Source organism: Escherichia sp. XD33 (genome assembly GCF_019375075.1).
Classification (GTDB): Bacteria; Pseudomonadota; Gammaproteobacteria; order Enterobacterales; family Enterobacteriaceae; genus Enterobacter; species Enterobacter flexneri_A.
Genome location: NZ_JAENDM010000010.1, coordinates 57,672 through 115,342, shown reverse-complemented (window position 1 = coordinate 115,342; position 57,671 = coordinate 57,672). Strand labels below are relative to the sequence as shown.

General features: G+C 52.5%; 52 protein-coding genes and 2 pseudogenes (1 of these 54 only partly in view). 27 read left to right on the top strand and 27 right to left on the bottom strand.

Annotated features, from left to right (window positions below):
- The 3 genes in view from argH to argC are tightly spaced (at most 60 nt apart) and all read right to left on the bottom strand, a layout consistent with a single transcriptional unit that may run on beyond the window.
- Positions 1-1,095, bottom strand: partial view of an argininosuccinate lyase gene (argH, locus tag K0778_RS08700; RefSeq protein WP_001230087.1) — the 5' portion only. Its footprint begins 279 nt before the window's first position; only the first 1,095 of its 1,374 coding nucleotides appear in the window; its start codon is at positions 1,093-1,095; the stop codon falls past the left edge of the window.
- 60 nt (positions 1,096-1,155) lie between these two features.
- Positions 1,156-1,932, bottom strand: coding sequence for an acetylglutamate kinase (argB, locus tag K0778_RS08695; RefSeq protein ID WP_001302318.1), 777 nt, complete (start codon positions 1,930-1,932; stop codon positions 1,156-1,158).
- A 7-nt stretch (positions 1,933-1,939) separates the two neighbouring features.
- Positions 1,940-2,944 (bottom strand): N-acetyl-gamma-glutamyl-phosphate reductase, encoded by a 1,005-nt coding sequence (gene argC / locus K0778_RS08690; RefSeq protein WP_000935370.1) that lies wholly within the window; start codon positions 2,942-2,944, stop codon positions 1,940-1,942.
- Positions 2,945-3,097: 153 nt separating this feature from the next.
- Here argC and argE point away from each other — a divergent pair, with 153 nt between their 5' ends.
- The 4 genes from argE (at position 3,098) to K0778_RS08670 (ending at position 10,233) form a co-directional block, all read left to right on the top strand.
- A complete protein-coding gene (gene argE, locus K0778_RS08685) occupies positions 3,098-4,249 on the top strand; it encodes an acetylornithine deacetylase (protein ID WP_001301272.1) in 1,152 nt (383 codons plus the stop codon).
- A 351-nt stretch (positions 4,250-4,600) separates the two neighbouring features.
- Positions 4,601-7,252, top strand: coding sequence for a phosphoenolpyruvate carboxylase (gene ppc, locus K0778_RS08680; RefSeq protein ID WP_001005579.1), 2,652 nt, complete (start codon positions 4,601-4,603; stop codon positions 7,250-7,252).
- 181 nt (positions 7,253-7,433) lie between these two features.
- Entirely contained in the window at positions 7,434-9,167 is a 1,734-nt protein-coding gene (locus tag K0778_RS08675) for a phosphoethanolamine transferase CptA (RefSeq protein ID WP_153449068.1), read from the top strand.
- A 214-nt stretch (positions 9,168-9,381) separates the two neighbouring features.
- A complete protein-coding gene (locus tag K0778_RS08670) occupies positions 9,382-10,233 on the top strand; it encodes an AraC family transcriptional regulator (RefSeq protein ID WP_000274624.1) in 852 nt (283 codons plus the stop codon).
- Here the strand turns inward: K0778_RS08670 and K0778_RS08665 are convergent.
- Genes K0778_RS08665 through K0778_RS08645 form a run of 5 tightly spaced genes read right to left on the bottom strand, consistent with a single transcriptional unit; the run spans position 10,220 to position 15,169 of the window.
- Positions 10,220-10,561 (bottom strand): PTS fructose-like transporter subunit IIB, encoded by a 342-nt coding sequence (locus tag K0778_RS08665; protein ID WP_000323846.1) that lies wholly within the window; start codon positions 10,559-10,561, stop codon positions 10,220-10,222. The genes K0778_RS08670 and K0778_RS08665 overlap by 14 nt on opposite strands.
- A 1-nt stretch (position 10,562) precedes the next feature.
- Positions 10,563-11,441: a [formate-C-acetyltransferase]-activating enzyme gene (locus tag K0778_RS08660; RefSeq protein ID WP_000204139.1), complete on the bottom strand. Its 879-nt coding sequence runs from the start codon at positions 11,439-11,441 to the stop codon at positions 10,563-10,565.
- The gene (locus K0778_RS08655) at positions 11,407-13,704 is read right to left on the bottom strand and encodes a formate C-acetyltransferase (protein ID WP_000184830.1); all 2,298 of its coding nucleotides are present in this window, start codon (positions 13,702-13,704) and stop codon (positions 11,407-11,409) included. The genes K0778_RS08660 and K0778_RS08655 overlap by 35 nt, the downstream gene beginning before the upstream one ends.
- Positions 13,705-13,754: 50 nt before the next feature.
- Complete coding sequence (locus tag K0778_RS08650) at positions 13,755-14,075, bottom strand: PTS fructose-like transporter subunit IIB (RefSeq protein ID WP_000161265.1); 321 nt, start codon at positions 14,073-14,075, stop codon at positions 13,755-13,757.
- A 14-nt stretch (positions 14,076-14,089) separates the two neighbouring features.
- Positions 14,090-15,169 (bottom strand): PTS fructose transporter subunit EIIC, encoded by a 1,080-nt coding sequence (locus K0778_RS08645; RefSeq protein ID WP_001004446.1) that lies wholly within the window; start codon positions 15,167-15,169, stop codon positions 14,090-14,092.
- A gap of 308 nt (positions 15,170-15,477) precedes the next feature.
- Between K0778_RS08645 and ptsP the strand changes: the two genes are divergently transcribed.
- The 4 genes from ptsP (at position 15,478) to K0778_RS08625 (ending at position 20,659) form a co-directional block, all read left to right on the top strand.
- Positions 15,478-17,979 (top strand): phosphoenolpyruvate--protein phosphotransferase, encoded by a 2,502-nt coding sequence (ptsP, locus tag K0778_RS08640; RefSeq protein ID WP_001185138.1) that lies wholly within the window; start codon positions 15,478-15,480, stop codon positions 17,977-17,979.
- Between the two features lie 11 nt (positions 17,980-17,990).
- Positions 17,991-18,653, top strand: coding sequence for a fructose-6-phosphate aldolase (gene fsa, locus K0778_RS08635; protein ID WP_000424841.1), 663 nt, complete (start codon positions 17,991-17,993; stop codon positions 18,651-18,653).
- 10 nt (positions 18,654-18,663) lie between these two features.
- On the top strand, positions 18,664-19,767 hold the full coding sequence (gene gldA / locus K0778_RS08630; protein ID WP_000374004.1) for a bifunctional L-1,2-propanediol dehydrogenase/glycerol dehydrogenase: 1,104 nt from the start codon (positions 18,664-18,666) through the stop codon (positions 19,765-19,767).
- Positions 19,768-20,041: 274 nt separating this feature from the next.
- Complete coding sequence (locus K0778_RS08625) at positions 20,042-20,659, top strand: DUF1287 domain-containing protein (RefSeq protein ID WP_000647870.1); 618 nt, start codon at positions 20,042-20,044, stop codon at positions 20,657-20,659.
- A gap of 26 nt (positions 20,660-20,685) precedes the next feature.
- Here K0778_RS08625 and yijE read toward each other — a convergent pair whose 3' ends face one another.
- The 3 genes from yijE to metF form a co-directional block, all read right to left on the bottom strand.
- Positions 20,686-21,591 (bottom strand): cystine transporter YijE, encoded by a 906-nt coding sequence (gene yijE / locus K0778_RS08620; RefSeq protein ID WP_001271242.1) that lies wholly within the window; start codon positions 21,589-21,591, stop codon positions 20,686-20,688.
- 92 nt (positions 21,592-21,683) lie between these two features.
- Positions 21,684-23,864 carry a catalase/peroxidase HPI gene (gene katG, locus K0778_RS08615; protein ID WP_001295695.1) on the bottom strand — a complete coding sequence of 727 codons (2,181 nt, stop codon included), beginning with the start codon at positions 23,862-23,864 and terminating at the stop codon, positions 21,684-21,686.
- 328 nt (positions 23,865-24,192) lie between these two features.
- On the bottom strand, positions 24,193-25,083 hold the full coding sequence (metF, locus tag K0778_RS08610; RefSeq protein ID WP_000007523.1) for a methylenetetrahydrofolate reductase: 891 nt from the start codon (positions 25,081-25,083) through the stop codon (positions 24,193-24,195).
- A gap of 75 nt (positions 25,084-25,158) precedes the next feature.
- Between metF and K0778_RS27665 the strand changes: the two genes are divergently transcribed.
- Positions 25,159-25,293, top strand: coding sequence for a hypothetical protein (locus K0778_RS27665; protein ID WP_000660586.1), 135 nt, complete (start codon positions 25,159-25,161; stop codon positions 25,291-25,293).
- 138 nt (positions 25,294-25,431) lie between these two features.
- Here the strand turns inward: K0778_RS27665 and metL are convergent, their stop codons facing one another.
- The gene (metL, locus tag K0778_RS08605) at positions 25,432-27,864 is read right to left on the bottom strand and encodes a bifunctional aspartate kinase/homoserine dehydrogenase II (protein WP_063084768.1); all 2,433 of its coding nucleotides are present in this window, start codon (positions 27,862-27,864) and stop codon (positions 25,432-25,434) included.
- Positions 27,865-27,866: 2 nt separating this feature from the next.
- Positions 27,867-29,027, bottom strand: a complete 1,161-nt coding sequence (metB, locus tag K0778_RS08600) for a cystathionine gamma-synthase (RefSeq protein ID WP_001301270.1) — start codon at positions 29,025-29,027, stop codon at positions 27,867-27,869.
- Positions 29,028-29,303: 276 nt separating this feature from the next.
- Here metB and metJ point away from each other — a divergent pair, with 276 nt between their 5' ends.
- Together metJ and K0778_RS08590 are read left to right on the top strand one after the other, a co-directional pair.
- Entirely contained in the window at positions 29,304-29,621 is a 318-nt protein-coding gene (gene metJ, locus K0778_RS08595; RefSeq protein WP_000852812.1) for a met regulon transcriptional regulator MetJ, read from the top strand.
- A gap of 183 nt (positions 29,622-29,804) precedes the next feature.
- Positions 29,805-30,413: a YiiX family permuted papain-like enzyme gene (locus K0778_RS08590; protein WP_000797353.1), complete on the top strand. Its 609-nt coding sequence runs from the start codon at positions 29,805-29,807 to the stop codon at positions 30,411-30,413.
- Positions 30,414-30,473: 60 nt separating this feature from the next.
- On the opposite strand, the gene rpmE is transcribed toward K0778_RS08590, so the two are convergent.
- Positions 30,474-30,686 carry a 50S ribosomal protein L31 gene (rpmE, locus tag K0778_RS08585; RefSeq protein WP_000710769.1) on the bottom strand — a complete coding sequence of 71 codons (213 nt, stop codon included), beginning with the start codon at positions 30,684-30,686 and terminating at the stop codon, positions 30,474-30,476.
- Between the two features lie 202 nt (positions 30,687-30,888).
- On the opposite strand from rpmE, the gene priA reads away from it, so the two are divergent.
- The 7 genes from priA to rraA all read left to right on the top strand — a co-directional run bounded on the left by priA (position 30,889) and on the right by rraA (position 38,854).
- The gene (gene priA, locus K0778_RS08580; RefSeq protein WP_001301269.1) at positions 30,889-33,087 is read left to right on the top strand and encodes a primosomal protein N'; all 2,199 of its coding nucleotides are present in this window, start codon (positions 30,889-30,891) and stop codon (positions 33,085-33,087) included.
- Positions 33,088-33,242: 155 nt separating this feature from the next.
- A complete protein-coding gene (cytR, locus tag K0778_RS08575; RefSeq protein ID WP_000644904.1) occupies positions 33,243-34,268 on the top strand; it encodes a DNA-binding transcriptional regulator CytR in 1,026 nt (341 codons plus the stop codon).
- A gap of 91 nt (positions 34,269-34,359) precedes the next feature.
- Positions 34,360-35,319 carry a cell division protein FtsN gene (ftsN, locus tag K0778_RS08570; RefSeq protein WP_000068828.1) on the top strand — a complete coding sequence of 320 codons (960 nt, stop codon included), beginning with the start codon at positions 34,360-34,362 and terminating at the stop codon, positions 35,317-35,319.
- Between the two features lie 92 nt (positions 35,320-35,411).
- The gene (gene hslV, locus K0778_RS08565; protein WP_000208242.1) at positions 35,412-35,942 is read left to right on the top strand and encodes an ATP-dependent protease subunit HslV; all 531 of its coding nucleotides are present in this window, start codon (positions 35,412-35,414) and stop codon (positions 35,940-35,942) included.
- Positions 35,943-35,951: 9 nt separating this feature from the next.
- The gene (gene hslU / locus K0778_RS08560; protein WP_001293341.1) at positions 35,952-37,283 is read left to right on the top strand and encodes an HslU--HslV peptidase ATPase subunit; all 1,332 of its coding nucleotides are present in this window, start codon (positions 35,952-35,954) and stop codon (positions 37,281-37,283) included.
- A gap of 66 nt (positions 37,284-37,349) precedes the next feature.
- On the top strand, positions 37,350-38,276 hold the full coding sequence (gene menA / locus K0778_RS08555; RefSeq protein ID WP_000139496.1) for a 1,4-dihydroxy-2-naphthoate polyprenyltransferase: 927 nt from the start codon (positions 37,350-37,352) through the stop codon (positions 38,274-38,276).
- A 92-nt stretch (positions 38,277-38,368) separates the two neighbouring features.
- Positions 38,369-38,854, top strand: a complete 486-nt coding sequence (rraA, locus tag K0778_RS08550; protein ID WP_063084769.1) for a ribonuclease E activity regulator RraA — start codon at positions 38,369-38,371, stop codon at positions 38,852-38,854.
- Between the two features lie 84 nt (positions 38,855-38,938).
- Here the strand turns inward: rraA and zapB are convergent, their stop codons facing one another.
- Entirely contained in the window at positions 38,939-39,184 is a 246-nt protein-coding gene (zapB, locus tag K0778_RS08545; RefSeq protein WP_001296623.1) for a septal ring assembly protein ZapB, read from the bottom strand.
- A 424-nt stretch (positions 39,185-39,608) separates the two neighbouring features.
- Here zapB and glpF point away from each other — a divergent pair, with 424 nt between their 5' ends.
- From glpF to fpr, 4 genes are all read left to right on the top strand, one after another.
- Positions 39,609-40,454, top strand: a complete 846-nt coding sequence (glpF, locus tag K0778_RS08540) for a glycerol uptake facilitator protein GlpF (RefSeq protein WP_000084268.1) — start codon at positions 39,609-39,611, stop codon at positions 40,452-40,454.
- 22 nt (positions 40,455-40,476) lie between these two features.
- The gene (gene glpK / locus K0778_RS08535; RefSeq protein ID WP_000136788.1) at positions 40,477-41,985 is read left to right on the top strand and encodes a glycerol kinase GlpK; all 1,509 of its coding nucleotides are present in this window, start codon (positions 40,477-40,479) and stop codon (positions 41,983-41,985) included.
- Positions 41,986-42,119: 134 nt separating this feature from the next.
- Positions 42,120-43,130, top strand: a complete 1,011-nt coding sequence (glpX, locus tag K0778_RS08530) for a class II fructose-bisphosphatase (protein WP_001250644.1) — start codon at positions 42,120-42,122, stop codon at positions 43,128-43,130.
- A gap of 96 nt (positions 43,131-43,226) precedes the next feature.
- On the top strand, positions 43,227-43,973 hold the full coding sequence (fpr, locus tag K0778_RS08525; protein WP_000796332.1) for a ferredoxin--NADP(+) reductase: 747 nt from the start codon (positions 43,227-43,229) through the stop codon (positions 43,971-43,973).
- A gap of 4 nt (positions 43,974-43,977) precedes the next feature.
- Here fpr and uspD read toward each other — a convergent pair whose 3' ends face one another.
- From uspD to K0778_RS08510, 3 genes are all read right to left on the bottom strand, one after another.
- Positions 43,978-44,406: a universal stress protein UspD gene (uspD, locus tag K0778_RS08520; protein WP_000323556.1), complete on the bottom strand. Its 429-nt coding sequence runs from the start codon at positions 44,404-44,406 to the stop codon at positions 43,978-43,980.
- Between the two features lie 26 nt (positions 44,407-44,432).
- Positions 44,433-44,732, bottom strand: a complete 300-nt coding sequence (locus tag K0778_RS08515) for a DUF406 domain-containing protein (RefSeq protein WP_000655989.1) — start codon at positions 44,730-44,732, stop codon at positions 44,433-44,435.
- A gap of 211 nt (positions 44,733-44,943) precedes the next feature.
- A complete protein-coding gene (locus tag K0778_RS08510; RefSeq protein ID WP_000155257.1) occupies positions 44,944-45,384 on the bottom strand; it encodes a DUF805 domain-containing protein in 441 nt (146 codons plus the stop codon).
- A 100-nt stretch (positions 45,385-45,484) separates the two neighbouring features.
- Here K0778_RS08510 and K0778_RS08505 point away from each other — a divergent pair, with 100 nt between their 5' ends.
- Together K0778_RS08505 and tpiA are read left to right on the top strand one after the other, a co-directional pair.
- Positions 45,485-46,084, top strand: coding sequence for a YiiQ family protein (locus tag K0778_RS08505; RefSeq protein WP_000802214.1), 600 nt, complete (start codon positions 45,485-45,487; stop codon positions 46,082-46,084).
- A gap of 107 nt (positions 46,085-46,191) precedes the next feature.
- Entirely contained in the window at positions 46,192-46,959 is a 768-nt protein-coding gene (gene tpiA / locus K0778_RS08500) for a triose-phosphate isomerase (protein WP_001216325.1), read from the top strand.
- Positions 46,960-47,013: 54 nt separating this feature from the next.
- Here the strand turns inward: tpiA and cdh are convergent, their stop codons facing one another.
- The 6 genes and pseudogenes from cdh to K0778_RS08470 all read right to left on the bottom strand — a co-directional run.
- The gene (gene cdh, locus K0778_RS08495) at positions 47,014-47,769 is read right to left on the bottom strand and encodes a CDP-diacylglycerol diphosphatase (protein ID WP_001351967.1); all 756 of its coding nucleotides are present in this window, start codon (positions 47,767-47,769) and stop codon (positions 47,014-47,016) included.
- Positions 47,770-47,875: 106 nt separating this feature from the next.
- Positions 47,876-48,865 carry a sulfate/thiosulfate ABC transporter substrate-binding protein Sbp gene (gene sbp / locus K0778_RS08490; RefSeq protein WP_001045689.1) on the bottom strand — a complete coding sequence of 330 codons (990 nt, stop codon included), beginning with the start codon at positions 48,863-48,865 and terminating at the stop codon, positions 47,876-47,878.
- A gap of 319 nt (positions 48,866-49,184) precedes the next feature.
- Complete coding sequence (gene pfkA, locus K0778_RS08485; protein ID WP_000591795.1) at positions 49,185-50,147, bottom strand: 6-phosphofructokinase; 963 nt, start codon at positions 50,145-50,147, stop codon at positions 49,185-49,187.
- A 180-nt stretch (positions 50,148-50,327) separates the two neighbouring features.
- Positions 50,328-51,230, bottom strand: a complete 903-nt coding sequence (gene fieF / locus K0778_RS08480; RefSeq protein ID WP_001076742.1) for a CDF family cation-efflux transporter FieF — start codon at positions 51,228-51,230, stop codon at positions 50,328-50,330.
- A 236-nt stretch (positions 51,231-51,466) separates the two neighbouring features.
- Positions 51,467-51,685, bottom strand: a complete 219-nt coding sequence (gene ogrK / locus K0778_RS08475) for a prophage transcriptional regulator OgrK (RefSeq protein ID WP_000468308.1) — start codon at positions 51,683-51,685, stop codon at positions 51,467-51,469.
- A gap of 81 nt (positions 51,686-51,766) precedes the next feature.
- Positions 51,767-52,258, bottom strand: a pseudogene (locus K0778_RS08470) (contractile injection system protein, VgrG/Pvc8 family); the annotation flags it as partial.
- Here K0778_RS08470 and K0778_RS08465 point away from each other — a divergent pair.
- Positions 52,257-52,850 (top strand): annotated as a pseudogene (locus K0778_RS08465) (tyrosine-type recombinase/integrase); the annotation flags it as partial. The pseudogenes K0778_RS08470 and K0778_RS08465 sit on opposite strands and share 2 nt — an antisense overlap.
- 186 nt (positions 52,851-53,036) lie before the next feature.
- On the opposite strand, the gene cpxP reads toward K0778_RS08465, so the two are convergent.
- Positions 53,037-53,537, bottom strand: coding sequence for a cell-envelope stress modulator CpxP (gene cpxP, locus K0778_RS08460; RefSeq protein ID WP_001223800.1), 501 nt, complete (start codon positions 53,535-53,537; stop codon positions 53,037-53,039).
- A 149-nt stretch (positions 53,538-53,686) separates the two neighbouring features.
- Between cpxP and cpxR the strand changes: the two genes are divergently transcribed.
- Together cpxR and cpxA are read left to right on the top strand one after the other, a co-directional pair.
- Entirely contained in the window at positions 53,687-54,385 is a 699-nt protein-coding gene (gene cpxR / locus K0778_RS08455; protein ID WP_001033722.1) for an envelope stress response regulator transcription factor CpxR, read from the top strand.
- The gene (gene cpxA, locus K0778_RS08450; protein WP_000580417.1) at positions 54,382-55,755 is read left to right on the top strand and encodes an envelope stress sensor histidine kinase CpxA; all 1,374 of its coding nucleotides are present in this window, start codon (positions 54,382-54,384) and stop codon (positions 55,753-55,755) included. Before cpxR ends, cpxA begins: the two co-directional genes overlap by 4 nt.
- Positions 55,756-55,860: 105 nt before the next feature.
- Here the strand turns inward: cpxA and yiiM are convergent, their stop codons facing one another.
- A complete protein-coding gene (yiiM, locus tag K0778_RS08445) occupies positions 55,861-56,535 on the bottom strand; it encodes a 6-hydroxyaminopurine reductase (protein WP_001270260.1) in 675 nt (224 codons plus the stop codon).
- A gap of 148 nt (positions 56,536-56,683) precedes the next feature.
- Positions 56,684-57,667: a 2-keto-3-deoxygluconate transporter gene (kdgT, locus tag K0778_RS08440; RefSeq protein ID WP_001166063.1), complete on the bottom strand. Its 984-nt coding sequence runs from the start codon at positions 57,665-57,667 to the stop codon at positions 56,684-56,686.
- Positions 57,668-57,671: the final 4 nt, after the last annotated feature.

Here is a 57,671-nt window from a genome sequence, read left to right as displayed (position 1 = left end):
GGCGTAACCCTGCTGAGCCGCTTCCTGGCAACGTGGACGTTTCACCTGAATGCCGTCCAGCACCAGCGCCGCCATATGCAGGCAGTCCAGCCAGGTATCGAGCGCGTCGAACAGACCTTCTTTGTCTTCCTGCATATCTTTGTTGTAAGCCAGCGGCAAACCTTTCAGCGTCATCATCATGCCGGTTAACGCCCCCTGCACCCGGCCGCATTTACCGCGAATCAGCTCCAGCGCATCCGGGTTTTTCTTCTGCGGCATTAATGATGAACCGGAAGTCACGCGGTCAGAAAGCTCCACAAACCCCGCTTCGCCGGTGTTAAAGAAAATCAGATCTTCAGCAAAACGCGACAGATGCACCATGCCGATAGCGGCAGCAGAAAGCAGTTCCAACACATGGTCACGGTCAGAAACGCTGTCGAGACTGTTACGGGTCGCCGAAGCAAAGCCCAGCCAGCCTGCTAACTGTTCACGGTCGATTTCATAGGCCGTTCCCGCCAGCGCGCCACAGCCTAGCGGGCTGACATCCAGACGCTTAAGCGCATCCTGCAAACGGCTTTCATCACGCGCCAGCATCTCAACATAGGCCAGGCACCAGTGCGCGAACGTCACCGGCTGGGCGCGTTGCAGGTGAGTGTAACCTGGCATTACCGCGTCCTGATTGTTTTGTGCGGTTTCCACCAGCGCCGATTGCAGCTGCCGGTTAGCCGTCAGTAACTCGCTAACGGTATCTTTGCACCACAGTTTCAGGTCAGTCGCTACCTGATCATTACGGCTACGCCCGGTATGCAGCTTTTTGCCTAACTGGCCCACTTTGTCGATCAGTTTGCCTTCCACCCAGCTATGGATATCTTCGGCGTCGCTTTCAAGGATTTGTTGTGGCCTGGCGCGAACATCTTCCAGCAACACGTTCAGCGCCTCTTCCAGTTGCGCCTGCTCTTCTGCGGTTAACACGCCTACCGTGACCAGGGCTTTGGACCAGGCCACAGAGCCAACAATATCCTGCTCCGCCAGACGGTAATCAAAGCGCAGTGAGTCGTTGAATTGTTTGAACCGTTGATCTGCTGCCTGGGTAAAACGCCCGCCCCAAAGTGCCATAACTCTGTTTCCTTATTTTGAAATTCAATGCCGGAAAGCTGCGCCTCCGGCCAACAAAACTTAAGCTAAAATCCGCGTACCCATCGGCATACCGTTAAACAGTGCCGGAAGCTGCTCCGCATGACGCCAGGAGGCGATATCTACCGGACGGCCCAGCGTGCGGGCCGCATCCAGCGCCGCGTTCACTTTCACTATCATGCCGTCAGTAATAATGCCCTGCTCAATCAGTTGTTCTGCTTTCGCGGCGGTCATTTCGGCAATGCGTTGCCCTTTGCCGTCGAGAATGCCGCTGACGTCGGAGAGCAAAATCAGATCCGCGCCCAGCGTTGCCGCCAGCGCCGTTGCCGCCTGGTCGGCATTGACGTTCATCAGTTGCCCTTCGTCTGTTACGCCAATGGAGCTGACCACCGGCAGATAACCGTTCTCCAGCAAGGAGTTGATAAGCTTAGGCGAACCTGGCTGCGCCAGTCCAACATGACCTAACTCTTCATCAAGCTGGGTCACTTTGACGCTGTCGCCGTCACCGAGAAACAAACCTACGGCCGCAATCTGATGTTTCTTCGCCCATGCCAACAGGGTTTTATTTGCCGTTCCCGCCAGTGCTCCGGTGATAATGTCTATCTGATCAGCAGGCGTCACCCGCAGGCCGTTTTTCTTTTTCACCGGCAGATTCAGCCCTTTCATCAGCTCATCCACCACGCAACCGCCGCCGTGCACAATCACCAGCGGACGCTGATGTGACTCACGATAATTCACCAGTGCGCTAAACAGACGTTCCAGCGCCTCTTCACTATCCAGCAGTACGCCGCCCAGTTTGATAATTAATGGATTCATCATTGCACCCTTAAATAAGAGACTGCGTTTCCGCATAGCCGAAACGAATATTGGCGCACTGTACCGCTTGTGCCGCCGCGCCTTTCAGTAAGTTGTCTTCGGTCGCCACAATAATCAGATGCTCGCCCTGAACGGCAAACCCGATATCGCAAAATGGCAGCCCAACGACATTTTTCAGCGCCGGAACGCCTTTGTCATACAGCCGCACCAGCGGTTTATGGGCATACGCCTGCTGTAACACTTGCGCGACTTGCGCCTGGGTCACACCCGATTTCAGGCGGCAGGTAATGGTTTCGAGAATGCCGCGCGGGAAATTGCCCAGATGTGGGGTGAAGATAACGTCAGCACCGAGGTGTGTGGCGATCTCTGGTTGATGGCGATGAGTAAAGACGCCATACGGTTGCAGGCTAACTTCACAAAAGCTGTTTGAAATGGCCGCTTTACGCCCTGCACCGCTCACGCCGCTGGTGGCGTTGATCACCGGCCACTGATTGAGGTCAAGAAGATCGGCATCAATCAACGGTTTCAGCGCCAGCTGTGCCGCCGTCGGATAACAGCCCGGCACCGCAATCAAATTCGCTTCTTTTAATTTATTACCGCACCACTCCGCCAGACCGTAGGCTGCCTGTTCCAACAGTTCCGGGTATTGATGGGTAAAGCCGTAATATTTTTCATAGAAGGTGGCGTCGTTAACACGAAACGCGCCGGAAAGGTCGAACACCACGCAGCCCGCTTCAAGAAACTGCGGCGCTAAATCGTGGCTAACTTCATGGGCGGTGGCGAGAAACACTACGTCCACCCCTGGGCTAAACTCGCTGATATCCGACATCGGCTGCAACGGCAGATCAACGATGCCTTTTAGCTGCGGATGCAAATCGGAGATTAACTTTCCCGCATCATTGCTTTGCGCTGAAACAGTCAAAGCGGTTATGTTCATATGCGGATGGCGATTTACATAGGTCACTAGCTCTGCGCCAGCGTAGCCGCTGGCACCCACAATCAGCGTATTCAACATCGGGGCTATTCACCTTCTTATGTCTGGTTGCCAGGTTAAACGTAAAACATTCACCTTACGGCTGGTGGGTTTTATTACGCTCAACGTTAGTGTATTTTTATTCATAAATACTGCATGAATATTGATACTATCATGACCAGAGGTGTGTCAACAATGAAAAACAAATTACCGCCATTTATCGAGATTTACCGCGCTCTGATTGCCACACCTTCAATAAGCGCCACGGAAGAGGCACTCGATCAAAGCAATGCAGATTTAATCACTCTGCTGGCGGACTGGTTTAAAGATTTGGGCTTCAATGTGGAAGTGCAGCCTGTTCCAGGAACTCGCAACAAATTCAATATGCTGGCAAGTATCGGACAGGGGGCTGGCGGCTTGTTGCTGGCGGGGCATACCGATACGGTGCCATTTGATGACGGTCGCTGGACGCGCGATCCGTTTACACTGACGGAGCATGACGGCAAGCTTTACGGCTTAGGCACCGCCGACATGAAAGGCTTTTTTGCGTTTATCCTTGATGCGCTACGCGATGTCGACGTCACGAAACTGAAAAAACCGCTCTACATTCTGGCGACTGCTGATGAAGAAACCAGTATGGCCGGAGCGCGTTATTTTGCCGAAACTACCGCCCTGCGCCCGGATTGCGCCATCATTGGCGAACCGACGTCACTACAACCGGTACGCGCACATAAAGGTCATATCTCTAACGCCATCCGTATTCAGGGCCAGTCGGGGCACTCCAGCGATCCAGCACGCGGAGTTAACGCTATCGAACTAATGCACGACGCCATCGGGCATATTTTGCAATTGCGCGATAACCTGAAAGAACGTTATCACTACGAAGCGTTTACCGTGCCATACCCTACGCTCAACCTCGGGCATATTCACGGTGGCGACGCTTCTAACCGTATTTGCGCTTGCTGTGAGTTGCATATGGATATTCGTCCGCTGCCTGGCATGACACTCAATGAACTTAATGGTTTGCTCAACGATGCATTGGCTCCGGTGAGCGAACGCTGGCCGGGTCGTCTGACGGTCGACGAGCTGCATCCGCCGATCCCTGGCTATGAATGCCCACCGAATCATCAACTGGTTGAAGTGGTTGAGAAATTGCTCGGAGCAAAAACCGAAGTGGTGAATTACTGTACCGAAGCGCCGTTTATTCAAACGTTATGCCCTACGCTGGTGCTCGGTCCGGGTTCCATCAATCAAGCTCATCAGCCTGATGAATATCTGGAGACGCGGTTTATTAAACCCACCCGTGAGTTGATTATCCAGGTAATTCACCATTTTTGCTGGCATTAAAACGTAGGCCGGATAAGGCGCTCGCGCCGCATCCGGCACCGTTGCCAAACTCCTGTGCCGCAATAATGTCGGATGCGATGCTTGCGCATCTTATCCGACCTACACCTTTGGTGTTATGTATGGCGATTTTTTAACATTTCCATAAGTTACGCTTATTTAAAGCGTCGTGAATTTAATGGCGTAAATTCCTGCTATTTATTCGTTTGCTGAAGCGATTTCGCAGCATTTGACGTCACCGCTTTTACGTGGCTTTATAAAAGACGACGAAAAGCAAAGCCCGAGCATATTCGCGCCAATGCGACGTGAAGGATACAGGGCTATCAAACGATAAGATGGGGTGTCTGGGGTAATATGAACGAACAATATTCCGCATTGCGTAGTAATGTCAGTATGCTCGGCAAAGTGCTGGGAGAAACCATCAAGGATGCGTTGGGAGAACACATTCTTGAACGCGTAGAAACTATCCGTAAGTTGTCGAAATCTTCACGCGCTGGCAATGATGCTAACCGCCAGGAGTTGCTCACCACCTTACAAAATTTGTCGAACGACGAGCTGCTGCCCGTTGCGCGTGCGTTTAGTCAGTTCCTGAACCTGGCCAACACCGCCGAGCAATACCACAGCATTTCGCCGAAAGGCGAAGCTGCCAGCAACCCGGAAGTGATCGCCCGCACCCTGCGTAAACTGAAAAACCAGCCGGAACTGAGCGAAGACACCATCAAAAAAGCAGTGGAATCGCTGTCGCTGGAACTGGTCCTCACGGCTCACCCAACCGAAATTACCCGTCGTACACTGATCCACAAAATGGTGGAAGTGAACGCCTGTTTAAAACAGCTCGATAACAAAGATATCGCTGACTACGAACACAACCAGCTGATGCGTCGCCTGCGCCAGTTGATCGCCCAGTCATGGCATACCGATGAAATCCGTAAGCTGCGTCCAAGCCCGGTAGATGAAGCCAAATGGGGCTTTGCCGTAGTGGAAAACAGCCTGTGGCAAGGCGTACCAAATTACCTGCGCGAACTGAACGAACAACTGGAAGAGAACCTCGGCTACAAACTGCCCGTCGAATTTGTTCCGGTCCGTTTTACTTCGTGGATGGGCGGCGACCGCGACGGCAACCCGAACGTCACTGCCGATATCACCCGCCACGTCCTGCTACTCAGCCGCTGGAAAGCCACCGATTTGTTCCTGAAAGATATTCAGGTGCTGGTTTCTGAACTGTCGATGGTTGAAGCGACCCCTGAACTGCTGGCGCTGGTTGGCGAAGAAGGTGCCGCAGAACCGTATCGCTATCTGATGAAAAACCTGCGTTCTCGCCTGATGGCGACACAGGCATGGCTGGAAGCGCGCCTGAAAGGCGAAGAACTGCCAAAACCAGAAGGCCTGCTGACACAAAACGAAGAACTGTGGGAACCGCTCTACGCTTGCTACCAGTCACTTCAGGCGTGTGGCATGGGTATTATCGCCAACGGCGATCTGCTCGACACCCTGCGCCGCGTGAAATGTTTCGGCGTACCGCTGGTCCGTATTGATATCCGTCAGGAGAGCACGCGTCATACCGAAGCGCTGGGCGAGCTGACCCGCTACCTCGGTATCGGCGACTACGAAAGCTGGTCAGAGGCCGACAAACAGGCGTTCCTGATCCGCGAACTGAACTCCAAACGTCCGCTTCTGCCGCGCAACTGGCAACCAAGCGCCGAAACGCGCGAAGTGCTCGATACCTGCCAGGTGATTGCCGAAGCACCGCAAGGCTCCATTGCCGCCTACGTGATCTCGATGGCGAAAACGCCGTCCGACGTACTGGCTGTCCACCTGCTGCTGAAAGAAGCGGGTATCGGGTTTGCGATGCCGGTTGCTCCGCTGTTTGAAACCCTCGATGATCTGAACAACGCCAACGATGTCATGACCCAGCTGCTCAATATTGACTGGTATCGTGGCCTGATTCAGGGCAAACAGATGGTGATGATTGGCTATTCCGACTCAGCAAAAGATGCGGGAGTGATGGCAGCTTCCTGGGCGCAATATCAGGCACAGGATGCATTAATCAAAACCTGCGAAAAAGCGGGTATTGAGCTGACGTTGTTCCACGGTCGCGGCGGTTCCATTGGTCGCGGCGGCGCACCTGCTCATGCGGCGCTGCTGTCACAACCGCCAGGAAGCCTGAAAGGTGGCCTGCGCGTGACTGAACAGGGCGAGATGATCCGCTTTAAATATGGTCTGCCAGAAATCACCGTCAGCAGCCTGTCGCTGTACACCGGGGCGATTCTGGAAGCCAACCTGCTGCCACCACCTGAGCCGAAAGAGAGCTGGCGTCGCATTATGGATGAACTGTCAGTCATCTCCTGCGATCTCTACCGTGGCTACGTACGTGAAAACAAAGATTTTGTGCCTTACTTCCGCTCCGCTACGCCGGAACAAGAATTGGGCAAACTGCCGTTGGGTTCACGTCCGGCGAAACGTCGCCCAACCGGCGGCGTCGAGTCACTACGCGCCATTCCGTGGATCTTCGCCTGGACGCAAAACCGTCTGATGCTCCCCGCCTGGCTGGGTGCAGGTACGGCGCTGCAAAAAGTGGTCGAAGACGGCAAACAGAGCGAGCTGGAGGCTATGTGCCGCGATTGGCCATTCTTCTCGACGCGTCTCGGCATGCTGGAGATGGTCTTCGCCAAAGCAGACCTGTGGCTGGCGGAATACTATGACCAACGCCTGGTAGACAAAGCACTGTGGCCGTTAGGTAAAGAGTTACGCAACCTGCAAGAAGAAGACATCAAAGTGGTGCTGGCGATTGCCAACGATTCCCATCTGATGGCCGATCTGCCGTGGATTGCAGAGTCTATTCAGCTACGGAATATTTACACCGACCCGCTGAACGTATTGCAGGCCGAGTTGCTGCACCGCTCCCGCCAGGCAGAAAAAGAAGGCCAGGAACCGGATCCTCGCGTCGAACAAGCGTTAATGGTCACTATTGCCGGGATTGCGGCAGGTATGCGTAATACCGGCTAATCTTCCTCTTCTGCAAACCCTCGTGCTTTTGCGCGAGGGTTTTCTGAAATACTTCTGTTCTAACACCCTCGTTTTCAATATATTTCTGTCTGCATTTTATTCAAATTCTGAATATACCTTCAGATATCCTTAAGGAATTGTCGTTACATTCGGCGATATTTTTTCAAGACAGGTTCTTACTATGCATTCCACAGAAGTCCAGGCTAAACCTCTTTTTAGCTGGAAAGCCCTGGGTTGGGCACTGCTCTACTTTTGGTTTTTCTCTACTCTGCTACAGGCCATTATTTACATCAGTGGTTATAGTGGCACTAACGGCATTCGCGACTCGCTGTTATTCAGTTCGCTGTGGTTGATCCCGGTATTCCTCTTTCCGAAGCGGATTAAAATTATTGCCGCAGTAATCGGCGTGGTGCTATGGGCGGCCTCTCTGGCGGCGCTGTGCTACTACGTCATCTACGGTCAGGAGTTCTCGCAGAGCGTTCTGTTTGTGATGTTCGAAACCAACACCAACGAAGCCAGCGAGTATTTAAGCCAGTATTTCAGCCTGAAAATTGTGCTTATCGCGCTGGCCTATACGGCGGTGGCAGTTCTGCTGTGGACACGCCTGCGCCCGGTCTATATTCCAAAGCCGTGGCGTTATGTTGTCTCTTTTGCCCTGCTTTATGGCTTGATTCTGCATCCGATCGCCATGAATACGTTTATCAAAAACAAGCCGTTTGAGAAAACGTTGGACAACCTGGCCTCGCGTATGGAGCCTGCCGCACCGTGGCAATTCCTGACCGGCTATTATCAGTATCGTCAGCAACTAAACTCGCTAACAAAGCTACTGAATGAAAATAATGCCTTGCCGCCGCTGGCTAATTTCAAAGATAAATCGGGTAACGAACCGCGCACCTTAGTGCTGGTGATTGGCGAGTCAACCCAGCGTGGACGCATGAGTCTGTACGGTTATCCGCGTGAAACCACGCCGGAGCTGGATGCGCTGCATAAAACCGATCCGAATCTGACCGTGTTTAATAACGTGGTTACGTCTCGTCCGTACACCATTGAAATCCTGCAACAGGCGCTGACCTTTGCCAATGAAAAGAACCCGGACCTGTATCTGACGCAGCCGTCGCTGATGAACATGATGAAACAGGCGGGTTATAAAACCTTCTGGATCACCAACCAGCAGACGATGACCGCCCGCAATACCATGCTGACGGTATTTTCGCGCCAGACCGACAAGCAGTACTACATGAACCAGCAACGTACGCAGAGTGCGCGTGAATACGACACCAACGTGCTGAAGCCGTTCCAGGATGTGCTGAATGACCCTGCGCCGAAGAAACTGATCATCGTTCATCTGCTGGGTACGCATATCAAATACAAATACCGCTACCCGGAAAATCAGGGCAAGTTTGATGGCAATACCGATCATGTTCCGCCAGGATTAAGCGCAGAAGAGCTGGAATCATATAACGATTATGACAACGCTAACCTGTATAACGATCATGTGGTTGCCAGCCTGATTAAAGACTTTAAAGCGGCAGACCCGAACGGATTCCTGGTTTACTTCTCTGACCACGGTGAAGAGGTTTACGACACGCCGCCTCATAAAACCCAGGGGCGTAATGAGGACAACCCGACGCGTCATATGTACACCATTCCGTTCCTGCTGTGGACGTCGGAAAAATGGCAAGCGACTCATCCCCGTGATTTCTCACAGGATGTCGATCGTAAATACAGCCTGGCGGAACTGATCCACACCTGGTCAGATTTGGCGGGCTTATCTTACGACGGTTACGATCCAACCCGTTCAGTGGTGAATCCGCAGTTCAAAGAAACTACCCGCTGGATTGGTAACCCGTACAAGAAAAACGCGCTGATCGATTACGACACACTGCCGTATGGCGATCAGGTGGGTAATCAGTAATTATCAGCCAGGCGCTATTTGCCGGATGCGACGCTTGACGCGTCTTATCCGGCCTACAGATCGCGGCGGTAGGCTGGATAAGGCGTTTACGCCACATCCGGCAATACAACTGCCGCAATGTTTACATCAAACTCCCCTCAGGCCACACTTTTCAGGTGGCCTTTTTTAATAATGCCAGTTACTGTTTTCCCGTCTACATACCTAAGGGAATAACATGTATCACGACGTCAGCTATCTGCTCTCCCGCCTGATCAACGGCCCGCTGTCCCTGCGCCAGATTTACTTTGCCAGCAGTAACGGCCCGGTGCCCGATCTTGCGTATCAGGTCGATTTTCCACGGCTGGAAATTGTGCTGGAAGGTGAGTTTGTTGATACCGGCGCTGGAGCAACGTTAGTTCCCGGCGATGTGCTGTACGTTGCCGCTGGTGGCTGGAATTTCCCACAATGGAAAACACCCGCTACCACCTTTAGCGTGCTGTTTGGCAAACAGCAACTCGGCTTCAGCGTCGTGCAATGGGATGGCAAACAATATCAAAATCTGGCGAAGCAACACGTCGCCCGGCGCGGCCCACGCATAGGTTCTTTTCTGCTACAAACGCTCAATGAAATGCAAATGCAGCCGCAGGAGCAGCAAACGGCAAGGCTTATCGTCGCCAGCCTGCTTAGCCACTGCCGCGATTTGCTTGGCAGCCAAATCCAGACCGCCTCACGCAGCCAGGCACTATTTGAAGCTATTCGCGATTATATCGACGAACGCTATGCCTCCGCGCTTACCCGCGAATCTGTTGCGCAGGCGTTTTATATTTCGCCAAATTACCTCTCGCACCTGTTTCAAAAAACGGGGGCCATTGGTTTTAACGAATACCTGAATCACACGCGACTGGAGCACGCTAAGACGTTATTGAAAGGCTATGACCTGAAGGTAAAAGAAGTGGCGCACGCCTGCGGCTTTGTCGACAGCAACTACTTCTGCCGTCTGTTTCGTAAAAACACCGAACGCTCGCCGTCGGAATATCGTCGGCAGTACCACAGCCAACTGACAGAAAAACCGACTACTCCAGAATAAGATGGGTTTGCTGCGGCGCAGAAAGCACTTTGCGCACCGCGCTCATTACCCGCTGCGGCTCACGCAGGAATGCGTAGATGCTGCATTGCACATAGCGGCAATGTTCAAATCGCTCGGCACCGGCAAGCTCGATATCCGTAATCAACAGAGCAACATCCGCCCGACGGATATCCTCGTCCGCTAAACGATTCTCCGTTCCCAGCGCGCCCTGAGTTTCAATGCTGACTCCCCACTTCTCTAACAGGCACAACTTTTCCAGCCGTTCCGCCGCCATATAAGTATGCGCCACGCCACTGACGCAGGCGGTTACTGCCACCAGGTATGCCATTTTAACCTCCCACGGTAACCTGAAATCCGGCCCGTTCTGCCATTTCGCGCATCGTTGTCACATCGGCTGACGACGGCGCAGGCACCTCTTTCATCGACCATGTTTTCCCCAGCAGGCGGTATTTCGGTTCGCCGTACTGATGAAACGGTAACAGATGGATCTGCCTGATTTTCAGCGGGATCAGTACATCCAGCGCCTGCTGCATATTCTCCCGGCTGAGCGTGAAACCAGGGATCAACGGTAAACGCGGGATCACGTTGACACCCTCACTCACCAGCAAACGCAGATTCTCCAGCACGCGTGGCAGGTTCATCTTCACCACATCCCGCGCCTGAGTCGCGTCCATAATTTTTAAATCGAACAGCACTTCATCGCACAATTTCGCCAGCGGTAACAGCTTGCTTGCTGGCGCGTCTCCGGCAGTTTCAATGGCGCATGACACACCCCACAGCCGCAGTCGCTGTAAAAAACGGGTAGCAAACTCCGCCTGCATTAACACTTCGCCGCCAGAAAGCGTGACGCCGCCGCCGGACGTGCGAAAAAAAATGTCATCTTTCATCACTTCCCGTTCCAGAGCGTCAAGGCTGATATCGCGACCAATCCGTTCAAACGCCCCGGAGGGGCATTCATCCGCATCACGCAAACATTTCGCACAGTGCAGACATTTCGCCTCTCTGCGTACCGTCTGGATTTTGCCGGAGATCGACTCCGGATTAGCACACCACGGGCAAAGATGCGGACAGCCTTTAAAAAAGACCACCGTACGAATGCCCTCACCGTCATTCAGTGAATAACGCTGAATGTTGAAAATGCGCGCCACATCATTGCGGCGCGTTTCCACAACGTTACAGCTGATGCGCTGTCCGGCGGATGATGTCATCCTGGATCTCCTTCGACAGTTCGACAAAGAAGGCGCTGTATCCGGCAACGCGCACCACCAGCCCGGCATAATCTTGTGGGCGCTGTTGCGCTTCCCGCAACGTGTCGGCGTTCACCACGTTAAACTGAATATGTTGTAACTTAAGCTGGGTAAACGCCCGTAAGAAGTCGGCCAGTTTGCGTAATCCCGCTTCACCTTCCAGGGTCGCCGGAGTGAATTTCACGTTCAGCAATGTACCGTTAGACAGCAGTGTGTTATCGAGCTTACTGACTGACTTCAGTACCGCCGTTGGCCCTTGTGCGTCCTGACCCAGCATAGGTGACAAGCCGCCGTCTGCCAGCTGTTCTCCGGCAAAACGACCGTCTGGCGTCGCGCCAACCACCGATCCCAACGGAACGTGAGCAGAAACGGTATACGATCCCGGCGTGAAGTAGCCGCCGCGCGGGTTCTGGTATTTTTCCACTTCTTTGCAGTAGTGGCGCAACAGTTCGGCGCTAATGTTATCCACCTCGTCGATATCGTTACCGTATTTCTCAAAGCGGTTAATTAAGCGAGCGCGGACTTTTTCGCCTTCTGGCGTTGCAAAGTTGGCTTTTAATACCGACAGCAATTCGTCAAAACTTAAACGCTGTTGATCAAAAACCATCCCTTTCAACGCATGGAGAGAATCGCTCAGGTTGGCGATACCGATCCCCTGTACGCCGGAGAAGTTATAACGCGCGCCGCCATCGGTAATATCGCGGCCTTTTTCCAGACAATCGCTGATAAAAGACGAGAGCAGCGGTACAGGTGCCCAGTCGCGATGGCCGATATCGCAAATATTACTGCCTTCAACCATCAGGGTGATGTAGTGGCTGATCTTGGCACGGATCTGTTCCAGTAAACCTTCATAAGTCAGCGCGGCATTGCCTTCATTTTCATGCAGGCAGATTTCCATCACTTTCAGCAGGTTAAACATCGCGATGTCATGCAAGCCGTAGGTTCTGCCGGGAATAGATAATTCCACACAGCCCACTACGGAATAGTCGCGCGCATCTTCCAGCGAAACGCCACGGTTGAGGAACGCTGGCACCACCACTTCATCGTTAAAGATTTGCGGAATACCGGTGCCGAGGCGAATGGTTTCGGCGGTTTTCATCAGGAACGGCGTGTCGATCAAGGCGTTAGTGCGCACGCCGAGGTTCGGTTGCGGTAATTGCACGCTTTGATAGGCGTCAAGGCAAAGGAACGAAAGCACGTTCACCGCGCTACGTCCGTTCTCGGTTAACCCGCCGAGCAGTGCGGTATAGCCGGTCGGGAAACCGGCGAAATAACGCGCGCTGCTGGTGGAGCGCAACAGCACGATGTCGTTGCATTTCACCCATAAAGATTCGAGCAGTTCTTTCAGGAACGCCGCATCTTCGCCCTGGGTTAATGATGTCTGATAGAACGGCAACATATACTGGTCGAAGCGCCCCAACGATAGCGAACTGGCGTTGGATTCGTATTGCAGAATGATGTTCATGTACCAGAATAACTGGCACGCCTGCCAGAACGTCTGCGGCTTATGTTGCGCGTTATGGCGGGAGATCTCCGCAATAGTCAGCAGCTCTTCGCGACGCTGGGCATCTGTGCAGTTTGCCGCCATCGTTTCCGCCAGTTCGGCGTAACGCAAAATGTGTTTCTGCGAGGCTTCCAGCAGTAACAGCGCTGCCTGATAAAAGTGATTCTCCGGCTGTTGCTGACAATGTTGCTGCATCTGTGCTACCAGCTCCCCCAGCCCGTGATTCAGCAGGCGTGGGTAATCAATAATAATGTGCCCCTGGCCTTTATCTGTCTGGTTGATGCTGAAAATCTGCGTGCTGGTCGCGGCTTTTACTTCATCTGTCATCTGCCCGTTGATGAAATCTTTCATCGAACGTTTTTCCCAGTACGGGAACAACTCTTCGCGGTAGATACGTTTATCTTCTTCGCTGATAGCAAAGCGGTCCTGCGGACGCGTCGGGAATTGATCCAGCTCTTTCAGCAGCCAGTAAGGGTCCATTTCCGGCGACATAATCCCGGCGCGCGGTTTTACGGTGCGGTTACCGGCAATCAGTTCTTCATCACGAATCGAAATTTCAACATGTTCAAGGATATACGCTGTTGCTTTCGCCCGGCGCAATATCACCGGTTCGCCTTCGGTTTGCCGATGGCTGGCGGTATAAAGCAGCGCCCGCTCCAGCGAGATTTCACGGGTATTGGCAAACAGTGCAGTTTTGAGGCGAGAGATACGATTCGTCATGAGGAACTCCTGTGGGAAAGCGAACCCGCCCTTACGGGCGGGATAAGAACTTAAGCGGTTTGCGCCAGGTGAGCTTCAATTTTGCTCATAATGGCATCAGCACGTTTTACCGCATCGCTGATGTTGACGCGCACGATGGTCTTGCCAGCAAAACGCTCTTCAAACTTGATGCCGATATCTTTAGTCAGAATCACCATATCGGCGCTCGCCACGTCTTCCGCAGTCAGTTCATTTTCCAGACCAATTGAGCCCTGGGTTTCTACTTTCACTTCCCAGCCTTTCGCTTTCGCGGCACTTTCCAGCGCTTCTGCTGCCATATAGGTATGGGCAACACCTGAAGGACATGCGGTTACTGCAATAATTTTCGTCATGGCTTGTTCCTCAATTAATTAATTTCAAAATCCAAATCCAGGTCGTCTTCTTTTTCATCAGTCGAAGACCCATTTTTACGCGCCAGACTTTTCAGCACGTTCACACAAACAGCCGTCACCACTGCTCCGACAGCCACTGCTGCGATATAACCCAGCTTGCCTTCAACCACCGGCAGCACAATCAGACCACCCCAGCCTGCATAGCACTGCGCACCGACCAGCGCCGCAGTTACTGCACCACAAACTGAACCGACCATGATGGAAGGAATGACACGCAGCGGATCGGCAGCGGCGAAAGGAATCGCCCCTTCAGTAACGCCAACACAGCCCATCACCAGTGCCGCTTTGCCGGTTTCGCGCTCTTCTGCGGAGAAATTTTTACGACCAATCAGCGTCGCCAGCCCCATCCCCAGCGGCGGGATACAAATACCCACGGCAGCGATGGCCACCACGGTATAAACACCCTGAGCAACGCAAATCAGCATGAAGGCATAGGCCACTTTGTTAACCGGACCGCCCATATCGAACGCCAGCATCAGACCCATGATCACCGCCAGCATAACAATGCTGCCCTGCTGCATCCCCTGAAGCCACTGAGTCAGGCTGTTGGTCAACGCCCCTACAGGCTCGCCCAAGCCCCACATCATGATGCCTGCGGTAATCAGTGTGCCGACGATAGGAATAATGAAGATAGGCATCACCGAGCGCAGAACTTTATGCACCGGAATTTTCTTCAGGTAATGCACCACGATGCCGCCGATAATCCCGGCGATCAGCGCACCAAAGAAGCCCGCACCAAAGCTGTTACCAACCCAGGCACCGATAGCGCACGGAGCCAGCGCAGAACGCTCTGCAATGGAGTAACCAATGTAAGCGGCGAGGAAAGGCACCATCAGCGTCAAACCCGCAACGCCGATATCAAACAGTTTTTTCAGATTCGGATCGGCTACGGCATCCGGCACTGCGCCTTTGCCATACAACATGACGGAAACCGCCAGCAAAATACCGCCCGATACCACGAAGGGAATCATGTGTGAAACGCCCGTCATTAAATGCTGACGGGTATTTTTCAGGATCTGCACCAACTCATTCATAAGCTGCTCCCGGGCTTGCAAAAGCCCATGTCCATATTTTTGATGGAGGAAACAATAGGCAATCGCAGGCGGAGCAAACAGTGGATAAAAAGGCCATTTACTGGACTTTTGTAATATCAGTACAAAAATGCGATCCGCCTCATAACTCGCGATAATCCGGAAGCATGCCGCAAAACGGCGTCTTGTGAGACGCGTCGCAAATTGACGGTTACATTACATTTGTCCAGCTTTTGGCAGATTTGTCACATGGCAGGCCGTTGCCGTGCGCTCTTATCCTGTAAACAGAAAACCGTACCGGGAGAGAGGCAATGGCCCTGATTGTGGAATTTATTTGTGAGCTACCTAACGGCGTACATGCACGTCCGGCAAGCCACGTTGAAACGCTGTGTAATACTTTTTCATCACAAATTGAGTGGCATAACCTGCGCACTGACCGTAAAGGCAACGCCAAAAGCGCCCTGGCGCTGATTGGCACCGACACGCTGGTGGGCGATAATTGCCAGTTACTGATTTCCGGGGCCGACGAACAGGAAGCGCACCAGCGTTTAAGCCAATGGCTGCGCGATGAATTCCCCCACTGCGATGCGCCGCTGGCGGAAGTTAAATCTGACGAACTGGAACCACTGCCGGTTTCATTGACCAATCTGAATCCGCAAATTATCCGCGCCCGCACCGTGTGCAGCGGTAGCGCAGGCGGCATTCTGACGCCGATCTCTTCTTTAGATCTCAATGCGCTGAGTAATCTTCCCGCTGCCAAAGGCGTTGACGCCGAACAATCCGCACTGGAAAACGGCCTGACACTGGTATTGAAAAACATTGAGTTTCGTCTGCTGGATAGCGACGGTGCTACCAGCGCGATTCTGGAAGCGCACCGATCCCTGGCTGGCGATACTTCCCTGCGCGAACATTTACTGGCAGGCGTCAGCGCCGGATTAAGCTGCGCCGAAGCGATTGTCGCCAGTGCGAATCACTTTTGCGAAGAGTTCGCCCGTTCCAGCAGCAGCTACCTGCAAGAACGTGCCCTGGACGTACGCGACGTCTGCTTCCAGTTACTCCAGCAAATCTACGGTGAGCAACGCTTCCCGGCACCGGGCAAACTGACGCAGCCCGCCATTTGTATGGCTGATGAACTGACTCCCAGCCAGTTCCTCGAACTGGATAAAAATCACCTCAAAGGTCTGTTACTGAAAAGTGGCGGCACCACCTCACATACCGTAATTCTTGCCCGTTCGTTCAACATTCCGACACTGGTTGGTGTGGATATTGATGCCCTCACTCCGTGGCAGCATCAAACGATTTATATCGACGGCAACGCTGGGGCGATTGTGGTTGAGCCAGGGGAAGCCGTAGCTCGTTATTATCAGCAAGAAGCCCGCGTACAGGACGCCCTTCGTGAGCAACAGCGTGTCTGGCTGACCCAACAAGCCCGTACCGCTGACGGTATCCGTATTGAAATTGCCGCTAACATCGCTCACTCCGTGGAAGCGCAGGCCGCATTCGGCAATGGTGCGGAAGGCGTTGGTTTGTTCCGCACTGAAATGCTCTATATGGATCGCACCAGTGCACCGGGTGAAAGCGAGCTGTACAACATTTTTTGTCAGGCGCTGGAGTCTGCCAACGGACGCAGCATTATTGTGCGCACTATGGACATTGGCGGTGATAAACCCGTTGATTATCTGAACATTCCGGCAGAAGCTAACCCGTTCCTCGGTTATCGCGCGGTGCGTATTTATGAAGAATACGCGTCGTTGTTTACCACACAACTACGGTCAATCCTGCGCGCCTCTGCTCACGGCAGCCTGAAAATCATGATCCCGATGATCTCCTCAATGGAAGAGATCTTATGGGTGAAAGAAAAACTGGCGGAAGCCAAACAGCAACTGCGTAACGAACACATTCCGTTTGATGAGAAGATCCAGCTCGGCATTATGCTGGAAGTGCCGTCGGTGATGTTCATCATCGATCAATGCTGCGAAGAGATTGATTTCTTTAGTATTGGTAGTAATGACCTGACGCAATATCTGCTGGCGGTGGATCGCGATAACGCTAAGGTTACTCGTCACTACAACAGCCTGAATCCGGCATTCTTGCGGGCGCTCGATTACGCCGTGCAGGCGGTGCATCGCCAGGGCAAATGGATTGGTCTGTGCGGTGAGCTGGGAGCGAAAGGTTCCGTGCTGCCGTTGCTGGTCGGTTTAGGGCTGGATGAACTCAGCATGAGCGCACCGTCAATTCCGGCGGCGAAAGCGCGAATGGCGCAACTTGATAGCCGTGAGTGCCGCCAGTTGCTCAACCAGGCAATGGCCTGCCGTACTTCGCTGGAAGTGGAACATCTGCTGGCGCAATTCCGCATGACCCAACAGGACGCACCGCTGGTCACCGCCGAGTGCATCACGCTGGAAAGTGACTGGCGCAGCAAAGAAGAAGTGCTCAAAGGCATGACCGATAACCTGCTGCTGGCGGGCCGCTGCCGCTATCCGCGTAAACTGGAAGCCGACTTATGGGCGCGCGAGGCCGTTTTCTCTACCGGTCTGGGCTTTAGTTTTGCCATTCCCCACAGCAAATCAGAACACATTGAGCAATCCACCATCAGCGTAGCGCGTCTGCAAGCGCCGGTGCGCTGGGGCGATGATGAAGCGCAATTCATCATTATGTTAACCCTGAACAAACACGCTGCGGGCGATCAGCATATGCGCATTTTCTCGCGCCTCGCTCGCCGCATCATGCACGAAGAATTCCGTAACGCGCTGGTTAACGCCGCCTCTGCCGACGCTATCGCCAGCCTGCTGCAACATGAACTGGAACTGTAAAAGGAAACATCATGGAACTGTATCTGGACACCGCTAACGTCGCAGAAGTCGAACGTCTGGCACGCATATTCCCCATTGCCGGGGTGACAACTAACCCGAGCATTATCGCTGCCAGCAAGGAGTCCATCTGGGAAGTGCTGCCGCGTCTGCAAAAAGCGATTGGTGATGAGGGCATTCTGTTTGCTCAGACTATGAGTCGTGACGCGCAGGGTATGGTGGAAGAAGCGAAGCGCCTGCGCGACGCCATTCCGGGCATTGTGGTGAAAATCCCGGTGACTTCCGAAGGTCTGGCCGCCATTAAGTTGCTGAAAAAAGAGGGTATTACTACACTTGGCACCGCTGTATATAGCGCCGCACAAGGGTTATTAGCCGCACTGGCAGGGGCAAAATACGTTGCTCCGTATGTTAACCGCGTAGATGCCCAGGGCGGGGACGGCATTCGTACGGTTCAGGAGCTGCAAACGCTGTTAGAAATGCACGCGCCAGAAAGCATGGTGCTGGCGGCCAGCTTTAAAACGCCGCGTCAGGCGCTGGACTGTTTACTGGCAGGATGTGAATCCATCACCCTGCCCTTAGATGTAGCGCAACAAATGCTCAACACCCCTGCGGTAGAGTCAGCTATAGAGAAGTTCGAACACGACTGGAATGCCGCATTTGGCACTACTCATCTCTAAAGGAGCAATTATGGACCGCATTATTCAATCACCGGGTAAATACATCCAGGGCGCTGATGTGATTAATCGTCTGGGCGAATACCTGAAGCCGCTGGCAGAACGCTGGTTAGTGGTGGGTGACAAATTTGTTTTAGGTTTTGCTCAATCCACTGTCGAGAAAAGCTTTAAAGATGCTGGACTGGTAGTAGAAATTGCGCCGTTTGGCGGTGAATGTTCGCAAAATGAGATCGACCGTCTGCGTGGCATCGCGGAGACTGCGCAGTGTGGCGCAATTCTCGGTATCGGTGGCGGAAAAACCCTCGATACTGCCAAAGCACTGGCACATTTCATGGGTGTTCCGGTAGCGATCGCACCGACTATCGCCTCTACCGATGCACCGTGCAGCGCATTGTCTGTTATCTACACCGATGAGGGTGAGTTTGACCGCTATCTGCTGTTGCCAAATAACCCGAATATGGTCATTGTCGACACCAAAATCGTCGCTGGCGCACCTGCACGTCTGTTAGCGGCGGGTATCGGCGATGCGCTGGCAACCTGGTTTGAAGCGCGTGCCTGCTCTCGTAGCGGCGCGACCACCATGGCGGGCGGCAAGTGCACCCAGGCTGCGCTGGCACTGGCTGAACTGTGCTACAACACCCTGCTGGAAGAAGGCGAAAAAGCGATGCTTGCTGCCGAACAGCATGTAGTGACTCCGGCGCTGGAGCGCGTGATTGAAGCGAACACCTATTTGAGCGGTGTTGGTTTTGAAAGTGGTGGTCTGGCTGCGGCGCACGCAGTGCATAACGGCCTGACCGCTATCCCGGACGCGCATCACTATTATCACGGTGAAAAAGTGGCATTCGGTACGCTGACGCAGCTGGTTCTGGAAAACGCGCCGGTGGAGGAAATCGAAACCGTAGCTGCGCTTAGCCATGCGGTAGGTTTGCCAATAACTCTCGCTCAACTGGATATTAAAGAAGATGTCCCGGCGAAAATGCGAATTGTGGCAGAAGCGGCATGTGCAGAAGGTGAAACCATCCACAACATGCCTGGCGGCGCGACGCCAGATCAGGTTTACGCCGCTCTGCTGGTAGCCGACCAGTACGGTCAGCGTTTCCTGCAAGAGTGGGAATAACCTACTCCAAACTCCCGGCTTGTCCGGGAGTTTGAACGCAAAATTGCCTGATGCGCTACGCTTATCAGGCCTACGCAATCTCTGCAATATATTGAATTTGCGTGCTTTTGTAGGCCGGATAAGGCGTTCACTCCGCATCCGGCACTCTGTGCCAGTAATCTGAAACTCCCACGTTGTTCAGGAATTTTTTATCCGCTTCTGGACATTTTCTCTACAGAACAATCGTTAGCCCGGAAGGTCGAATCTGTGACTCTTATTTTCACGGACGAACCAGATGAAAGCTTCACTGGCGCTGCTCAGCCTGCTAACGGCATTTACCAGCCACTCCTTAAAATCTCCCGCCGTTCCACCAACCGTGGTACAAATCCAGGCCAATACCAACCTTGCCATCGCAGACGGTGCCAGACAGCAAATCGGCAACACGCTATTTTACGATCCGGCGTATGTGCGGCTTACCTATCCTGGCGGTGATGTCCCGCAAGAACGCGGTGTTTGTTCTGATGTGGTGATCCGCGCATTGCGCAGCCAGAAGGTCGATTTGCAGAAACTGGTTCACGAAGATATGGCGAAGAATTTTGCTGAGTACCCGCAAAAATGGCAGTTAAAGCGCCCGGACAGCAACATCGATCACCGTCGGGTGCCTAATCTGGAAACCTGGTTTAGCCGCCATGATAAAACACGCCCCACCAGCAAGAACCCCAGTGACTATCAAGCGGGCGATATTGTCTCCTGGCGACTGGATAACGGGCTGGCACATATTGGGGTGGTTTCAGATGGCTTCGCCCGCGACGGTACGCCGCTGGTGATACATAACATTGGCGCAGGCGCGCAGGAAGAAGATGTGCTGTTTAACTGGCGGATGGTGGGGCATTATCGTTATTTTGTTAAATAAGAGATCGCCCCACATGAAGAAAAAATTCAGATCCTTTTTACACTGACGGCTTCTTTTTTCTTACGGCTCACCAGCGCCAGTGCCAGCACAATCAGCACAATACCGCTACCTTCAACGGCCCCCGGATTCTCGCCGAGCAGCCACCAGGAAAAGAGTACGCCGCAAACGGGAACGGCCAGTGTGCTTAAGCTGGCAATACTGGCAGGCAAGTTTTTCAATACAAACAACCATAAGCTCCACGCCAGTGCCGTCGCCAGAATCGCACTGTAGGCCAGCGCCCAGAACACGGTGGGCTGCCAGTCAATTTCACGTTGCGGCACCAGTAAAGCGACCACACTCATCACCAGCGCCGCATACAGCATCTGCCAGGATGTTAACGACAATAAATCCACGCGCGGATGACGGGCATACAGACGTTTAGCAACAATCGCGCTCGCCCCCCAACTGACGCCGGAGAGGATTGCCAGCATGGCACTTTTCATCGAAGAGAAATCGAGTTGCCACGGCTGCAACACCAAAAATAAGCCGAAAGCGGCAATCAGAATCGCGAAATATTGCCCACGTCGCAGGCGTTCACCGAGAAACAACGCGGCGAAAATCACCACCCAGAACGGCATGGTATAGCTCAGGATCGCCACCTTCCCCGCACCTCCGCTGACCAACGCCCACTGCGCCAGACCAACCATCCCGCAGGTTTGTAACAGGGCAATGGCTAAGGTGTATTTAAACGGTGTCGGGCGCATTCCGCGACCACGTAATAAAAGGACGATGAATAAAACGAGAGCGCCGAAAATGCAGCGTAAGGCGGTAAAGTCGAAGGCACCGATGTAACTGGTGACTTGCTTCATGAAAATCCAGCTATAACTCCAGATAAGTGTGAGCACAACCAGGCCACTGATTGCCAGTGGGTTGCTCTTTCCTGCGGCAGACATGAGAGATCCAGTGTGTAGTTTTCGTTCGCCCACTATACGCTGGTAAAGAACGTTCAGCGACTGCCAGCAAGCAGCCGCTGAACGGGGTCAGATTACAGCAGGTCGAAACGGTCGAGGTTCATCACTTTCACCCATGCCGCCACGAAGTCTTTAACAAACTTCTCGTGGGCATCGCTACTGGCGTAAACTTCCGCCACCGCACGCAGGACGGAGTTAGAACCAAACACCAGATCCGCACGGCTGGCCGTAAATTTCACTTCGCCGGTTTCACGGTCACGGCCTTCGAACAGCTCTTTCGATTCGTCGGTCGCTTTCCACTCGTAACGCATATCCAGCAAGTTCACGAAGAAGTCATTGCTCAATACGCCAACGCGGTCAGTGAAGACGCCGTTTTTGCTGCCATCGAAGTTGGCACCCAGTACACGCATGCCGCCCACCAGCGCAGTCATTTCCGGCGCGGTCAGCGTCAGTTGCTGTGCTTTGTCGATCAGCAGTGACTCGGTGGTGGAAACGTCCAGACGAGCGCGATAGTTACGGAAACCGTCAGCAATTGGCTCCAGCAGCTCAAACATCTCAATGTCAGTCTGATCCTGACGCGCATCAACGCGACCCGGCGCAAACGGTACATGAATGCTCAAACCTGCGGCGCTTGCGGCTTTCTCAACACCAACCACACCAGCCAGCACTATGATATCCGCCAGCGAGGCTTTACCAGACTCTTTCTGGATTTTCTCCAGAACAGGCAGAGCACGAACGGCTGCGGCGTTCACATCCCAGTCGCGCTGCGGCATTAATGCCAGACGCGCACCGTTGGCACCACCGCGTTTGTCGCCACCACGGAAGGTAGAAGCAGATGCCCAGGCCACCGATACCAGCTCACTAACAGACAGACCAGAATCCGCAATCGCGAATTTCAGATCGATAATGTCCTGCTCGGTCGGGTTGTAGATCGGCTGCGGCAGCGGATCTTGCCAGATCAGATCTTCTTTCGGCACTTCCGGCCCGATGTAGCGAGATTTCGGCCCCATATCCCTGTGCGTCAGTTTGAACCAGGCACGGGCAAAGGCTTCGTTGAACGCCTGCGGATCGTTGAGGAAACGACGAGAGATCTTCTCGAACTCAGGATCAAAACGCAGCGTCAGGTCGGTCACCAGCATTGTCGGTTTACGTTTCTTCGACGGATCAAACGGATCCGGGATAATTTCCGGTGCGTCTACCGCTTCGAACTGGATTGCGCCAGCCGGGCTGCGGGTCTGTACCCACTCATACTTGAACAGGTTCTCGAAGAAATAGTTGCTCCACTGGGTCGGCGTCTGGGTCCAGACTACTTCCAGACCAGAGGTAATGGCATCTGCGCCAACGCCGCTGCCGTAAGTGCTCGCCCAACCTAAACCTTGTTCTTCAATCGGTGCAGCTTCTGGATCAGGACCTACATTTGATGTCGGACCGGCACCGTGGGTTTTACCCAGCGTATGACCACCCGCAATCAGCGCCACGGTTTCTTCGTCGTTCATGCCCATGTTGCCGAAGGTCGCGCGGATAGCTGCTGCCGCAGAAAGCGGTTCGCCGCTGTGATCCGGGCCTTCCGGGTTAACGTAAATCAGACCCATCTCGGTTGCACCCAGCGGTGCTTTCGCCAGCGCTTCCGGATGACGGTGAGTCAGCCAGGCTTTTTCATCACCCCAGTTAACATCCAGATCCGGTTCCCAGACGTCTTCACGACCGGCACCAAAACCGAAGGTACGGAAGCCGGAGTTTTCTAGCGCCACGTTACCCGCGAGGATAAACAGGTCGGCCCAGGAGATTTTCTGACCATATTTCTGTTTGATTGGCCACAACAGGCGACGCGCTTTATCGAGGCTTACGTTATCCGGCCAGGAGTTCAGCGGTGCAAAACGTTGCTGACCACGACCCGCGCCACCGCGTCCATCGATTGAACGGTAAGTCCCCGCGCCGTGCCAGGCCATACGAATAAACAGACCGGCGTAACTGCCCCAGTCGGCTGGCCACCACGGTTGAGATTCTGTCAACAGGGCTTTCAGATCTTTTTTCAGGCCGTAGTAATCTAATTTGCTGAATTCTTTGCGGTAGTCAAAGTCCTCACCCAGTGGGTTAGAACGATTAGAATGTTGGTTTAACAGGTCAACACGAAGTTGATTTGGCCACCAGTCGCGAGTGGTTGTGCCCGCCCCCGCACTCTGGTCGTGACCGCCCTGATGGAACGGGCATTTGCCAGTGGCTGTGGTGTTATGGATATCGTCTGACGTGCTCATCAATGTGCTCCCCTCTACAGTGTTACCGTTACGATACACAGCGTTAGAGAGAAGTTATAATTGAATTAATCCACGGATGCGATAGTTGAGATCTTACATATTGTTGGTTAAAGAGATGTAGATCAAATTGATCTTAATTAAGCTTTTTTGATTATGTCCGAATTCGGACAAATGCTTTATAAAAAAGGGTTTTAGCTTCATATCCTTCAAGTAATGAGGGAGAAAACAAGGCTGATAACCTTATTTTCCCGCCCTCATTTCGAGGCAGCATTTTGTGCTCTGTTTAAAATTTGTGATCACTGTGTGATTTTCACAAAAGCCACACTATTTATAAACCAGGTCGAACCCCCAGCGTATGGCAAATCGCGTAACTCATTTCAGCACGGTTAAGCGTATAGAAGTGGAAATCTTTCACTCCTTCACGGCTTAAAATCTTCACCATATCCATGGCAATATTCGCGCCAACCAGTTTGCGGGTTTCGGCATCATCATCCAGACCGTCGAACATTTGCGCCATCCACGCCGGAATACGCACGTTGGTCATATCGGCAAATTTCTTCGCCTGTTTAAAGTTAGATACCGGCAAAATTCCCGGAATAATTTCCACATCAATGCCCGCCGATACACAGCGGTCACGAAAACGCAGGTAGCTTTCGACATCGAAGAAGAACTGAGTAATCGCGCGGTTGGCTCCGGCATCCACTTTGCGTTTCAGATTAAGCAAATCCGCCTGAGCGCTTTTTGCTTCCGGGTGAACTTCCGGATACGCCGCCACGGAGATATCGAAATCTGCCACTTCTTTTAATAGCGTCACCAGGTCAGAAGCATACATTTCTGGCTTACCACTTCCCGGCGGCAGATCGCCACGCAGCGCCACGATATGACGAATACCGTTATTCCAGTAGTCGCGTGCAATGGTGCGCAGCTCGTCGGGCGTCGCATCAATGCAAGTAAGATGCGGTGCCGCTTCCAGACCAGTGCGATCTTTAATGCCTTTAATAATGCTGTGCGTACGGTCGCGCTCGCCGGAGTTCGCGCCATAGGTCACCGATACAAACTTCGGTTTCAGGCTGCTAAGGCGATCGATGGAGTTCCACAGGGTCTGCTCCATTTCACTGGTACGCGGCGGGAAAAACTCGAACGAAACGTTAATCTGCCCCTGGACTTCTGCCAGGCTCTGATTCAGGGCATCCCGCTGGCTGGCGTGAAAAAAGCTCATACCTTACCTCATCAATCGCTTGTAGTTATATGTTGTGTTGTGCACATCTATCCATTTAGACGTCCAGATGTAAAGATGAAGGAAAAGCCGAAGGGCGTCAACCGAAAAATGACCAATGATGGTGAGGAAAAATCAGGGAAGATGAAAAAACTTCAGGATGGTAAGAAAAAGAAAATCCGGTATGCAAAGCAAACCGGACTGCAAATATAAACTAACCATGTACTTATTGCTTCTTGCCGGATTCGTCGTAAACGCTTAATCCGGCCTAATCCTATGATAATTCAATATATTTCATTAGAAACCATAAACCCGAAAACATGAGTACCGGGCATTATTAAATTTCTGAAATTACAACAACTGTGCCAGCCGGTTGATATCCGACTGAATCGCCCCGGCGGTGACGTCGCGCCCAGCGCCAGGTCCGCGGATCACCAGAGGGTTATCGCGATACCAGCGGCTTTCGATGGCAAAGACGTTATCGCACGGCAGCAGTGATGCCAACGGATGATCTTCACGCACCGCTTCCACGCCTACACGCGCTTTACCGTTGGCATCGAAACGCGCCACGTAGCGCAGCACCAGCCCCATTTCGCGGGCCGCTTCCAGCCGTTGCACCATCTGCTCGTTCAGTTCATCGCCATTTTCAAAGAAATGGTCGATGCTGCCGCCTTCGCAATAAGCAGGCACCAGCGATTCCACACGTACCTGATCCGGTTCGATGTTGTAACCTGCTTCACGCGCCAGAATCACCAGCTTGCGCATCACGTCTTTGCCAGAGAGATCGTCACGCGGGTCAGGTTCGGTTAAGCCCTGCTGCCACGCCTGATCCACCAGCTCGGTAAACGGCACGCTACCGTCGAATTGCAGGAACAGCCAGGAGAGCGTGCCGGAGAAGATCCCGCTGATCGACAAAATAGTATCGCCGCTGTCGATCAGATCGCGCACGGTGTGGTTGATCGGCAAGCCCGCACCGACGGTGGCATTGTACAGCCAGTGACGCCCGGTTTTTTCGAAGGCGTCGTGGATCTGGCGATATTTATTGCTGTCGCTGGCTCCCGCCAGTTTGTTGGCGCTGATAACGTGGAAACCGTGGCTGGCGAAATCAAGATACTGATCAGCAAGCTGCTGGCTGGCGGTAACGTCCAGCACCACTAAATCATCATACGGATGGGCGCGCATCCACAGGAACAACGACTCTTCATCCTGCTCAACCGCTTCATCGTTGAAGAAGGCTAACGCGCGGCTGGCGTCCAGCCCGTCATAGCTCAACAGGCTGCGGCGGCTGTCCACCACACCTGCCAGCACAAACTCAAAGCCGGTACGTGCCGAAAGCGTGCTCTGCTCACGGGCGAACAGTTCCAGCCAACGGGAACCGATATTGCCCTTACCGAACAATACCAGGCCGATGCGTTTTTCTGCGCGGAAGACGGACTGATGCAGCCCCTGAATCAGGCTTTCGGTCGGGCCGGTGCGCAGTACTGCCACCAGGCTGATGCCGTCATCGGACTGCCAGGTAAATTCGACCGGCTGGCCTTTCAGTTGCTGCCAGAAGCGGTGGCAATGCAGCGGGTTACGGGTGACGCCTGCACCGACCATCGCCACCAGCGCCAGCCCCTGACGCAGGCGCAGTTCGCCAGGTAATCCCGCTTCGTCGAGGATTTTCAGCGCACTGTCGGCCACTTCTGAGGTGTAGCAAAATTGCAGCAACTGGCGATCGTTATGTACGCCAACCGCCAGCGGGCGTACCTGCGCGCGTTTCAGGATTTGGTCGATCTCTTTATGCGCCAGTTTGAAATCCTGACTGGCGGGCACCTGAAACTCAATCAAACAGACATCATCGTGGCTGGTGACAATACGCGCACCAGTACCGGAGGCCAGCACGCGTTCAATGCGCGTGGAACCTTGATCCGGCGTGTAGCTACAGCGCAGTTGCAGGTCGATTTCGCTGCCAGAAACCGGCTGTAAAGTACGGGCGTGAAGAACGGGAGCCGCCAGGCGCGCCAGTTCGCTGGCCTCATCCAGACGCAGCAACGGCAGCAGGCAGGCATCTTTCACTTTACGCGGGTCGGCACTGTATACCCCGGCGACGTCGCTCCAGATGGTTACGCGAGAAACACCCGCCAGCGCACCGATTTGTGTCGCGGAATAGTCGGAACCGTTACGCCCCAGCAGCACCGTTTCACCGGCGTTGTTGCGGCTGATAAATCCGGTCACCACCAGACGTTTGCCCGGATGTTGCACCAGCAGCTGTTGCAGCAACGGATAAGAAAGCCCTTCATCAACCTGCGGTTGTGCGGCGCGTTCAGCGCGTAAAAACTCGCGGGCATCAAGCCAGGCCGCTGGCAGCCCTTGTTGATTAAGTACCGCAGACATCAGGCGCGCCGACCACACTTCACCGTGGCCCACCACTTCCGCATACACCGCATCGTTAATACCACTGTCGAGCAACGCCGCCAGGCGTTCCAGATCGCTGACAAAAGCGCTAATGAGGCTATCGGCTTCTTCAGCGGGTAGCAGACCGCTAATCAGATCGCACTGATAGCGACGCAGCGTTTGTTGAACCTGATGCGCAGAGAGACGATCGGTCTGGCTTAGTTTCAACCAGTTAATCAACTGGTTAGTGGTGCAACCGGCGGCGGAAACCACCATCATATCGTCAGGCTGAGAGTACTCCGCCATAATGCCCGCGACACGCAAATAACACTTCACATCAGCCAGACTACTGCCACCAAATTTATGCAGCTGACGACCTTTCGCCCCTGCCTGCGCAATCACACTCATTTTTACCCCTTGTTTGCAGCCCGGAAGCCATTTTCCAGGTCGGCAATTAAATCTTCGCCATCTTCAATACCGGTGGAGATACGCAGCAGCGTCTCGGAGATCCCGGCGGCAGCACGCGCTTCTGGTGCCATGCCTGCATGTGTCATGGTTGCGGCGTGAGAGATTAAACTTTCCACTCCCCCTAATGATTCCGCCAGCGTAAACAACGACAGCCCGCCCAGGAAACGACGCAGCGTCTGCTCATCGCCATCCAGTTCAAAACTCAACATTGCGCCAAAGCCTTTTTGCTGGCGCGCGGCAATTTCATGCCCCTGATTTTCCGGCAACGACGGGTGATACAGTTTTTTCACCAACGGCTGGGTTTGCAGGTATTTCACAATCGCCTGCGCGTTGCGCTGCGCCAGCTCCATACGCGGCACCAGCGTTCGCAACCCACGTAGCAGCAGATAGCTGTCAAACGCGCCGCCCGTCACGCCAATATTGTTTGCCCACCAGGCCAGTTCAGTGACAACGTCCGGGTCTTTAGCAATCACCACGCCGGCCACTACGTCTGAGTGACCGTTCAGATATTTCGTGCATGAATGCAACACCAGATCGGCACCTAATGCCAGCGGATTTTGTAATGCCGGGCTTAAGAAGGTGTTATCCACCACGCTCACCGCCCCGACTTCCCTTGCCAGATGGCAGATTTTCGCAATATCCACGACGCGTAACAATGGATTACTTGGGCTTTCTACCAGTACCAGTTTGGGTTTTTCTGCCAGCGCTGCCCGTATTGCCTGTTCATCGCCTTGATCAACAAACAACACGCGATAGCAACCGCGTTTCGCCAGACTGTCGAACAGGCGATAGCTACCGCCGTAGCAGTCGTGCGGCGCAACCAGCAGATCGCCAGGTTTCAAAAAGACGGTCGTTACCAGGTGAATCGCGGACATGCCGGTATTAGTAAGTACTGCACCAGCACCACCTTCCAGTTCTGCCAGCGCACGCTGAACCACATCGCGCGTTGGGTTGCCGCGACGCGAGTAATCATGCGCGCGAGGTTCATTAAATCCGGTAAAGTTATAGGTGCTGGAAAGATGGATCGGTGGGACAACGCAACCATACTGTTCGTCGTCATTTAACCCGCTACGCACTGCGATGGTGGCCTGTTTACGCGTCATGTGATGAAGTTCCCTGGGCTTTGTCGGTGAAATGTCAGGCACCAGAGTAAACATTGTGTTAATGGACGTCAATACATCTGGACATCTAAACTTCTTTGCGTATAGATTGAGCAAATCCCAAATAGCCGTTAAAATTATATGCATTATCACGCCGACAGGTGCATTACACGATGTCACGGTAACGCCTGTACGGTAAACTATGCGGGTTTACGGTCAGTACCCACATCAACTGTGTGGTCTGGTCTCAATTTATTGACGAAGAGGATTAAGTATCTCATGGCTGAATGGAGCGGCGAATATATCAGCCCATACGCTGAGCACGGCAAGAAGAGTGAACAAGTCAAAAAGATTACGGTTTCCATTCCTCTTAAGGTGTTAAAAATCCTCACCGATGAACGCACGCGTCGTCAGGTGAACAACCTGCGTCACGCTACCAACAGCGAGCTGCTGTGCGAAGCGTTTCTGCATGCCTTTACCGGGCAACCTTTGCCGGATGATGCCGATCTGCGTAAAGAGCGCAGCGACGAAATCCCGGAAGCGGCAAAAGAGATCATGCGTGAGATGGGGATTAACCCGGAGACGTGGGAATACTAAAGCAAAAAAGAGCGGCGCGGAGTGGAATCGCCTGATGCGCTACGCTTATCAGGCCTACGTCATATTGCAATTTATTGAATTTGCACGAACTTGTAGGCCGGATAAGGCGTTCACGCCGCATCCGGCATAAACAACGAGCACGTTGTCTGCGACCCACCGCTTTTTATACATGGACGTTTAACTATGAAAAACAGGCTGCTGATCCTCAGCCTGCTGGTTTCTGTACCTGCCTTTGCCTGGCAGCCACAAACCGGCGACATCATCTTTCAGATCTCTCGCTCATCGCAAAGTAAAGCGATCCAACTGGCGACCCATACCGATTATAGCCACACCGGTATGCTGGTGATACGCAACAAAAAGCCCTACGTTTTTGAAGCAGTCGGCCCGGTGAAATACACCCCGCTCAAGCAGTGGATCGCCCATGGTGAAAAGGGCAAATACGTTGTTCGCCGCGTTGAAGGCGGACTGAGTGTTGAACAACAGCAAAAACTGGCGCAAACGGCAAAACGTTATCTCGGTAAACCGTATGATTTCAGCTTCTCATGGAGCGACGATCGCCAGTACTGTTCGGAAGTGGTGTGGAAGGTTTACCAGAACGCGCTGGGAATGCGCGTGGGCGAGCAGCAGAAGTTGAAAGAGTTCGACCTGAGCAGCCCACAAGTTCAGGCAAAGCTCAAAGAACGTTACGGCAAGAATATTCCGCTTGAGGAAACGGTGGTCTCGCCACAAGCCGTTTTCGATGCGCCACAACTCACCACGGTCGCCAAAGAATGGCCGCTGTTTTCGTGGTAATACGACCAAAATTCAGGCACAAAAAAAGCGCCGTGCGGCGCTTTTTTCGGAAATCCGGTCTTATTTGCTGCCCGGGATGTTGAAACGCTTGTTGAAGCGGTCAACACGGCCACCGGTAGCAACATCACGCTGTTTGCCAGTGAAGAACGGGTGGCACTTGCTGCACACGTCGAGGTTCAGGTCATGACCAACGGTGGAGCGGATTTTCATTACGTTACCGCAAGAGCAGCTAGCAGTAATTTCTTCGTATTTCGGGTGAATATCTTTTTTCATGGGAAAACCTCGGTTTAAGGCCGCGTCGCTCTTCCAGCCCTAACGCCAGACACCACGCGATGTTAAAAGTATAGCTTCAATACGATCATTTCGTACGAAGGCGCGAAATCATACAGAAATTAACCAGCGTATGCAAACTGATCCGCACTCTTCTACGGCAATGTGTATACTAACCCACCGAATTTCAAGTCAGGATGATGCTATGCCCGTTGCCCACGTTGCCTTGCCCGTTCCGCTTCCTCGTACCTTTGACTATCTGCTGCCAGAAGGCATGACGGTTAAAGCTGGGTGTCGCGTGCGCGTGCCGTTTGGCAAACAGCAGGAGCGCATCGGGATTGTGGTATCAGTTAGCGATGCCAGCGAACTGCCGCTCAATGAGCTAAAAGCGGTAGTCGAAGTGCTGGATAGTGAGCCGGTGTTTACTCACTCCGTCTGGCGATTGCTGCTATGGGCGGCAGATTACTATCATCATCCGATTGGCGATGTGCTGTTTCATGCCTTGCCGATTTTACTACGCCAGGGGCGGCCTGCGGCGAACGCGCCGATGTGGTACTGGTTTGCCACTGAACAAGGCCAGGCGGTGGATCTGAACAGCCTGAAACGCTCCCCCAAGCAACAACAGGCGCTGGCGGCGTTACGGCAAGGCAAAATCTGGCGCGACCAGGTCGCCACGCTCGAATTTAATGATGCCGCGTTGCAGGCGCTACGCAAAAAAGGTCTGTGTGATTTAGCAAGTGAAACACCAGAGTTTAGCGACTGGCGAACGAACTATGCCGTTTCTGGTGAGCGGTTGCGATTGAATACCGAACAGGCCACCGCCGTTGGCGCAATTCATAGCGCGGCAGATACTTTTTCTGCCTGGCTGCTGGCGGGCGTTACCGGTTCCGGTAAAACGGAGGTTTATCTCAGCGTACTGGAAAACGTGCTCGCTCAGGGCAAACAGGCGCTGGTGATGGTGCCGGAAATCGGCCTGACACCGCAAACTATCGCCCGTTTTCGTGAACGTTTTAATGCCCCCGTGGAAGTTCTGCATTCCGGCCTGAACGACAGCGAGCGTCTTTCGGCGTGGCTGAAAGCGAAAAATGGTGAGGCGGCGATTGTGATCGGCACCCGCTCCGCGCTGTTTACGCCGTTTAAAAATCTCGGCGTGATTGTCATTGATGAAGAGCACGACAGCTCCTACAAGCAGCAGGAAGGCTGGCGCTATCATGCCCGCGACCTGGCGGTGTATCGTGCGCACAGCGAGCAAATCCCGATTATTCTTGGCTCCGCAACGCCCGCGCTGGAAACGTTATGCAACGTCCAGCAGAAAAAATACCGCCTGCTGCGCCTGACCCGTCGGGCAGGGAATGCGCGTCCGGCAATTCAACATGTGCTGGATTTAAAAGGTCAGAAGGTGCAGGCAGGTCTGGCTCCGGCGTTAATCACTCGTATGCGCCAGCATTTACAGGCTGATAACCAGGTCATTCTCTTTCTTAACCGCCGTGGCTTTGCGCCTGCACTGCTGTGCCACGACTGTGGCTGGATTGCCGAATGCCCACGTTGCGATCACTACTACACGCTGCATCAGGCGCAGCACCATCTGCGCTGCCACCACTGTGACAGTCAGCGTCCGGTGCCGCGCCAGTGCCCTTCCTGCGGTTCCACGCACCTGGTCCCCGTGGGGCTGGGCACCGAACAGCTTGAACAGACGCTCGCGCCGTTGTTCCCCGGCGTGCCCATTTCTCGTATCGACCGCGATACCACCAGCCGCAAAGGGGCGCTGGAACAGCAACTGGCAGAAGTACATCGCGGCGGCGCGCGGATTTTGATTGGTACACAAATGCTGGCGAAAGGTCACCATTTCCCGGATGTGACGCTGGTTGCATTACTGGACGTGGACGGCGCGCTGTTTTCTGCCGATTTTCGCTCGGCAGAGCGTTTCGCTCAGCTTTACACCCAGGTCGCCGGTCGTGCCGGGCGTGCGGGTAAACAGGGCGAAGTGGTGCTGCAAACGCACCATCCGGAACATCCTCTGTTGCAAACGTTGCTCTATAAAGGCTACGACGCCTTTGCCGAACAGGCGCTGGCTGAGCGGCGAATGATGCAGCTACCGCCGTGGACCAGCCATGTGATTGTGCGTGCGGAAGATCATAACAATCAGCACGCGCCATTGTTCCTGCAACAACTGCGTAATCTGATCCTCTCCAGCCCACTGGCAGACGAGAAACTGTGGGTTCTCGGTCCGGTTCCGGCTCTGGCACCTAAACGTGGCGGTCGCTGGCGCTGGCAGATATTGTTGCAGCACCCTTCCCGCGTGCGCTTGCAACACATCATTAACGGTACGCTGGCGCTCATCAATACAATACCGGATTCCCGTAAGGTGAAATGGGTGCTGGATGTTGATCCGATTGAGGGTTAAACCGCTCACGATGCGAGGCGGATCGAAAAATTCAATATTCATCACACTTTTCATGAAAATTCTGTAACCGTTTTCACGCGCTATCTGCTAAAAATGTTGCCGATGTGAAGTAAACATGGATGTAGTACGCCTGACGTGCCAGGCGAGGAGTGAGTGTGAAAGCGAAGAAGCAGGAAACTGCCGCGACCATGAAAGACGTTGCCCTCAAGGCAAAAGTCTCTACAGCGACCGTCTCCCGAGCATTAATGAATCCCGATAAAGTCTCCCAGGCCACCCGTAATCGGGTTGAAAAAGCGGCCCGGGAAGTGGGTTATTTACCGCAGCCTATGGGGCGCAACGTCAAGCGTAATGAATCCCGCACCATTCTGGTGATTGTCCCGGATATCTGCGATCCCTTCTTTAGCGAAATTATTCGCGGTATCGAAGTTACGGCGGCAAATCACGGATATCTGGTGCTGATTGGCGACTGTGCGCATCAAAATCAGCAGGAAAAAACCTTTATCGATTTGATCATCACCAAGCAAATTGATGGCATGTTGTTGCTGGGTTCAAGGCTGCCGTTTGATGCCAGCATTGAGGAACAGCGTAATCTGCCGCCGATGGTGATGGCGAACGAATTTGCACCGGAGCTGGAGCTGCCTACAGTTCATATCGACAATCTGACCGCCGCATTTGATGCAGTAAATTATTTATATGAGCAAGGGCATAAACGGATTGGCTGTATAGCCGGTCCCGAAGAGATGCCGCTGTGTCACTACCGCCTGCAAGGCTATGTTCAGGCGCTGCGTCGCTGCGGCATTATGGTTGATCCGCAATACATCGCCCGTGGCGACTTCACCTTCGAAGCCGGAAGCAAAGCGATGCAGCAGCTGCTTGATCTTCCACAACCGCCTACTGCTGTCTTCTGCCATAGCGATGTGATGGCGCTCGGCGCACTTTCTCAGGCAAAACGCCAGGGGCTGAAAGTCCCGGAAGACCTTTCCATAATCGGTTTTGATAACATCGACCTGACGCAATTTTGTGATCCGCCGCTGACAACCATCGCGCAGCCGCGTTACGAAATCGGTCGGGAAGCTATGCTGTTATTGCTTGATCAAATGCAGGGGCAACACGTTGGCAGTGGCTCTCGTTTAATGGACTGCGAACTTATCATCCGGGGATCAACACGCGCGTTACCTTAAAGTAAACCTTTAAGACTGCCGTGACTGGTCAAAGGCCCGCCGCTTAAGTAACATGGCGGGCTGACGAACGAATAAATACAGCGAAACGATAGTGGCACAACGAGATTATGTACGCCGCAGCCAACCGGCACCTTCGCGGCGAAAAAAGAGCACCTCACGGAAAAAGCAACGAAATCTGCCTGCGGTTTCTCCCGCTATGGTCGCTATTGCTGCCGCCGTTCTTGTGACCTTTATCGGTGGTCTGTACTTCATTACGCATCACAAGAAAGAAGAGTCCGAGACGCTGCAAAGCCAGAAAGTGACCGGAAACGGACTACCACCAAAACCAGAAGAACGCTGGCGCTACATTAAAGAGCTGGAAAGTCGCCAGCCGGGAGTGCGTGCGCCCACAGAACCTTCTGCCGGTGGTGAAGTGAAAACGCCGGAGCAACTGACACCAGAACAACGTCAGCTTCTTGAACAAATGCAGGCTGATATGCGCCAGCAGCCAACGCAGCTGGTTGAAGTTCCGTGGAATGAACAGACGCCGGAACAGCGTCAGCAAACGCTACAGCGCCAACGTCAGGCGCAGCAATTAGCGGAACAGCAACGCCTGGCTCAGCAGTCGCGTACGACTGAACAAAGCTGGCAGCAGCAGACGCGTACGTCGCAAGCCGCACCGGTACAGGCGCAACCGCGCCAGTCTAAACCGGCTTCTTCTCAGCAGCCGTACCAGGATCTGCTGCAAACTCCTGCGCACACGACTGCGCAGTCGAAGCCGCAGCAAGCTGCGCCAGTTGCTCGTGCCGCTGACGCGCCAAAACCGACGGCGGAGAAAAAAGACGAACGCCGCTGGATGGTGCAGTGCGGTTCGTTCAGAGGCGCGGAACAGGCAGAGACGGTACGTGCTCAGCTGGCGTTCGAAGGCTTTGACTCGAAAATCACCACCAACAATGGCTGGAATCGTGTGGTCATTGGCCCGGTGAAAGGCAAAGAGAACGCAGACAGCACCCTCAATCGGTTGAAGATGGCGGGTCATACAAACTGCATTCGGCTCGCCGCCGGGGGTTGAAACCCTCAAAATCCCCCCCATCTATAATTGCATTATGCCCCGTACTTTTGTACGGGGTTTGTACTCTGTATTCGTAACCAAGGGGTCAGCTCGTGACAACTATAGTAAGCGTACGCCGTAACGGCCATGTGGTCATCGCTGGTGATGGTCAGGCCACGTTGGGCAATACCGTAATGAAAGGCAACGTGAAAAAGGTCCGCCGTCTGTACAACGACAAAGTCATCGCGGGCTTTGCGGGCGGTACTGCGGATGCTTTTACGCTGTTCGAACTGTTTGAACGTAAACTGGAAATGCATCAGGGCCATCTGGTCAAAGCCGCCGTTGAGCTGGCAAAAGACTGGCGTACCGATCGCATGCTGCGCAAACTTGAAGCACTGCTGGCAGTCGCGGATGAAACTGCATCGCTTATCATCACCGGTAACGGTGACGTGGTGCAGCCAGAAAACGATCTTATTGCTATCGGCTCCGGCGGCCCTTACGCCCAGGCTGCGGCGCGCGCGCTGTTAGAAAACACTGAACTTAGCGCCCGTGAAATTGCTGAAAAGGCGTTGGATATTGCAGGCGACATTTGCATCTATACCAACCATTTCCACACCATCGAAGAATTAAGCTACAAAGCGTAAGGATCTCCCATGTCTGAAATGACCCCACGCGAAATCGTCAGCGAACTGGATAAGCACATCATCGGCCAGGACAACGCCAAGCGTTCTGTGGCGATTGCTCTGCGTAACCGCTGGCGTCGCATGCAGCTCAACGAAGAGCTGCGCCATGAAGTGACCCCGAAAAATATCCTGATGATCGGCCCGACCGGTGTCGGTAAAACTGAAATCGCCCGTCGTCTGGCTAAGCTGGCGAATGCGCCGTTCATCAAAGTTGAAGCGACCAAATTCACCGAAGTGGGCTACGTCGGTAAGGAAGTGGATTCTATTATTCGCGATCTGACCGATGCCGCCGTGAAAATGGTACGCGTCCAGGCTATCGAGAAAAACCGTTATCGCGCTGAAGAACTGGCAGAAGAACGTATTCTCGACGTGCTGATCCCACCTGCTAAAAACAACTGGGGACAGACCGAACAGCAGCAGGAACCGTCCGCTGCTCGTCAGGCATTCCGCAAAAAACTGCGTGAAGGCCAGCTTGATGACAAAGAAATCGAGATCGATCTTGCCGCAGCACCGATGGGCGTTGAAATTATGGCTCCTCCGGGCATGGAAGAGATGACCAGCCAGCTGCAGTCCATGTTCCAGAACCTGGGCGGCCAGAAGCAAAAAGCGCGTAAGCTGAAAATCAAAGACGCCATGAAGCTGCTGATTGAAGAAGAAGCGGCGAAACTGGTGAACCCGGAAGAGCTGAAGCAAGACGCTATCGACGCTGTTGAGCAGCACGGGATCGTGTTTATCGACGAAATCGACAAAATCTGTAAGCGCGGCGAGTCTTCCGGTCCGGATGTTTCTCGTGAAGGCGTTCAGCGTGACCTGCTGCCGCTGGTAGAAGGTTGCACCGTTTCCACCAAACACGGGATGGTCAAAACTGACCACATTCTGTTTATCGCTTCTGGCGCGTTCCAGATTGCGAAACCGTCTGACCTGATCCCGGAACTGCAAGGTCGTCTGCCAATCCGCGTTGAACTGCAGGCGCTGACCACCAGCGACTTCGAGCGTATTCTGACCGAGCCGAATGCCTCTATCACCGTGCAGTACAAAGCACTGATGGCGACTGAAGGCGTAAATATCGAGTTTACCGACTCCGGTATTAAACGCATCGCGGAAGCGGCATGGCAGGTGAACGAATCTACCGAAAACATCGGTGCTCGTCGTTTACACACTGTTCTGGAGCGTTTAATGGAAGAGATTTCCTACGACGCCAGCGATTTAAGCGGTCAAAATATCACTATTGACGCAGATTATGTGAGCAAACATCTGGATGCGTTGGTGGCAGATGAAGATCTGAGCCGTTTTATCCTATAATCGCGTTCAATCATTTTCATCATTGTTTGATGGGGCTGAAAGGCCCCATTTTTATTGGCGCGTATTATGACTGAACAACAAATTAGCCGAACTCAGGCGTGGCTGGAAAGTTTACGACCTAAAACCCTCCCCCTCGCCTTTGCTGCAATTATCGTCGGGACAGCGCTGGCATGGTGGCAAGGTCACTTCGATCCGCTGGTCGCCCTGCTGGCACTAATTACCGCCGGGCTATTACAGATCCTTTCTAACCTCGCCAATGATTACGGCGATGCGGTAAAAGGCAGCGATAAACCTGACCGCATTGGGCCGCTACGCGGCATGCAAAAAGGGGTCATTACCCAGCAAGAGATGAAACGGGCGCTCATTATTACCGTCGTGCTCATCTGTCTCTCCGGGCTGGCACTGGTTGCAGTGGCATGCCATACGCTGGCCGATTTTGTCGGTTTCCTGATTCTTGGCGGGTTGTCGATCATTGCCGCTATCACCTACACCGTGGGCAATCGTCCTTATGGTTATATCGGTCTGGGTGATATTTCCGTACTGGTTTTCTTTGGCTGGTTGAGTGTCATGGGGAGCTGGTATTTACAGGCTCATACATTGATTCCGGCACTGATCCTTCCGGCGACCGCATGCGGCCTGCTGGCAACGGCAGTACTGAATATTAATAACCTGCGTGATATCAATAGCGACCGCGAAAATGGCAAAAACACGCTGGTGGTGCGCTTAGGTGAAGTGAACGCGCGTCGTTATCATGCCTGCCTGCTGATGGGCTCGCTGGTGTGTCTGGCGCTGTTTAATCTCTTTTCGCTGCATAGCCTGTGGGGCTGGCTGTTCCTGCTGGCGGCACCATTACTGGTGAAGCAAGCCCGTTATGTGATGCGGGAAATGGACCCGGTGGCGATGCGACCAATGCTGGAACGTACTGTCAAGGGAGCGTTACTGACTAACCTGCTGTTTGTTTTAGGGATATTCCTAAGCCAGTGGGCAGCATAACTGACAAATATCAATTAACAATTGATGATTTTGCCAACAGCCCACATAGCGCGATATACTGAAAATTCTCGCAGCAACTGAATGTTAAGCCTATGAAATACGATACTTCCGAGCTTTGTGACATCTATCAAGAAGATGTTAACGTCGTGGAACCGCTGTTCTCCAAATTTGGCGGACGGGCGTCGTTTGGCGGACAAATAATCACGGTAAAATGTTTCGAGGACAACGGGTTGCTGTACGATCTGCTCGAACAGAATGGCCGTGGTCGTGTTCTTGTCGTCGATGGCGGTGGTTCTGTTCGTCGCGCACTGGTCGATGCTGAACTGGCGCGTCTGGCAGTACAAAATGAATGGGAAGGTCTGGTCATTTACGGCGCGGTGCGTCAGGTAGATGACCTGGAAGAGTTGGATATCGGCATCCAGGCGATGGCGGCAATTCCGGTTGGTGCCGCTGGCGAAGGCATTGGCGAAAGCGATGTCCGCGTCAATTTTGGCGGTGTCACCTTCTTCTCCGGCGACCATCTTTATGCCGACAATACCGGGATTATTCTTTCAGAAGATCCGCTGGATATTGAATGATAAGAAAGGCACCGCAAGGTGCCTTTTTTCTGCGTTACCTGTTGGCCTACACAGTAAAGAAATTACGCGGAAGATGAAGCGTAATCAGACCTCTTCCATGCGACCCAGCAGGGCCTGCAGACGTTCCTGCCAGCCGTTCTGCTGTTCTTTCAGATGGTTGTTCTCACGCTCCAGCTCTTCGCGCTGATGCTGGGCATTTTGAACTTCCTGCGACAGTGAGTTGTTTTTTTCTTTCAGCTCTTCGATTTCCATCTGCAACAGAGTGATGGTATCAATCGCCTGCTGTACTTTTGCTTCCAGTTTCTCAAACACTTCTAATGACATTGTCATACCTCTCCTGAATTGCAAGGCGTTGATGGATAAAAATCCTCGTCCCGATTACCGGTGACGCCTTAATAAATACGAGCGCACTTTAGTTAGCTCCGATTGTATGAAGCCGCGCCATCGCTGTCCAGCGGCACGCCTTGCAGATTACGGTTTGCCACACTTTTCATCCTTCTCCTGGTGACATAATCCACATCAATCGAAAATGTTAATAAATTTGTTGCGCGAATGATCTAACAAACATGCATCATGTACAATCAGATGGAATAAATGGCGCGATAACGCTCATTTTATGACGAGGCACACACATTTTAAGTTCGATATTTCTCGTTTTTGCTCGTTAACGATAAGTTTACAGCATGCCTACAAGCATCGTGGAGGTCCGTGACTTTCACGCATACAACAAACATTAACTCTTCAGGATCCGATTATGAGTCAAACATCAACCTTGAAAGGCCAGTGCATTGCTGAATTCCTCGGTACCGGGTTGTTGATTTTCTTCGGTGTGGGTTGCGTTGCAGCACTAAAAGTCGCTGGTGCGTCTTTTGGTCAGTGGGAAATCAGTGTCATTTGGGGACTGGGGGTGGCAATGGCCATCTACCTGACCGCAGGGGTTTCCGGCGCGCATCTTAATCCCGCTGTTACCATTGCATTGTGGCTGTTTGCCTGTTTCGACAAGCGCAAAGTTATTCCTTTTATCGTTTCACAAGTTGCCGGCGCTTTCTGTGCTGCGGCTTTAGTTTACGGGCTTTACTACAATTTATTTTTCGACTTCGAGCAGACTCATCACATTGTTCGCGGCAGCGTTGAAAGTGTTGATCTGGCTGGCACTTTCTCTACTTACCCTAATCCTCATATCAATTTTGTGCAGGCTTTCGCAGTTGAGATGGTGATTACCGCTATTCTGATGGGGCTGATCCTGGCGTTAACGGACGATGGCAACGGTGTACCACGCGGCCCTTTGGCTCCCTTGCTGATTGGTCTACTGATTGCGGTCATTGGCGCATCTATGGGCCCATTGACAGGTTTTGCCATGAACCCAGCGCGTGACTTCGGTCCGAAAGTCTTTGCCTGGCTGGCGGGCTGGGGCAATGTCGCCTTTACCGGCGGCAGAGACATTCCTTACTTCCTGGTGCCGCTTTTCGGCCCTATCGTTGGCGCGATTGTAGGTGCATTTGCCTACCGCAAACTGATTGGTCGCCATTTGCCTTGCGATATCTGTGTTGTGGAAGAAAAGGAAACCACAACTCCTTCAGAACAAAAAGCTTCGCTGTAATATGACTACGGGACAATTAAACATGACTGAAAAAAAATATATCGTTGCGCTCGACCAGGGCACCACCAGCTCCCGCGCGGTCGTAATGGATCACGATGCCAATATCATTAGCGTGTCGCAGCGCGAATTTGAGCAAATCTACCCAAAACCAGGTTGGGTAGAACACGACCCAATGGAAATCTGGGCCACCCAAAGCTCCACGCTGGTAGAAGTGCTGGCGAAAGCCGATATCAGTTCCGATCAAATTGCAGCTATCGGTATTACGAACCAGCGTGAAACCACTATTGTCTGGGAAAAAGAAACCGGCAAGCCTATCTATAACGCCATTGTCTGGCAGTGCCGTCGTACCGCAGAAATCTGCGAGCATTTAAAACGTGACGGTTTAGAAGATTATATCCGCAGCAATACCGGTCTGGTGATTGACCCGTACTTTTCTGGCACCAAAGTGAAGTGGATCCTCGACCATGTGGAAGGCTCTCGCGAGCGTGCACGTCGTGGTGAATTGCTGTTTGGTACGGTTGATACGTGGCTTATCTGGAAAATGACTCAGGGCCGTGTCCATGTGACCGATTACACCAACGCCTCTCGTACCATGTTGTTCAACATCCATACCCTGGACTGGGACGACAAAATGCTGGAAGTGCTGGATATTCCGCGCGAGATGCTGCCAGAAGTGCGTCGTTCTTCCGAAGTATACGGTCAGACTAACATTGGCGGCAAAGGCGGCACGCGTATTCCAATCTCCGGGATCGCCGGTGACCAGCAGGCCGCGCTGTTTGGTCAGTTGTGCGTGAAAGAAGGGATGGCGAAGAACACCTATGGCACTGGCTGCTTTATGCTGATGAACACTGGCGAGAAAGCGGTGAAATCAGAAAACGGCCTGCTGACCACCATCGCCTGCGGCCCGACTGGCGAAGTGAACTATGCGTTGGAAGGTGCGGTGTTTATGGCAGGCGCATCCATTCAGTGGCTGCGCGATGAAATGAAGTTGATTAACGACGCCTACGATTCCGAATATTTCGCCACCAAAGTGCAAAACACCAATGGTGTGTATGTGGTTCCGGCATTTACCGGGCTGGGTGCGCCGTACTGGGACCCGTATGCGCGCGGGGCGATTTTCGGTCTGACTCGTGGGGTGAACGCTAACCACATTATACGCGCGACGCTGGAGTCTATTGCTTATCAGACGCGTGACGTGCTGGAAGCGATGCAGGCCGACTCTGGTATCCGTCTGCACGCCCTGCGCGTGGATGGTGGCGCAGTAGCAAACAATTTCCTGATGCAGTTCCAGTCCGATATTCTCGGCACCCGCGTTGAGCGCCCGGAAGTGCGCGAAGTCACCGCATTGGGTGCGGCCTATCTCGCAGGCCTGGCGGTTGGCTTCTGGCAGAACCTCGACGAGCTGCAAGAGAAAGCGGTGATTGAGCGCGAGTTCCGTCCAGGCATCGAAACCACTGAGCGTAATTACCGTTACGCAGGCTGGAAAAAAGCGGTTAAACGCGCGATGGCGTGGGAAGAACACGACGAATAATGTAAATGCCGAATGAAGCGTTTATGCCGCATCCGGTAGTCCCGAAACGTGCGGGGGCAACCCCGCACACATCAATAATCCCTCCCTTCCCCTGTGCTACACTTCGCGCCATTCCTTACTGCTTAGAGTTTGCTATGAGACGAGAACTTGCCATCGAATTTTCCCGCGTCACCGAATCAGCGGCGCTGGCTGGCTACAAATGGTTAGGACGCGGCGATAAAAACACCGCGGACGGCGCGGCGGTAAACGCCATGCGTATTATGCTCAACCAGGTCAACATTGACGGCACCATCGTCATTGGTGAAGGTGAAATCGACGAAGCACCGATGCTCTACATTGGTGAAAAAGTCGGTACTGGTCGCGGCGACGCGGTAGATATTGCTGTTGATCCGATTGAAGGCACGCGCATGACGGCGATGGGCCAGGCTAACGCGCTGGCGGTGCTGGCAGTAGGCGATAAAGGCTGCTTCCTCAATGCGCCGGATATGTATATGGAGAAGCTGATTGTCGGGCCGGGAGCCAAAGGCACCATTGATCTGAACCTGCCGCTGGCGGATAACCTGCGCAATGTAGCGGCGGCGCTCGGCAAACCGTTGAGCGAACTGACGGTAACGATTCTGGCTAAACCACGCCACGATGCCGTTATCGCTGAAATGCAGCAACTCGGCGTACGCGTATTTGCTATTCCGGACGGCGACGTTGCGGCCTCAATTCTCACCTGTATGCCAGACAGCGAAGTTGACGTGCTGTACGGTATTGGTGGCGCGCCGGAAGGCGTAGTTTCTGCGGCGGTGATCCGCGCATTAGATGGCGACATGAACGGTCGTCTGCTGGCGCGTCATGACGTCAAAGGCGACAACGAAGAGAATCGTCGCATTGGCGAGCAGGAGCTGGCACGCTGCAAAGCGATGGGCATCGAAGCCGGTAAAGTATTGCGCCTGGGCGATATGGCGCGCAGCGATAACGTCATCTTCTCTGCCACCGGTATTACCAAAGGCGATCTGCTGGAAGGCATTAGCCGCAAAGGCAATATCGCGACTACCGAAACGCTGCTGATCCGCGGCAAGTCACGCACCATTCGCCGCATTCAGTCCATCCACTATCTGGATCGCAAAGACCCGGAAATGCAGGTGCACATCCTCTGATTGATTTGATCGATTGAGCCTTCCAGTCCTTCGGGACTGGAATTTTTTTGTTCGGAGAACGAAGATAAGGCAAGTCAATCAAAACAGGAGAAAAACATGGCTGATTGGGTAACAGGCAAAGTCACTAAAGTGCAGAACTGGACCGACGCCCTGTTTAGTCTCACCGTTCACGCCCCCGTGCTTCCGTTTACCGCCGGGCAATTTACCAAGCTTGGCCTTGAAATCGACGGCGAACGCGTCCAGCGCGCCTACTCCTATGTAAACTCGCCCGATAATCCCGATCTGGAGTTTTACCTGGTCACCGTCCCCGATGGCAAATTAAGCCCACGACTGGCGGCACTGAAACCAGGCGATGAAGTGCAGGTGGTTAGCGAAGCGGCAGGATTCTTTGTGCTCGATGAAGTGCCGCACTGCGAAACGCTATGGATGCTGGCAACCGGTACAGCGATTGGCCCTTATTTATCGATTCTGCAACTAGGTAAAGATTTAGATCGCTTCAAAAATCTGGTCCTGGTGCACGCCGCACGTTATGCCGCCGACTTAAGCTATTTGCCACTGATGCAGGAACTGGAAAAACGCTACGAAGGAAAACTGCGCATTCAGACGGTGGTCAGTCGGGAAACGGCAGCGGGGTCGCTCACCGGACGGATACCGGCATTAATTGAAAGTGGGGAACTGGAAAGCACGATTGGCCTGCCGATGAATAAAGAAACCAGCCATGTGATGCTGTGCGGCAATCCACAGATGGTGCGCGATACACAACAGTTGCTGAAAGAGACCCGGCAGATGACGAAACATTTACGTCGCCGACCGGGCCATATGACAGCGGAGCATTACTGGTAAGCGGTTACTTATCGATAAACGGCACGATGAGCAAATCCGCACTCATCTTATTGATCATCCCGCGATATGCCGGCATCAAACGGTTGATAAATGAGTGATGATGACCACAGACAAGGAGGTCGCACTGCTCTTTTTGCATAATTTCCAGCAGTGTTTCCGGCATTTCTCCGCGTTCAATACGCAGTTTTGTCTTCGGCCATTGAATATTTTTCGTCAGTTTATACAGCTTGTTATCCGACTTATTCTTCAACAATTGAAGAATATCTTCTGTTGCAGGGAAGTAGATACCCGGATACAACTCGCTTAAGCCATCATCAATATGAATTAACGTCAGGTGAGCGTCATTATGTCTGGCGAGCTCCAGGGCTTTATTCACCAGTAAGGCATCTTCTTCATTCCCGGAAATTGCCACGCCAATGTGTTTATAAGCCATGTTTAACTCCTTCTAAAGCAACTCCATCAAGCTAACGAACGCAGTGATAACTCAAAAATAATCATCTCGGCCTGGCATGAGAAAGTGAAGGCCGCATCAAGCTCAACTTGCCCCTCCAGATCCTTAATCTTATAGGCCACGCTGGCCCCTTCATCTGCAGAGGATGTAGCGGCGGCAAGCTCTTTCAGTTTGGTCATAAAAGACTCTGCTTCTTCGCGGGTGGCAAAAAAGCGCGAAAACTTACTGGTACAGTTGTCGTTATCAATCACCGTACCGATATCAATCGCACATCCTTTAGTACTGCATTTATCTACGACATCTTTCATAGGGCACCTCTGTATATTCGCCTCTCTGTCGATTACGACTTAAGAATAATGCGCCGTTAAGGGAAGAACAAACAAGTAATGATCTTATGGATTACCATTTTTTTTGATATTGCTTAAGGTGAAGAGTTCAGAAGGATTTTCCGGGTATTGTCATTTGCATCGTGGAAATAACAATCCCGGAAAAAAATAGCAGTAAGAGATATATTAAAGGTTAATTACTTGATTTATTGTCGGCTTTATACTTCACATCCTGAGTATCTTTACCATATTTATTTTCGCCTTGTGTGCCAACAAACGCACCAAGATCGATAAGCATCATCACCAGAATCAACGTCGGGACAAAACGCCCCACCGCCCATTGCCAGACACCCGGTAAAATCGCCCAGTTACCCGCCAGCAGCATCCACGCCACAATCATCAGAAATGCCCATGCGCCGGAACGCCCGCGATCATGCAAGCGCTTAACAGTTACTGCCGCTGTTGGCCAGAGCAAGCACACAAGGCAAAACGCCGCGGTCTGAATATCGAGTAGATTCTTACCCGCCAGTGAGAAAAGCACCAGCATGCCTGCGAACCACAGGCCTATCCAAATCCAGAAATCACGGCGTCCAATACGCCCTTTAAATGAGAATAACCATTGCTGTATGGTCATGTAAGTTCCTTGATGGTTGTCTTTTCCAGGATTCTACCCTTTTGACAAGGGCGACAGATATCGTTTTAATCGGAGCCAGTCATAACAAAAGGTACTGTCAATGAAGCCAGGGTGTACGCTGTTTTTTCTCTTATGTTCTGCATTAACCGTTACAACAGCGGCGCATGCACAAACACCAGATACGGCAACGACCGCGCCTTATCTGCTGGCTGGAGCCCCTACTTTCGATCTCTCCATCAGCCAGTTTCGAGAAGACTTTAACAGCCAGAATCCCAGCCTGCCACTGAACGAATTTCGTGCCATCGACAGCAGTCCCGACAAAGCCAATCTCACTCGTGCTGCAAGTAAAATTAATGAGAACTTGTATGCTTCTACAGCGCTGGAGCGCGGTACCTTAAAAATCAAAAGCATTCAAATGACCTGGCTACCCATCCAGGGGCCAGAGCAAAAAGCCGCGAAAGCGAAAGCTCAGGAATACATGGCAGCGGTGATCCGCACACTCACCCCATTAATGACCAAAACACAAAGCCAGAAAAAACTGCAGTCGCTACTAACGGCGGGGAAAAACAAACGTTATTACACCGAGACAGAAGGTGCACTGCGTTATGTTGTCGCGGACAACGGCGAAAAGGGGCTGACCTTCGCTGTTGAACCGATTAAGCTGGCGCTATCTGAATCGCTTGAAGGTTTGAATAAATGACAAAAAGCAAAGCCTTTGTGCCGATGAATCTCTATACTGTTTCACAGACCTGCTGCCCTGCGGGGCGGCCATCTTCCTTTATTCGCTTATAAGCGTGGAGAATTAAAATGCGACATCCTTTAGTGATGGGTAACTGGAAACTGAACGGCAGCCGCCACATGGTTCACGAGCTGGTTTCTAACCTGCGTAAAGAGCTGGCAGGTGTTGCTGGCTGTGCGGTTGCAATCGCACCACCGGAAATGTATATCGATATGGCGAAGCGCGAAGCTGAAGGCAGCCACATCATGCTGGGTGCGCAAAACGTGGACCTGAACCTGTCCGGCGCATTCACCGGTGAAACCTCTGCTGCTATGCTGAAAGACATCGGCGCACAGTACATCATCATCGGTCACTCTGAACGTCGTACTTACCACAAAGAATCTGACGAACTGATCGCGAAAAAATTCGCGGTGCTGAAAGAGCAGGGCCTGACTCCGGTTCTGTGCATCGGTGAAACCGAAGCTGAAAATGAAGCGGGCAAAACTGAAGAAGTTTGCGCACGTCAGATCGACGCGGTACTGAAAACTCAGGGTGCTGCGGCATTCGAAGGTGCGGTTATCGCTTACGAACCTGTATGGGCAATCGGTACTGGCAAATCTGCAACTCCGGCTCAGGCACAGGCTGTTCACAAATTCATCCGTGACCACATCGCTAAAGTTGACGCTAACATCGCTGAACAAGTGATCATTCAGTACGGCGGCTCTGTAAACGCGTCTAACGCTGCAGAACTGTTTGCTCAGCCGGATATCGACGGCGCGCTGGTTGGTGGTGCTTCTCTGAAAGCTGACGCCTTCGCAGTAATCGTTAAAGCTGCAGAAGCGGCTAAACAGGCTTAAGTCTGACAGGTGCCGGATTTCATATCCGGCACTTACTTTCCTTAACTATTCGCCTTAACGCAAAATCTCACACTGATGATCCTGAATTTCCTCGGCTGAAGCACGGTTAAGCGTCAGTAGATTTCGTTGTGTCGCCAGCAATACAAATGAGTTATCACTCTGCCGTACCATCGCCAGCCCGTAGCGTCCCATATGTTCCCGCGCCTCAGGTACTTCTTCTGCCAGCATCATAAATGGGCTGCGTTGTACCAGTTCGCTTTCCGTTACCCGACGCGCCAGGTATTCATGCCCGCGCAAACCACCTGGCAGTGGCAACCAGCGGCTGCTGATGTTCGCCAGATTGTTATCCAGCTGTTCGCGCACATCAGGACGAATACAAGAGATATGAATATGAAAATGGTTTTGCGTACGCCCGGTGCGGGAGTTGATCGCCAAAGAAACCGCGCGATCGGGAACCGGCTGGCCGTATTTTTTGCTCATAAAATCACGCGCCTGCCAAGCCAACCAAAAGAAGTTCGGCGTTGAAGGATCGGTCAACAAAGGACTTTCAGTACCGTTAATACGATACGTTGGCATCAACAGATATTGCAGTGGGCCATTAAGATCTTTTAAAACCACGTATCCGGCATTGGGTTTGACTTCCGCACATGGCGAAGGATTTTGATTTTGCTGCTGATTGGGCAAACATTCCTCAAGGACAATCTTACGTAATGTATCCGACTCTTCACCGGTTAATTTCCAGTAACCAATACCGGCAGCCACAACGGCGATAACTATCATCACCAAAAAAAGAAGACCCGCTTTTTTCATCTTTTTTTCCCTGTACCTCAAAGAGATGCAAGGGTAACGCAAAATCGTGACAAATAAAAAACCCGGTCGCGAGAAACCACCGGGTTTGATAATTATCCTGGGGAAATCAGCGTTTGCTGATCTGATCGAACGTACCGCCGTTAGCAAAATGCTCTTTTTGCGCTTTCGTCCAGCCGCCGAACTCTTCATCAATGGTGAATAACTTCAGCTTTGGAAACGCATTTTCGTACTTTTTCGCCACCTCAGCGTCGCGCGGACGGTAGTAGTTTTTCGCGGCAATTTCCTGACCTTCTGGCGAGTAGAGATATTTCAGGTAGGCTTCCGCCACCTCTTTAGTACCTTTTTTCTCGACCACTTTATCGACCACCGACACGGTTGGCTCTGCGAGGATAGACTCACTCGGCGTGACGATTTCGAATTTATCTTTCCCCAGTTCATTCGCTGCCAGCAGAGCTTCGTTTTCCCAGGCAATCAGTACATCGCCAATTCCGCGCTCGACAAAAGTGTTAGTGGAGCCACGCGCGCCAGAATCCAGAACTTCGACGTTTTTATACAGTGCCCGAACAAAATCCTGTGCTTTTGCCTGATCGTTGTTGTTGTGATGCAGCGCGTAGCCCCAGGCTGCCAGGTAGTTCCAGCGCGCGCCACCAGAGCTTTTCGGATTAGGCGTGATCACCGAAACACCCGGTTTAATCAGATCGTTCCAGTCATGGATCTGCTTCGGATTTCCCTTACGTACCAGGAAAACAATGGTGGAAGTGTACGGTGCGGAGTTATCCGGCAGACGTTTGATCCACTCTTTATCAATCCGCCCGCGTTCCGCAATTGCGTCCACGTCATAGGCCAGAGCCAGCGTGACAACATCAGCTTCAATACCGTTGATTACCGACGTCGCTTGTTTACCTGAGCCACCGTGTGACTGACGAATCACCACGTTATCACCAGTTTGCTGTTTCCAGTGGGCGCTGAATGCCTTGTTGTACTGTTCGTACAATTCGCGCGTTGGATCATATGAAACGTTAAGAAGCTGAATATCCTTTGCCATAACGCTGGTTGCCGCCAGCAAAAATGTTAACCCTACGCCCCACTTGTTCATCGCCCGACTCTCTTATGTTGTGTTGTGATGAGCAAAGCGTGCCAGAAGGTTAACCAAACATTAAAGAATAAAAAAAGATTGGCTATAACTTGCGGGTATATGTTGAGGGATTAAAAAGGCGGAAGAAATCCGCCTCATATTGCTGACAAAGTGCGCTTTGTCCATGCCGGATGCGGCGCGAACGCCTTATCCGGCCTACAAAAGTTTGCAAATTCAATAAATTGCAGAATTCATGTAGGCCTGATAAGCGAAGCGCATCAGGCATTTTTGCTTCTGTCATCGGTTTCAGGGTAAAGGAATCTGCCTTTTTCCGAAATCATTAATACAGTTTTTTCGCGCAGTCCAGCCAGTCACCTTTGAACGGACGCTTCATGTTTTCGATAGCGTCGATGATGTCGTGGTGAACCAGCTGTTCGTTCTGGATACCTACACAACGACCGCCGTAACCTGCCAGCAGCAGATCGATAGCGTAAGCGCCCATACGGGAAGCCAGAATACGGTCGTAAGGCACCGGAGAACCACCGCGCTGGATGTGGCCCAGCACAGTTGCGCGGGTTTCACGACCGGTTTCTTTCTCGATGAAATGCGCCAGTTCGTCAACATCACACATATGTTCGGTAATCGCCACGATCGCGTGTTTTTTACCTTTCGCGATACCCGCTTTGATTTCGTTTACCAGGTCTTCACGGCTGAATTCAACTTCCGGAACCACAACGAATTCACAGCCACCGGCAATGGCCGCAGCCAACGTCAGATCTCCACAATAACGGCCCATCACTTCCACCACGGAAATACGCTGGTGAGAAGAAGAGGTGTCACGCAGACGGTCGATCGCTTCTACAACGGTGCTCAGCGCAGTGAAGAAACCGATAGTGTAGTCAGTGCCTTTGATGTCGTTGTCGATAGTGCCCGGCAGACCGATGCACGGGAAGCCCATTTCGGTCAGACGCATTGCACCCATGTAGGAACCGTCACCGCCGATAACCACCAGCGCGTCGATACCACGTTTTTTCAGGTTTTCGATAGCCACGGCGCGGATGTTCTCGTCGCGGAATTCCGGGAAACGCGCAGAACCGAGGAACGTACCGCCACGGTTGATCATGTCAGACACGCTGTAACGGTCTAGCTGTACCATACGGTCTTCATACAGACCCAGATAGCCGTCATAAATACCCATTACTTCCAGACCTTCTGTCAGCGCAGAACGAACAACCCCGCGAATTGCGGCGTTCATGCCTGGCGCATCACCGCCGCTTGTCAACACACCGATTTTCTTAATCATGACTACCTCTGAACTTTGGAATGCAAAATGAAATCTGTTGCCGGAAGTCTTCTTGCACATCGAAGTGATCCAACGAATGTGCAAATAGTATAACAATCACTTCCTGCTGAATTGATTCAGGTCAGGCCAAATGGCGGTATTTTATACACAAAATGCGGGTCTGGCTCTCTTTTATACTGATTATGAAAGCATAGACCGTTTACCCTCCCTGGGTACGACGGAACAGGGGTCCTGATGGATAATTACATCCGATCCCGGAAAACGCCGTAAAATAGCCTGCTCTACCTGATCCGCCACCATATGTGCCTGAACCAAAGGCAGAGAGTCTTCCATTTCCAAATGAATCTGAATAAAGCGGGTCGGCCCTGACTGCCGCGTGCGAAGATCGTGAGCGCCGCTAACACCCGGCCAGGAAGTCACGATATCAATAATTTCTTGCCGTTCCTCATCAGGTAATGCGCGATCCAGTAATGACTGTACTGCCTCATATCCCATGCGTAACGCGCTATATAAAATATAGATGCCGATTCCCAATGCAAACAGAGCATCGGCGCGATGCCAGCCGTACCAGGACAACCCCAGCGCCAGCAGAATTGCGCCGTTCATCATAACATCAGACTGGTAATGTAGCATATCAGCCCGCACCGCCTGGCTTTGCGTCCGGCGCACCACCCAACGCTGAAACGAGACAAGGATAATCGTACAAATTAGCGCCACAATTGTCACGATAACCCCGACGCCTGGATCTGTCATCGGTGTTGGAGATATCAGATGTTGAATACCTGTCAAAAACAGGAATAGTGCCGAACCGGAGATAAACATACTTTGCGCCAGCGCCGCGAGGGACTCAGCTTTACCGTGACCAAACGAGTGATTATCGTCGGCAGGTTGCAGGGAATATCGCACCACCAATAAATTCGTCAACGACGCGCCGATATCCACCAGCGAATCCACCAGCGCGGCGAGAATACTCACCGACCCGGTATACCACCATGCAAAAATTTTAATCAGCAATAGCAGCGAAGCCATCGCCGTCGCAGCAATCGCCGCCCGACTGACCAGCCGTCCATAAGATTGATTCATAAATACTCCCGCTATCAACTGACGCTAGTATAACGGAAGCAAATCATCTGCAATGCATTAAGCAGCAGGCAAATTGAGGATAAAAAAAACCCCCACATCATGTGGGGGAAGACAGGGATGGTGTCACAAAAAAGCACCTAACCTGATGATATAAATGGATTTATATCAAGCACTGTCCACATAGCGTCCACATCGACCATAAATAAAGCCCCTTAACTGAGGGGCTATTTTTGTGATCACATCCACATAATTTGCTGCCCTGACGGCAACGGATGCGGTCTTACAGCGTGGACTTCTCCCGGCTTCACGATGTATCGCTGTACCGACTCATAAGTGATGAACGTGGCGCTGCAATTCACGTTCTGACACTGGTGATAACGCTCTTTTGTCGTGTCAGTGATATAGCGACTTGTACGCGCATGTGCGGCATGCTGGCATAAAGGACAATGAAACATCGCGAGCACCTCTTCCGGTTTTGTTGATGGTGCCATTTTAGTTAATTTACCCTTATAAAACAAAAAGATAAAAACAAAACATCACTCATCATCTTCTGTTTCGTACTCCACATCAGAAAGCCTGACCTCAAGCTCTAAGGACGTCGTGAAGCCGCTATTATTCAGAAAATGTGTCACCTTAGTGATTGTCCAGTCCTGCTCGTCTATGACGCGCTTAAAGCCTGACACTTTGACCGGTGTTTCCGTGTAAATATCTGCCCGACCGGTAGCCAGGCTGATGGAGAACTCCGCCACGCCCCGTTGCAGCTTATCCCACTTCGCCTGAGCGGCGCGCATGGCCTGCGCTTTCGTGGCATATACCGTGGTCAGGGCAAAAACGTTGTCAGCCTCACCGGCCATGTATTCACCTTCGCGCGCTTCCGGTACTTTTGGCGCTTTCTTCTGCGTGACTGGTTTCGCTTTCGGGTGCTCCAGTGCGCGCAGGTGTTTCTCTTTCTTTTTGCGTTTCAGTTTTACCTTCTGCTTTTGCGGCTTCGGGTCTTTGGTGTGAAGCCACTTTGCCGTTACGCCGGTATCCGGCATGTTCACAAAATTAATTCAATTGGATGAATTTTCCGGGCAACACCCAATTCACGGACTGCCGCCACTGACGGAGGCCAACCCTGAAATGACGTTCCTGGAAAAAGCAGAAATCGAAAAACTGTTAAATGTTTTGGCTGGTGATGACTTACTTGTCGCGCTTTTATGTCTGAGCACTGGAGGAAGATGGACGGAAGTTGCCACGCTAAAACCAGCACAGATTACAAATTGCAGGGTTACCTTCCTGAAAACCAAAAACGGTAAAAAGCGAACCGTGCCGATTTCTGAGGAACTGGAGAAAAAAGTTAAAGAGGAGGCCAGCGCCAAATTATTCAAAGTTGATTATGAGAAATTTTGCGGGATTTTACGCAGAGTGAAACCTGATATACCACCCAATCAGGCAACCCACATCCTGCGGCATACATTCGCAAGCCATTTCATGATGAATGGGGGCAATATAATCGCACTGCAACAGATTCTGGGACATGCGAGCATTCAGCAGACGATGGCCTATGCGCACCTTGCGCCTGACTATCTGCAAAATGCCGTCGCTCTGAATCCACTAAAAGGCGGAGTGACGTTATAAATTTCCCCCTCTGAGTGTCCACATAGTGTCCACACTCAAGAAATTTTGAAACCGCTCCAAACCCTTACAGCTTTCGATAAGTACCTGTTTTTACTTTTGATTGCATGTAAGTAATTGATAAAAAAAACCCCCACATCATGTGGGGGAAGACAGGGATGGTGTCTATGGCAAGGAAAACAGGGTTTACTACTGGGAACGTGAGTTGCTACTACTCAATAGCTTCAACGATGAACTTTTTTGCCATTGCGTCACGTCACGCAACTGCTCCATTCGTTGTTGATGTTTCTCGTTTAAAACCGCTTGCTGCTCCGGCGTTAACAGGCGATACATTTGGTTGCGGACTTTTGCCATCTCAACCTGACGAGCAATTTGCTCATTCGCCATTTTTTCTGCCTGTGCGCGCACAGCGTTTTCATCAAAATTTTCTGCGGTGACAAGGCGATGCATTGTCTCCAGTTCGCTAACATTAACAGGAGGCTGTTCGTGCCGGGCCTGTTGCATAAGATCTCGCATCTGCTGACGCTGATGTTCGGTTAAACTTATGCCGTCGAACATATGGCTCTGCGTACTGCGCTGCGTAAGTTCTTCACCCGGATGCCAGTTATCGCCTGAACCGACTTCAGCAGCGTGGCTTAATGAACTGACTGCCAGCGTTGAGGCCATGACGGCAGCGGTAACTATGCGCATCATTTGCTCCCAAAATCTTTCTGTCGCGATTCAACGATAGAGAGTTTACGATTCAGGCTGCAAACATGCGTCAGGGGGTGTAAAACAACGTAAAGTCATGGATTAGCGACGTCTGATGACGTAATTTCTGCCTCGGAGGTATTTAAACAATGAATAAAATCCTGTTAGTTGATGATGACCGAGAGCTGACTTCCCTATTAAAGGAGCTGCTCGAGATGGAAGGCTTCAACGTGATTGTTGCCCACGATGGGGAACAGGCGCTTGATCTTCTGGACGACAGCATTGATTTACTTTTGCTTGACGTAATGATGCCGAAGAAAAATGGTATCGACACATTAAAAGCACTTCGCCAGACACACCAGACGCCTGTCATTATGTTGACGGCGCGCGGCAGTGAACTTGATCGCGTTCTCGGCCTTGAGCTGGGCGCAGATGACTATCTCCCGAAACCGTTTAATGATCGTGAACTGGTGGCACGTATTCGCGCGATCCTGCGCCGTTCGCACTGGAGCGAGCAACAGCAAAACAACGACAACGGTTCACCGACACTGGAAGTTGATGCCTTAGTGCTGAATCCAGGCCGTCAGGAAGCCAGCTTCGACGGGCAAACGCTGGAGTTAACCGGTACTGAGTTTACCCTGCTCTATTTGCTGGCACAGCATCTGGGTCAGGTGGTTTCCCGTGAACATTTAAGCCAGGAAGTGCTGGGCAAACGCCTGACGCCTTTCGACCGCGCTATCGATATGCACATTTCCAACCTGCGTCGTAAACTGCCGGATCGTAAAGATGGTCACCCGTGGTTTAAAACCTTGCGTGGTCGCGGCTACCTGATGGTTTCTGCTTCATGATAGGCAGCTTAACCGCGCGCATCTTCGCCATCTTCTGGCTGACGCTGGCGCTGGTGTTGATGTTGGTTTTGATGTTACCCAAGCTCGATTCACGCCAGATGACCGAGCTTCTGGATAGCGAACAGCGTCAGGGGCTGATGATTGAGCAGCATGTTGAAGCGGAGCTGGCGAACGATCCGCCCAACGATTTAATGTGGTGGCGGCGTCTGTTCCGGGCGATTGATAAGTGGGCACCGCCAGGACAGCGTTTGTTATTGGTGACCACCGAAGGCCGCGTGATCGGCGCTGAACGCAGCGAAATGCAGATCATTCGTAACTTTATTGGTCAGGCCGATAACGCCGATCATCCGCAGAAGAAAAAGTATGGCCGCGTGGAACTGGTCGGTCCGTTCTCCGTACGTGATGGCGAAGATAATTACCAACTTTATCTGATTCGTCCGGCCAGCAGTTCTCAATCCGATTTCATTAACTTACTGTTTGACCGCCCGCTATTACTGCTGATTGTCACCATGTTGGTCAGTACGCCGCTGCTGTTGTGGTTGGCCTGGAGTCTGGCAAAACCGGCGCGTAAGCTGAAAAACGCTGCCGATGAAGTTGCCCAGGGAAACTTACGCCAGCACCCGGAACTGGAAGCGGGGCCACAGGAATTCCTTGCCGCAGGTGCCAGTTTTAACCAGATGGTCACCGCGCTGGAGCGCATGATGACCTCTCAGCAGCGTCTGCTTTCTGATATCTCTCACGAGCTGCGCACCCCGCTGACGCGTCTGCAACTGGGTACGGCGTTACTGCGCCGTCGTAGCGGTGAAAGCAAGGAACTGGAGCGTATTGAAACCGAAGCGCAACGTCTGGACAGCATGATCAACGATCTGTTGGTGATGTCACGTAATCAGCAAAAAAACGCGCTGGTTAGCGAAACCATCAAAGCCAACCAGTTGTGGAGTGAAGTGCTGGATAACGCGGCGTTCGAAGCCGAGCAAATGGGCAAGTCGTTGACAGTTAACTTCCCGCCTGGGCCGTGGCCGCTGTACGGCAATCCGAACGCCCTGGAAAGTGCGCTGGAAAACATTGTTCGTAATGCTCTGCGTTATTCCCATACGAAGATTGAAGTGGGCTTTGCGGTAGATAAAGACGGTATCACCATTACGGTGGACGACGATGGTCCTGGCGTTAGCCCGGAAGATCGCGAACAGATTTTCCGTCCGTTCTATCGTACCGATGAAGCACGCGATCGTGAATCTGGCGGTACAGGTTTGGGGCTGGCGATTGTTGAAACCGCCATTCAGCAGCATCGTGGCTGGGTGAAGGCAGAAGACAGCCCGCTGGGCGGTTTACGGCTGGTGATTTGGTTGCCGCTGTATAAGCGGAGTTAAACTTCGCATTTGCAGGCAGGATAAGGCGTTTACGCCGCATCCGGCATTTGAGCAGGATGCCTGATGCGACGCTGATAGCGTCTTATCAGGCCTACACTCCGGGGGTTATTTTCCCCACAACCGGCGGGAAAAATCTTCGATCTTGCCGCTCAGTCGGCGCTTTTGCATCGTCCGCGTCCAGCTTTTCGATAACCCGGCAGCGGAGAGTAAACGGTGATATTGATCGTCATCAAACGGCATATGCCATGCGATGGCGGCAGCCTCCTGCACGGTCACATCGCTGACACGGGAAACCAACTCCAGCGGCGCGTCCGCAGACACTTTCCCTGGCGCTATCACGCTATACAACCACCCCACCTTACCTGTGTTTTGCATCAACTGCGCTATATCGCTGATATCAAAATGGTAATTGAGTTTATAGCAAGGCGAGCGCGGCTGGCTGACCTGAATTAATGCCTCTCCCCAGCGGAAAATATCGCCCATATAAACATTACTTTCCGTCAGGCCGTCGGTTGAGAGGTTTTCACCAAACGCAGGCGCAACAAACAACTCCGCCTGTTCCGGAAATTCCCGCGCCCAGTAGAGATAATGCTCACGAGGATAATGACACAGCGCTCTGTCTGGCCCGCCGTGAACCTTTTTCTCCGCCTGCTCGTCACCTTCCAGCCCCAGCTCCGTCAGCATCAACTCACCATCAACCTGGATTTTAGCAATTGCGCTGGGTTTGCCTTCGGGATAAGCCTGAATCTTGCCTGTGTATACATCAACCGGATATCGCATCTGTTCCCTCTCCACGAGAAATTTCCCCATTAGACCATATTTATTTTATGTCAGGCGTGCTGTTTTCGCGGTAAGTATCCAGGCAGGAACTCAATAGCAAACCGGACGAACGTTAGTTCATCCGGCTGTGGGGATTAAGGAAGCAGGTTTATTTCACCGTACCTAAAATTTCGATTTTCGCTGCTCTGGCTTTGACTTTACGTGACCAGATAGAGGTAAGAATTGGCACCAGAATCGAAGTCACAATGACCGCCGTCGCTACCAGCGAAGTTGCTGCCGGAGCCATCGGTTTAAACGCAGGCACCATTTCTGCAATCAGCACAGGTGTCGCTACCGCGGCCCCTGCGGAACTGGAAGCGGCAATTCCGGCAGTGCCATCGCCACCGCCAATCAATTTATCGGCGATAATCAACGGAATACCGGTCACGATAATTACTGCCACACCCAACAGGATCCCCAGCAAACCAGTCTGGGCAATCACAGTCAAATCAATGGTATTGCCCAGCGCGAAGGCAAAGAATGGAATCAGCGTTTGCACCGCTTTGCTGAAAAATTCTCGCAATTCAGGGTCAAGGTTCCCCAGGGCAAAGCCCACCAGGAACGGTAATACTGCGCCGACGAAAACATGCGGTTCAAACGAGGCAATCCCGGCAGTGCCCAGAATAATCATCGTCATGAGCGGCCCGGACTCCAACGACATCAACACAAATGCCCCAGCTTCTTCTTTTGTGCCGTACTGCTGCATGATGGAAGCGTAAAGTCCGCCATTGGTCATATCCATCGCCGCCACCAGCGCCAGCGTTGAAAGTCCGGCAAAGAATCCAACTTCAACACCATGTTCCGGAATAATACGCGAGGCAATTGCCGCAACCACCCACGCGACGGCAATTTTAGTTACCACCAGCGTACCGGATTTACGCAGTACCGTTCCCGTCGCGCTTAATTTTATTGACGCCCCCATGCAAAAAAACCACACCGCCAGAATGGGCACCGTACCGGTAATCATCCCGTTGGTGAATGATCCAAAATATTTCCCCGCCCCCGGCGAGAAGGTGTGGCACAGTGCGCCAAGGAATAGCGGGACGAGCATCATCCCCCCCGGGATTTTCTCAATCGAGCGTTTTATCTGCATTTCC

Bases quoted from the DNA above. Each gene is read 5' to 3' on its own strand.
- metB (WP_001301270.1), bottom strand. From the start codon at position 29,027: ATGACGCGTAAACAGGCCACCATCGCAGTGCGTAGCGGGTTAAATGAC.
- metF (WP_000007523.1), bottom strand. From the start codon at position 25,083: ATGAGCTTTTTTCACGCCAGCCAGCGGGATGCCCTGAATCAGAGCCTG.
- ppc (WP_001005579.1), top strand. From the start codon at position 4,601: ATGAACGAACAATATTCCGCATTGCGTAGTAATGTCAGTATGCTCGGC.
- glpF (WP_000084268.1), top strand. From the start codon at position 39,609: ATGAGTCAAACATCAACCTTGAAAGGCCAGTGCATTGCTGAATTCCTC.
- cpxP (WP_001223800.1), bottom strand. From the start codon at position 53,537: ATGCGCATAGTTACCGCTGCCGTCATGGCCTCAACGCTGGCAGTCAGT.
- K0778_RS08625 (WP_000647870.1), top strand. From the start codon at position 20,042: ATGAAAGCTTCACTGGCGCTGCTCAGCCTGCTAACGGCATTTACCAGC.
- pfkA (WP_000591795.1), bottom strand. From the start codon at position 50,147: ATGATTAAGAAAATCGGTGTGTTGACAAGCGGCGGTGATGCGCCAGGC.
- yijE (WP_001271242.1), bottom strand. From the start codon at position 21,591: ATGTCTGCCGCAGGAAAGAGCAACCCACTGGCAATCAGTGGCCTGGTT.
- fieF (WP_001076742.1), bottom strand. From the start codon at position 51,230: ATGAATCAATCTTATGGACGGCTGGTCAGTCGGGCGGCGATTGCTGCG.
- priA (WP_001301269.1), top strand. From the start codon at position 30,889: ATGCCCGTTGCCCACGTTGCCTTGCCCGTTCCGCTTCCTCGTACCTTT.
- K0778_RS27665 (WP_000660586.1), top strand. From the start codon at position 25,159: ATGAAGGAAAAGCCGAAGGGCGTCAACCGAAAAATGACCAATGATGGT.
- gldA (WP_000374004.1), top strand. From the start codon at position 18,664: ATGGACCGCATTATTCAATCACCGGGTAAATACATCCAGGGCGCTGAT.
- cpxR (WP_001033722.1), top strand. From the start codon at position 53,687: ATGAATAAAATCCTGTTAGTTGATGATGACCGAGAGCTGACTTCCCTA.
- glpX (WP_001250644.1), top strand. From the start codon at position 42,120: ATGAGACGAGAACTTGCCATCGAATTTTCCCGCGTCACCGAATCAGCG.
- ogrK (WP_000468308.1), bottom strand. From the start codon at position 51,685: ATGTTTCATTGTCCTTTATGCCAGCATGCCGCACATGCGCGTACAAGT.
- K0778_RS08515 (WP_000655989.1), bottom strand. From the start codon at position 44,732: ATGAAAGATGTCGTAGATAAATGCAGTACTAAAGGATGTGCGATTGAT.
- K0778_RS08670 (WP_000274624.1), top strand. From the start codon at position 9,382: ATGTATCACGACGTCAGCTATCTGCTCTCCCGCCTGATCAACGGCCCG.
- sbp (WP_001045689.1), bottom strand. From the start codon at position 48,865: ATGAACAAGTGGGGCGTAGGGTTAACATTTTTGCTGGCGGCAACCAGC.
- rpmE (WP_000710769.1), bottom strand. From the start codon at position 30,686: ATGAAAAAAGATATTCACCCGAAATACGAAGAAATTACTGCTAGCTGC.
- argB (WP_001302318.1), bottom strand. From the start codon at position 1,932: ATGATGAATCCATTAATTATCAAACTGGGCGGCGTACTGCTGGATAGT.
- zapB (WP_001296623.1), bottom strand. From the start codon at position 39,184: ATGACAATGTCATTAGAAGTGTTTGAGAAACTGGAAGCAAAAGTACAG.
- K0778_RS08655 (WP_000184830.1), bottom strand. From the start codon at position 13,704: ATGACGAATCGTATCTCTCGCCTCAAAACTGCACTGTTTGCCAATACC.
- tpiA (WP_001216325.1), top strand. From the start codon at position 46,192: ATGCGACATCCTTTAGTGATGGGTAACTGGAAACTGAACGGCAGCCGC.
- uspD (WP_000323556.1), bottom strand. From the start codon at position 44,406: ATGGCTTATAAACACATTGGCGTGGCAATTTCCGGGAATGAAGAAGAT.
- metL (WP_063084768.1), bottom strand. From the start codon at position 27,864: ATGAGTGTGATTGCGCAGGCAGGGGCGAAAGGTCGTCAGCTGCATAAA.
- menA (WP_000139496.1), top strand. From the start codon at position 37,350: ATGACTGAACAACAAATTAGCCGAACTCAGGCGTGGCTGGAAAGTTTA.
- K0778_RS08660 (WP_000204139.1), bottom strand. From the start codon at position 11,441: ATGACATCATCCGCCGGACAGCGCATCAGCTGTAACGTTGTGGAAACG.
- cdh (WP_001351967.1), bottom strand. From the start codon at position 47,769: ATGAAAAAAGCGGGTCTTCTTTTTTTGGTGATGATAGTTATCGCCGTT.
- katG (WP_001295695.1), bottom strand. From the start codon at position 23,864: ATGAGCACGTCAGACGATATCCATAACACCACAGCCACTGGCAAATGC.
- K0778_RS08590 (WP_000797353.1), top strand. From the start codon at position 29,805: ATGAAAAACAGGCTGCTGATCCTCAGCCTGCTGGTTTCTGTACCTGCC.
- kdgT (WP_001166063.1), bottom strand. From the start codon at position 57,667: ATGCAGATAAAACGCTCGATTGAGAAAATCCCGGGGGGGATGATGCTC.
- hslU (WP_001293341.1), top strand. From the start codon at position 35,952: ATGTCTGAAATGACCCCACGCGAAATCGTCAGCGAACTGGATAAGCAC.
- K0778_RS08665 (WP_000323846.1), bottom strand. From the start codon at position 10,561: ATGGCATACCTGGTGGCAGTAACCGCCTGCGTCAGTGGCGTGGCGCAT.
- argE (WP_001301272.1), top strand. From the start codon at position 3,098: ATGAAAAACAAATTACCGCCATTTATCGAGATTTACCGCGCTCTGATT.
- K0778_RS08645 (WP_001004446.1), bottom strand. From the start codon at position 15,169: ATGAATGAGTTGGTGCAGATCCTGAAAAATACCCGTCAGCATTTAATG.
- K0778_RS08675 (WP_153449068.1), top strand. From the start codon at position 7,434: ATGCATTCCACAGAAGTCCAGGCTAAACCTCTTTTTAGCTGGAAAGCC.
- rraA (WP_063084769.1), top strand. From the start codon at position 38,369: ATGAAATACGATACTTCCGAGCTTTGTGACATCTATCAAGAAGATGTT.
- ptsP (WP_001185138.1), top strand. From the start codon at position 15,478: ATGGCCCTGATTGTGGAATTTATTTGTGAGCTACCTAACGGCGTACAT.
- K0778_RS08505 (WP_000802214.1), top strand. From the start codon at position 45,485: ATGAAGCCAGGGTGTACGCTGTTTTTTCTCTTATGTTCTGCATTAACC.
- argC (WP_000935370.1), bottom strand. From the start codon at position 2,944: ATGTTGAATACGCTGATTGTGGGTGCCAGCGGCTACGCTGGCGCAGAG.
- metJ (WP_000852812.1), top strand. From the start codon at position 29,304: ATGGCTGAATGGAGCGGCGAATATATCAGCCCATACGCTGAGCACGGC.
- cpxA (WP_000580417.1), top strand. From the start codon at position 54,382: ATGATAGGCAGCTTAACCGCGCGCATCTTCGCCATCTTCTGGCTGACG.
- glpK (WP_000136788.1), top strand. From the start codon at position 40,477: ATGACTGAAAAAAAATATATCGTTGCGCTCGACCAGGGCACCACCAGC.
- fpr (WP_000796332.1), top strand. From the start codon at position 43,227: ATGGCTGATTGGGTAACAGGCAAAGTCACTAAAGTGCAGAACTGGACC.
- K0778_RS08650 (WP_000161265.1), bottom strand. From the start codon at position 14,075: ATGACGAAAATTATTGCAGTAACCGCATGTCCTTCAGGTGTTGCCCAT.
- fsa (WP_000424841.1), top strand. From the start codon at position 17,991: ATGGAACTGTATCTGGACACCGCTAACGTCGCAGAAGTCGAACGTCTG.
- yiiM (WP_001270260.1), bottom strand. From the start codon at position 56,535: ATGCGATATCCGGTTGATGTATACACAGGCAAGATTCAGGCTTATCCC.
- K0778_RS08510 (WP_000155257.1), bottom strand. From the start codon at position 45,384: ATGACCATACAGCAATGGTTATTCTCATTTAAAGGGCGTATTGGACGC.